Annotated in this window: 54 protein-coding genes (1 of these 54 cut by a window edge); 29 read left to right on the top strand and 25 right to left on the bottom strand. The window is 63.8% G+C overall.

The window, feature by feature from the left end; all coding sequences use genetic code 11:
- Positions 1-372: the 5' portion of a RidA family protein gene (locus FJ418_RS11520; protein ID WP_140865525.1), read on the bottom strand. The gene continues 12 nt to the left of window position 1, outside the view; 372 of the gene's 384 nt are visible here — the first part of the coding sequence; it begins with the start codon at positions 370-372; its stop codon lies beyond the left edge, outside the window.
- A gap of 253 nt (positions 373-625) precedes the next feature.
- Between FJ418_RS11520 and FJ418_RS11515 the strand changes: the two genes are divergently transcribed.
- From FJ418_RS11515 to FJ418_RS11475, 9 genes are all read left to right on the top strand, one after another.
- Positions 626-1,630, top strand: a complete 1,005-nt coding sequence (locus tag FJ418_RS11515; protein ID WP_140646651.1) for an ABC transporter substrate-binding protein — start codon at positions 626-628, stop codon at positions 1,628-1,630.
- Positions 1,631-1,645: 15 nt separating this feature from the next.
- A complete protein-coding gene (locus tag FJ418_RS11510; RefSeq protein WP_140865523.1) occupies positions 1,646-2,467 on the top strand; it encodes an ABC transporter ATP-binding protein in 822 nt (273 codons plus the stop codon).
- Positions 2,454-3,305 (top strand): ABC transporter permease, encoded by an 852-nt coding sequence (locus FJ418_RS11505; protein ID WP_140865521.1) that lies wholly within the window; start codon positions 2,454-2,456, stop codon positions 3,303-3,305. The genes FJ418_RS11510 and FJ418_RS11505 overlap by 14 nt, the downstream gene beginning before the upstream one ends.
- Positions 3,306-3,338: 33 nt before the next feature.
- Entirely contained in the window at positions 3,339-4,640 is a 1,302-nt protein-coding gene (locus FJ418_RS11500) for a cytosine deaminase (protein WP_140865519.1), read from the top strand.
- Positions 4,640-6,037 carry an FAD-binding oxidoreductase gene (locus FJ418_RS11495; RefSeq protein ID WP_140865583.1) on the top strand — a complete coding sequence of 466 codons (1,398 nt, stop codon included), beginning with the start codon at positions 4,640-4,642 and terminating at the stop codon, positions 6,035-6,037. Before FJ418_RS11500 ends, FJ418_RS11495 begins: the two co-directional genes overlap by 1 nt.
- 205 nt (positions 6,038-6,242) lie before the next feature.
- A complete protein-coding gene (locus FJ418_RS11490; RefSeq protein WP_140865517.1) occupies positions 6,243-6,824 on the top strand; it encodes an NAD(P)H-dependent oxidoreductase in 582 nt (193 codons plus the stop codon).
- Positions 6,824-7,411 (top strand): NAD(P)H-dependent oxidoreductase, encoded by a 588-nt coding sequence (locus FJ418_RS11485; RefSeq protein ID WP_140865515.1) that lies wholly within the window; start codon positions 6,824-6,826, stop codon positions 7,409-7,411. Before FJ418_RS11490 ends, FJ418_RS11485 begins: the two co-directional genes overlap by 1 nt.
- 78 nt (positions 7,412-7,489) lie before the next feature.
- Complete coding sequence (locus FJ418_RS11480) at positions 7,490-7,723, top strand: hypothetical protein (RefSeq protein WP_140856395.1); 234 nt, start codon at positions 7,490-7,492, stop codon at positions 7,721-7,723.
- On the top strand, positions 7,702-8,010 hold the full coding sequence (locus FJ418_RS11475; protein ID WP_246680736.1) for a type II toxin-antitoxin system RelE/ParE family toxin: 309 nt from the start codon (positions 7,702-7,704) through the stop codon (positions 8,008-8,010). Before FJ418_RS11480 ends, FJ418_RS11475 begins: the two co-directional genes overlap by 22 nt.
- 56 nt (positions 8,011-8,066) lie before the next feature.
- On the opposite strand, the gene FJ418_RS11470 is transcribed toward FJ418_RS11475, so the two are convergent.
- The 5 genes from FJ418_RS11470 to FJ418_RS11450 form a co-directional block, all read right to left on the bottom strand.
- On the bottom strand, positions 8,067-10,514 hold the full coding sequence (locus tag FJ418_RS11470) for an FAD-dependent oxidoreductase (RefSeq protein WP_140865513.1): 2,448 nt from the start codon (positions 10,512-10,514) through the stop codon (positions 8,067-8,069).
- On the bottom strand, positions 10,511-11,692 hold the full coding sequence (locus FJ418_RS11465; protein WP_140653570.1) for a pyridoxal phosphate-dependent aminotransferase: 1,182 nt from the start codon (positions 11,690-11,692) through the stop codon (positions 10,511-10,513). The genes FJ418_RS11470 and FJ418_RS11465 overlap by 4 nt, the downstream gene beginning before the upstream one ends.
- Positions 11,692-12,591 (bottom strand): homocysteine S-methyltransferase family protein, encoded by a 900-nt coding sequence (locus FJ418_RS11460; protein ID WP_140865511.1) that lies wholly within the window; start codon positions 12,589-12,591, stop codon positions 11,692-11,694. The genes FJ418_RS11465 and FJ418_RS11460 overlap by 1 nt, the downstream gene beginning before the upstream one ends.
- Positions 12,588-15,041, bottom strand: coding sequence for an FAD-dependent oxidoreductase (locus tag FJ418_RS11455; RefSeq protein WP_140865509.1), 2,454 nt, complete (start codon positions 15,039-15,041; stop codon positions 12,588-12,590). The genes FJ418_RS11460 and FJ418_RS11455 overlap by 4 nt, the downstream gene beginning before the upstream one ends.
- 101 nt (positions 15,042-15,142) lie before the next feature.
- Positions 15,143-15,730 (bottom strand): XRE family transcriptional regulator, encoded by a 588-nt coding sequence (locus FJ418_RS11450; protein WP_246672481.1) that lies wholly within the window; start codon positions 15,728-15,730, stop codon positions 15,143-15,145.
- A 236-nt stretch (positions 15,731-15,966) separates the two neighbouring features.
- On the opposite strand from FJ418_RS11450, the gene FJ418_RS11445 reads away from it, so the two are divergent.
- Positions 15,967-16,671, top strand: a complete 705-nt coding sequence (locus FJ418_RS11445) for a nitroreductase (RefSeq protein ID WP_140646639.1) — start codon at positions 15,967-15,969, stop codon at positions 16,669-16,671.
- 22 nt (positions 16,672-16,693) lie between these two features.
- Here the strand turns inward: FJ418_RS11445 and FJ418_RS11440 are convergent, their stop codons facing one another.
- From FJ418_RS11440 to FJ418_RS11420, 5 genes are all read right to left on the bottom strand, one after another.
- Positions 16,694-18,136: an MFS transporter gene (locus tag FJ418_RS11440; RefSeq protein WP_140856388.1), complete on the bottom strand. Its 1,443-nt coding sequence runs from the start codon at positions 18,134-18,136 to the stop codon at positions 16,694-16,696.
- A 160-nt stretch (positions 18,137-18,296) separates the two neighbouring features.
- Entirely contained in the window at positions 18,297-18,884 is a 588-nt protein-coding gene (locus FJ418_RS11435) for a sarcosine oxidase subunit gamma (protein ID WP_140865581.1), read from the bottom strand.
- A gap of 7 nt (positions 18,885-18,891) precedes the next feature.
- The gene (locus FJ418_RS11430) at positions 18,892-21,900 is read right to left on the bottom strand and encodes a sarcosine oxidase subunit alpha (protein ID WP_140865507.1); all 3,009 of its coding nucleotides are present in this window, start codon (positions 21,898-21,900) and stop codon (positions 18,892-18,894) included.
- A complete protein-coding gene (locus tag FJ418_RS11425; protein ID WP_140646633.1) occupies positions 21,897-22,175 on the bottom strand; it encodes a sarcosine oxidase subunit delta in 279 nt (92 codons plus the stop codon). The genes FJ418_RS11430 and FJ418_RS11425 overlap by 4 nt, the downstream gene beginning before the upstream one ends.
- Before the next feature lie 14 nt (positions 22,176-22,189).
- A complete protein-coding gene (locus FJ418_RS11420) occupies positions 22,190-23,449 on the bottom strand; it encodes a sarcosine oxidase subunit beta family protein (RefSeq protein ID WP_140784752.1) in 1,260 nt (419 codons plus the stop codon).
- Between the two features lie 193 nt (positions 23,450-23,642).
- Here FJ418_RS11420 and FJ418_RS11415 point away from each other — a divergent pair, with 193 nt between their 5' ends.
- The 16 genes from FJ418_RS11415 to FJ418_RS11340 all read left to right on the top strand — a co-directional run bounded on the left by FJ418_RS11415 (position 23,643) and on the right by FJ418_RS11340 (position 42,999).
- Positions 23,643-26,132: a mechanosensitive ion channel family protein gene (locus tag FJ418_RS11415; RefSeq protein ID WP_140865505.1), complete on the top strand. Its 2,490-nt coding sequence runs from the start codon at positions 23,643-23,645 to the stop codon at positions 26,130-26,132.
- Positions 26,133-26,322: 190 nt separating this feature from the next.
- On the top strand, positions 26,323-26,586 hold the full coding sequence (locus FJ418_RS11410) for a hypothetical protein (protein ID WP_140865503.1): 264 nt from the start codon (positions 26,323-26,325) through the stop codon (positions 26,584-26,586).
- Between the two features lie 249 nt (positions 26,587-26,835).
- The gene (locus FJ418_RS11405) at positions 26,836-28,269 is read left to right on the top strand and encodes a UbiA family prenyltransferase (RefSeq protein WP_140865501.1); all 1,434 of its coding nucleotides are present in this window, start codon (positions 26,836-26,838) and stop codon (positions 28,267-28,269) included.
- Entirely contained in the window at positions 28,269-29,621 is a 1,353-nt protein-coding gene (locus tag FJ418_RS11400) for an FAD-binding oxidoreductase (RefSeq protein ID WP_140865499.1), read from the top strand. Before FJ418_RS11405 ends, FJ418_RS11400 begins: the two co-directional genes overlap by 1 nt.
- A 123-nt stretch (positions 29,622-29,744) precedes the next feature.
- Entirely contained in the window at positions 29,745-30,179 is a 435-nt protein-coding gene (locus FJ418_RS11395) for an EamA family transporter (RefSeq protein WP_140705610.1), read from the top strand.
- Positions 30,176-31,183 (top strand): NAD(P)-dependent oxidoreductase, encoded by a 1,008-nt coding sequence (locus FJ418_RS11390; protein WP_140865497.1) that lies wholly within the window; start codon positions 30,176-30,178, stop codon positions 31,181-31,183. The genes FJ418_RS11395 and FJ418_RS11390 overlap by 4 nt, the downstream gene beginning before the upstream one ends.
- Positions 31,184-31,216: 33 nt before the next feature.
- The gene (locus FJ418_RS11385; protein ID WP_181166905.1) at positions 31,217-32,683 is read left to right on the top strand and encodes an aspartate aminotransferase family protein; all 1,467 of its coding nucleotides are present in this window, start codon (positions 31,217-31,219) and stop codon (positions 32,681-32,683) included.
- A 12-nt stretch (positions 32,684-32,695) separates the two neighbouring features.
- The gene (locus tag FJ418_RS11380; protein WP_140865493.1) at positions 32,696-33,928 is read left to right on the top strand and encodes a hypothetical protein; all 1,233 of its coding nucleotides are present in this window, start codon (positions 32,696-32,698) and stop codon (positions 33,926-33,928) included.
- The gene (locus FJ418_RS11375; RefSeq protein WP_140865491.1) at positions 33,925-34,677 is read left to right on the top strand and encodes an FkbM family methyltransferase; all 753 of its coding nucleotides are present in this window, start codon (positions 33,925-33,927) and stop codon (positions 34,675-34,677) included. The genes FJ418_RS11380 and FJ418_RS11375 overlap by 4 nt, the downstream gene beginning before the upstream one ends.
- Before the next feature lie 156 nt (positions 34,678-34,833).
- Complete coding sequence (locus tag FJ418_RS11370) at positions 34,834-37,395, top strand: FAD-dependent oxidoreductase (protein ID WP_140865489.1); 2,562 nt, start codon at positions 34,834-34,836, stop codon at positions 37,393-37,395.
- Between the two features lie 107 nt (positions 37,396-37,502).
- Positions 37,503-38,267: a site-2 protease family protein gene (locus FJ418_RS11365; protein ID WP_140865487.1), complete on the top strand. Its 765-nt coding sequence runs from the start codon at positions 37,503-37,505 to the stop codon at positions 38,265-38,267.
- A 59-nt stretch (positions 38,268-38,326) separates the two neighbouring features.
- On the top strand, positions 38,327-39,268 hold the full coding sequence (locus tag FJ418_RS11360) for a phosphoribosylaminoimidazolesuccinocarboxamide synthase (protein ID WP_140865485.1): 942 nt from the start codon (positions 38,327-38,329) through the stop codon (positions 39,266-39,268).
- Positions 39,269-39,347: 79 nt separating this feature from the next.
- Positions 39,348-40,190 carry a DUF1194 domain-containing protein gene (locus tag FJ418_RS11355; RefSeq protein ID WP_140865483.1) on the top strand — a complete coding sequence of 281 codons (843 nt, stop codon included), beginning with the start codon at positions 39,348-39,350 and terminating at the stop codon, positions 40,188-40,190.
- Positions 40,191-40,413: 223 nt separating this feature from the next.
- Positions 40,414-41,364 (top strand): ABC transporter substrate-binding protein, encoded by a 951-nt coding sequence (locus FJ418_RS11350; RefSeq protein WP_140705589.1) that lies wholly within the window; start codon positions 40,414-40,416, stop codon positions 41,362-41,364.
- 67 nt (positions 41,365-41,431) lie between these two features.
- A complete protein-coding gene (locus FJ418_RS11345; RefSeq protein ID WP_140865579.1) occupies positions 41,432-42,205 on the top strand; it encodes an ABC transporter permease in 774 nt (257 codons plus the stop codon).
- Positions 42,202-42,999, top strand: coding sequence for an ABC transporter ATP-binding protein (locus FJ418_RS11340; protein WP_140646606.1), 798 nt, complete (start codon positions 42,202-42,204; stop codon positions 42,997-42,999). Before FJ418_RS11345 ends, FJ418_RS11340 begins: the two co-directional genes overlap by 4 nt.
- Before the next feature lie 15 nt (positions 43,000-43,014).
- Here the strand turns inward: FJ418_RS11340 and FJ418_RS11335 are convergent, their stop codons facing one another.
- The 3 genes from FJ418_RS11335 to FJ418_RS11325 form a co-directional block, all read right to left on the bottom strand.
- A complete protein-coding gene (locus FJ418_RS11335) occupies positions 43,015-43,953 on the bottom strand; it encodes a GlxA family transcriptional regulator (protein WP_348639758.1) in 939 nt (312 codons plus the stop codon).
- Positions 43,954-44,258: 305 nt separating this feature from the next.
- Positions 44,259-44,393: a hypothetical protein gene (locus tag FJ418_RS32555; protein WP_112099240.1), complete on the bottom strand. Its 135-nt coding sequence runs from the start codon at positions 44,391-44,393 to the stop codon at positions 44,259-44,261.
- A 349-nt stretch (positions 44,394-44,742) separates the two neighbouring features.
- Positions 44,743-44,928 (bottom strand): hypothetical protein, encoded by a 186-nt coding sequence (locus tag FJ418_RS11325; protein WP_140646602.1) that lies wholly within the window; start codon positions 44,926-44,928, stop codon positions 44,743-44,745.
- A gap of 218 nt (positions 44,929-45,146) precedes the next feature.
- On the opposite strand from FJ418_RS11325, the gene FJ418_RS11320 reads away from it, so the two are divergent.
- A complete protein-coding gene (locus FJ418_RS11320) occupies positions 45,147-46,046 on the top strand; it encodes a LysR substrate-binding domain-containing protein (RefSeq protein WP_040981895.1) in 900 nt (299 codons plus the stop codon).
- A 1-nt stretch (position 46,047) separates the two neighbouring features.
- Here FJ418_RS11320 and FJ418_RS11315 read toward each other — a convergent pair whose 3' ends face one another.
- Positions 46,048-47,013 carry an alpha/beta hydrolase gene (locus tag FJ418_RS11315; protein ID WP_140784766.1) on the bottom strand — a complete coding sequence of 322 codons (966 nt, stop codon included), beginning with the start codon at positions 47,011-47,013 and terminating at the stop codon, positions 46,048-46,050.
- A gap of 311 nt (positions 47,014-47,324) precedes the next feature.
- Positions 47,325-47,510, bottom strand: a complete 186-nt coding sequence (locus tag FJ418_RS31885; protein WP_181166902.1) for a hypothetical protein — start codon at positions 47,508-47,510, stop codon at positions 47,325-47,327.
- A gap of 294 nt (positions 47,511-47,804) precedes the next feature.
- Here FJ418_RS31885 and FJ418_RS11305 point away from each other — a divergent pair, with 294 nt between their 5' ends.
- A complete protein-coding gene (locus FJ418_RS11305; protein ID WP_246683012.1) occupies positions 47,805-48,827 on the top strand; it encodes an acyltransferase in 1,023 nt (340 codons plus the stop codon).
- A gap of 9 nt (positions 48,828-48,836) precedes the next feature.
- On the opposite strand, the gene FJ418_RS11300 is transcribed toward FJ418_RS11305, so the two are convergent.
- Positions 48,837-50,906, bottom strand: a complete 2,070-nt coding sequence (locus tag FJ418_RS11300; RefSeq protein WP_140865481.1) for an ASKHA domain-containing protein — start codon at positions 50,904-50,906, stop codon at positions 48,837-48,839.
- Between the two features lie 89 nt (positions 50,907-50,995).
- Here FJ418_RS11300 and FJ418_RS11295 point away from each other — a divergent pair, with 89 nt between their 5' ends.
- Complete coding sequence (locus FJ418_RS11295) at positions 50,996-51,238, top strand: hypothetical protein (RefSeq protein ID WP_246672479.1); 243 nt, start codon at positions 50,996-50,998, stop codon at positions 51,236-51,238.
- A 79-nt stretch (positions 51,239-51,317) separates the two neighbouring features.
- On the opposite strand, the gene FJ418_RS11290 is transcribed toward FJ418_RS11295, so the two are convergent.
- The 8 genes from FJ418_RS11290 to FJ418_RS11255 form a co-directional block, all read right to left on the bottom strand.
- Complete coding sequence (locus FJ418_RS11290) at positions 51,318-52,292, bottom strand: methyltetrahydrofolate cobalamin methyltransferase (RefSeq protein WP_140646596.1); 975 nt, start codon at positions 52,290-52,292, stop codon at positions 51,318-51,320.
- Between the two features lie 79 nt (positions 52,293-52,371).
- Complete coding sequence (locus tag FJ418_RS11285; protein ID WP_140646594.1) at positions 52,372-53,463, bottom strand: methylenetetrahydrofolate reductase; 1,092 nt, start codon at positions 53,461-53,463, stop codon at positions 52,372-52,374.
- Positions 53,460-54,050 carry a methylenetetrahydrofolate reductase C-terminal domain-containing protein gene (locus FJ418_RS11280; protein ID WP_140784769.1) on the bottom strand — a complete coding sequence of 197 codons (591 nt, stop codon included), beginning with the start codon at positions 54,048-54,050 and terminating at the stop codon, positions 53,460-53,462. The genes FJ418_RS11285 and FJ418_RS11280 overlap by 4 nt, the downstream gene beginning before the upstream one ends.
- Entirely contained in the window at positions 54,043-54,345 is a 303-nt protein-coding gene (locus FJ418_RS11275; protein WP_127863411.1) for a virulence factor, read from the bottom strand. Before FJ418_RS11275 ends, FJ418_RS11280 begins: the two co-directional genes overlap by 8 nt.
- A gap of 173 nt (positions 54,346-54,518) precedes the next feature.
- Complete coding sequence (locus tag FJ418_RS11270) at positions 54,519-55,097, bottom strand: GNAT family N-acetyltransferase (RefSeq protein ID WP_348643102.1); 579 nt, start codon at positions 55,095-55,097, stop codon at positions 54,519-54,521.
- Positions 55,022-55,279, bottom strand: coding sequence for a DUF6290 family protein (locus FJ418_RS11265; RefSeq protein ID WP_246683014.1), 258 nt, complete (start codon positions 55,277-55,279; stop codon positions 55,022-55,024). Before FJ418_RS11265 ends, FJ418_RS11270 begins: the two co-directional genes overlap by 76 nt.
- 62 nt (positions 55,280-55,341) lie before the next feature.
- Entirely contained in the window at positions 55,342-56,124 is a 783-nt protein-coding gene (locus tag FJ418_RS11260; RefSeq protein ID WP_140865477.1) for a formyl transferase, read from the bottom strand.
- 95 nt (positions 56,125-56,219) lie between these two features.
- Positions 56,220-56,795, bottom strand: coding sequence for a DUF4893 domain-containing protein (locus FJ418_RS11255; RefSeq protein WP_140865475.1), 576 nt, complete (start codon positions 56,793-56,795; stop codon positions 56,220-56,222).
- Positions 56,796-56,921: the final 126 nt, after the last annotated feature.

The raw sequence follows: 56,921 nt of genomic DNA, 5'->3' as shown, positions 1-56,921 counted from the left end.
CAGAACTTCGACCTCGACCTTGAATTCCGGACGCGCAAGGCCGGAAACGATCATCAGCGTCGAGGCCGGCGCCGGGTCCGAAAACAAGCGGTTGCGGACATCCATATAGGCCTGCAGATGTGCGCGGTCGGTGACGAAGGCGTTGATGCGAACGGTGTCGTTCAAGGTCAGCCCGGCTTCGCTCAGAATCGCGGCGATGTTCTTGAAGCAGAGCTCGGTCTGGGCGCCGGCGTCCTCGGGAACATGGTCGTCAGCCCCGATGCCCAGTTGTCCGGAGCACAGCACCAGCCGTTTTCCGGCGGGTATCTCAACGCCGTGGCTGTAGCGGGCGAAGGGCGGCTTGATCGTCTTGGGGGCGAGGTATTTCAGCATGGCATTCTCCTGTGCGTCCGCAGACTAAGGCTCGATTCGTGAAACCTTCAAGATGCGGTGCATGCCGCCAGAGCGATTATGGACAGGCGTCCAAAAAATAGGCACGATGCCTCGCGTACAGCATGACCCTTCCGGTCTCGGCAATGACTGCCGCGCAAGCGGGCGGCCCGGGCGGTGGCATGTGTCTTGCTTCTTGAACCAATGGTATCGAGCCCAGCGCGTTGCGCGCCGGAGCCAAGAGAGGGTGAGTTTTATGATCGGAAATGGGAAGGTCCTGGCGGGCTCGATCGCCTTGCTGGTGGCGGGCACACTGAGCGCGGCCGCGAACGAGAAGGTGACGTTCGGCACCAACTGGCTGGCCGAGCCGGAGCATGGCGGCTACTACCAGGCCGTTGCCGACGGCACCTATGCCGCCTGCGGCCTCGACGTCACCATCATGCAGGGCGGCCCGCAGGTCAGCGGCCGGCCGATGCTGCTTGCCGGCAAGATCGATTTCTATATGGGCGGCAATCTGCTTTCGGCCTTCGACGCGGTGCAGCAGGGCATTCCGATGCGTGTCGTCGCGTCCGACTTCCAGAAGGATCCGCAGGTCATCATGTCCCAGCCGGGGCAGGGGCTCGACAAGTGGGAGGACCTGAAGAGCGCCGACCAGTACATCATGGGTGACGAGGGTGCGCAGACCTTCTTCCAGTGGATGGTCACAGATCTCGGCTTCGATGCCGCCAAGCGCGTGCCCTATACGTTCAATCCGGCGCCCTTCATCGCCAACAAGAAGTCGATCCAGCAGGGCTATGTGACGTCCGAGCCGTTCGCGGTGCAGAAGGCGGGCGGCTTCGTGCCGAACCAGTTCCTGCTCGCCGACTATGGCTGGGATACGTATTCGACCACCATCGAGGTGATGCAGGATACGATCGACAAGCGGCCGGAGGTCGTCCAGTGCTTCGTCGATGGCTCGGCCAAGGGGTGGTACAAGTACCTCTACGGTGACAACAAGGCCGCCAACGATATGATCAAGAAGGACAATCCGGACATGACGGATGAGCAGATCGCCTTCTCGATCGAGCAGATGAAGAAGTTCGGCGTCGTCGATTCGGGTGATTCGGAAAAGCTCGGCATCGGCACCATGAACGAAGCCCGCATCCAGAGCTTCTACGACAAGATGGTCAAGGCCAAAGTCGCGCAGCCGGGCATCGACATCAAGAAGGCCTATACGCTGGCCTTCATCAACAAGGGTGTCGGGCTGGAGCTGAAGAAGTAAGGCGGCCTGCCTGAGATGATCCAGGAGAAAGTGGCTGAGACGCCGGCTGCATCGGGAGAGACCCCGATGCTGCTTGCCCTGCGCAATGTCGGCAAGGTCTTTTCCAACGGCGTGACGGCGCTGAGCAAGGTCGACCTTACGATCCGCGAAGGCGATTTCCTGAGCCTGCTCGGCCCTTCGGGCTGCGGCAAGTCGACGGCGCTCAGGCTGATCGCCGGCCTGTCGACGCCGACCTCCGGCCACCTCGACTGGCGCGGCTCGATCGACCGCTCGAACACCGGCTTCGTCTTCCAGGAGCCGACGCTGCTGCCCTGGGCCAGCGTCTTCGACAATGTCTGGCTGCCGCTCAGGCTGAAGGGCGTGTCGCGCGCCAAGGCGGAGCCGGCCGTGATGGAGATGCTGTCGCGCGTTCATCTCACCGGCTTCGAGAACGCCGTGCCGCGTGAGCTTTCGGGCGGCATGAAGATGCGCGTCTCGATCGCGCGGGCCATGGTGACCAAGCCGCGCATCCTTCTGATGGACGAGCCCTTCGCCGCGCTCGACGAGATCACCCGCTTCAAACTCAACAATGATCTCTTGGAGCTTTGGCAGGACGAGCGCTTCACCGTCGTCTTTGTCACGCACAGCGTGTTCGAAAGCGTGTTCCTGTCCAGCCGCGTCGTCGTCATGGCCGCGCGTCCGGGCCGCGTCTTCGGCGAACTCGCCGTCGATGCGCCTTATCCGCGTGACGAAGCGTTCCGGACCTCGCCGGACTATGCCGCGCTTTGCCGGCAGGCCTCGGACGTGCTGGTGAACGCCATCAACTCAACCGCCGGACCGCGCCATGACGGCCATTGAAGACGCCACGCTGAAGCTCGATCCGGAAGAGGCGCGCCGCGCCCGCCAGGAGCGGCTGGAGCGCATCGGCAGATGGGTGCTGCCGCTGGCGATCATGGTGTTGGCGATCGTGCTGTGGGATCGCATGTGCGTCTGGAACGAGATCCCGCAATATATCCTGCCGCGGCCGGGAGTGGTGCTGCAGACGCTGCACAACGACGCGGGGCTGTTGTTCTCGTCGCTCTTGGTGACGCTCAGGATCACCTTCCTCAGCCTGTTGCTCGCCGTGATCGGCGGCGTCGGGCTGGCGGTCCTGTTCGCGCAATCGAAATGGGTGGAGATGTCGTTCTTCCCCTTCGCCATCGTGCTGCAGGTGACGCCGATCGTCGCCATCTTCCCGCTGATCAACATCTATGTGAACAACCAGACCGTCAAACTGCTGCTCTGCGCCTGGATCGTCGCTTTCTTCCCGATCCTGTCAAACACTACGCTCGGCCTGAACTCGGTCGACCGGAACCTGCGCGACCTGTTCAAGCTCAACGGCGCGACGCGCTGGCAGCAATTGCGCTATCTGCGCCTGCCGGCGGCGATGCCCTATTTCCTCGGCGGGCTGAAAATCGCCGGGGGCCTGTCGCTGATCGGCGCGGTGGTGGCCGAATTCGTCGCCGGCGCGCAGGGGCAGTCGTCCGGGCTTGCATCGCGCATCATCGAGGCCGGCTACCGGCTCAACGCGCCGCGCCTGTTCGCGGCGCTGATCCTGATCTCGCTGACCGGCATATTGATCTTCCTGGTGCTGTCGCTGGTGTCGCATCTTATCCTGCGCCGCTGGCACGAGAGCGCGCTGAAGCAGGAGCGCTAGGGTGTTTCGTCTCGTCACCCAAGGGAGTTGCAGTTGATTCCGGACAAAGCGTCATACCGGCTTGCCAATGTCCGGCTGCATGCATCGCTGACGCCCGGCCTCGCCGCGGCCTTCGACAGCGACGGCTTCGCGCTTGCCGACATATCTGTCGCCGACGGCAAGATCTCCAGCATTGCCTCGCATGGCAAATCGAAGCTCCCGGCCGACGCGATCGACCTCGCGGGCCGAATCGTGCTGCCCTGCTTCGTCGACTGCCACACCCATATCGACAAGGGCCATATCTGGCCGCGAAAGCCCAATCCGGACGGCACCTTCATGGGCGCGCTCAATGCCACCGGCGCCGACCGCGCCGCGCGCTGGAGCGCCGAGGACGTCGCGCGCCGCATGGATTTCTCGCTGCGCTCAGCCTATGCGCATGGCACCAAGGCCGTGCGCACGCATCTCGACAGCGTGCCGCCGCAAGAGGAGATCTCCTGGCCTGTGTTCGAAACGATGCGGGAGAGATGGCGCGGCAGGATCGACCTGCAGGCGGCCTGCCTGCTCGGCATCGAAGGCGTGCGCGACAAGAAATGGTTCGAGCGACTGGCGAAGCGCGTCGCCGCGGCCAAGGGGGTGCTTGGCGTCGTGACCTATATGGTGCCCGATCTCGAGGAACTGCTCGACCAGGTTTTCGCCCAGGCGATCAAGCATGGGCTCGATCTCGATTTCCATGCCGACGAAACCGACGATGTCGCGGCCATCTCTTTGAAGAAGATCGCCGAGGCTTCGCTGTGGAACGGTTTTGAGGGCAACATCCTGGTCGGCCATTGCTGTTCGCTGGCGCGCCAGCCTGACCTCGAGGTGCTCGACACGCTGGACAAGGTGGCCAAGGCAGGGCTCGCCGTTGTGTCGCTGCCGATGTGCAACCTCTATCTGCAGGATCGCCGCAACAACGAGACGACGCCGCGCTGGCGCGGCGTGACGCTGCTGCACGAGATGAAGGCGCGCGGCATCAAGGCGGCGGTCGCATCCGACAACACACGCGATCCATTCTATGCCTATGGCGATCTCGACATGCTGGAAGTCTACCGCATGGCGACTCGCATCCTGCATTTCGATCATCCGGTCGGCGACTGGCCTAGGGCGGTGGCGGCGACGCCGGCCGAGGTGATGCGGCTCGACGGCGCCGGCGTGCTCGCTGCCGGAGGCAGCGCCGACTTCATCGTCTTCAAGGGCCGCAGCTGGACCGAATTGCTGTCGCGGCCCGAATCGGATCGCATCGTGGTGCGCGAGGGCAGGGCGATCGAACGCCAACTGCCCGACTATGCCGAACTCGACGAACTGATGGTGGGATGATGGATATCGCAGTGCTGAAGCGCGATCTCGACGGGATCAAGGTCGACGACCATCCGGCCGTCGTCCAGCAGAAGAGCCGCGACTTCTACTGGTACAGCCCGGTTCTGAAGGCGCAGCTCGACCATGTCACCGGCGACCTGATCGTCACGCCGAAGAACGAGGACGAGGTCATTCGCGTTCTGGCTGCCTGTCATCGGCACGGCGTGCCGGTGACGCCGCGCGGCAGCGGCACCGGCAATTACGGCCAGGCGATGCCGCTGTCGGGCGGCGTGGTGCTCAACCTTGCCGAGATGAACACGGTCAAGTCGATCGCACCGGGACGCGTGGTGACCGGGCCGGGCGCGGTGCTGGCCGACATCGACAAGGCGACGCGGGCGCATTCCGGGCAGGAGCTGCGCATGTCGCCTTCCACCTACAATGCGGCTTCGATCGGCGGCTTCGTCGCCGGCGGCTCGGGCGGCGTCGGCTCGATCCGCTGGGGCGGCTTGCGCGACCTCGGCAACGTCATTCGCCTGCGGACCGTGACAATGGAGGCCGAGCCGCGCGTCATGGAACTGACCGGCGAGGACGTGCTCAAGGTCATGCACGCCTACGGCACCAATGGCATCATCACCGAGGTCGAGATGCCGCTGACGGCCTCCTACGATTGGATCGACGTCATCGTCGGCTTCGACGATTTCATGGATGCGGCCGGTTTCGGCAACGATCTCGCCGTTCAGGACGGCATTTTGGCCAAGCTGATCACACCGATCGCCGCGCCCATCCCTTACGACTATTTCAAACGGCACCAGAAATTCTTCCGGCGCGAGCAGAGCATCGTGGTGTGCATGATCGCGCCGCACGCGATGGACGCGTTTATTGCCTTGGTCAGAAGCGGCAAGGGCGAGATCGTGTTCCGGGCCGACCAGGGGGCCGATCTCAAGGGGCTGCCGCCGGCCTATGAGCTGACCTGGAACCACACGACGCTGCGGGCGATCCGGGTCGATCCGACAATCACCTATCTGCAGACGCGCTATCCGTCGCCGGACCATCTCGCCCACGTCAAGGCGATGGTCGACCGTTTCGGCGACGAGGTGCCGGCGCATTTGGAATTCATCCGCTTCGACGGCGCCATCGGCGTCGCAGGCCTGCCGCTGGTGCGCTACACCACAGAAAAGCGGCTGGATGAGATCATCCGCATCCATGAGGACAATGGCTGCTGGATTTTTAACCCGCACCGCTACACGCTGGAGGAAGGCGGCATGAAGCGGACCGATGACGTGCAGCTTGCCTTCAAGCGCGATACCGATCCGCAAGGCCTCCTCAACCCGGGCAAGATGATCGCCTGGGAGAATCCCGGCTACGACTACCGCTCCGGTAAGCCGTTCCTGTTCAAGGGACTGCAGGGAGCTGGGTGAGGAGAGGTTTGCGCTTGAACACTCCCCTCTGTCCTGCCGGACATCTCCCCCGCAAGGGGGGAGATTGGCAGCTTGGGCGCTGCAGCCAGCCTGCCGCGCTGATAATTGGCGAAAGCGATGCGGCAGTCCGATCTCCCCCCTTGCGGGGGAGATGCCTGGCAGGGCAGAGGGGGGTGCCTCGCGCTGACGTTGGGGATGTTGTCCCGTGAAAATCCTCGTGCTCTTCGCGCATCCGGTGGAGACCAGCTTCAACGCCGGCCTGCACCGGACGATCGTCGAGCGGCTCGCCGCGGCGGATCATGCTGTCGACGATTGCGACCTCTACGCCGAGGATTTCGATCCGCGCCTGACGCGCGCCGAGCGGCTCGGCTACCACGACCCGCGCGGGCCGGACGACGCGGTCGCCCCCTATGTCGAAAGGCTGCGGAATGCAGAAGCGCTTGTGCTGTCTTTCCCGGTCTGGAATTACGGTTATCCGGCGATCCTGAAGGGCTTTTTCGACCGGGTCTTCCTGCCCGGCGTGTCGTTCAAGCTGGTCGACGGCAAGGTGCGGCCGACGCTGCACAACATAAGCAAGCTCGCGGCCATCACCACTTATGGCGGCAGCCGCTTCCGTGCCGTTTTAATGGGCGATCCGCCACGCAGGATCGTGAAACGCATGCTGCGGGCCACCATCAAGCCCGGCGCTTCCGTCTCCTACCAGGCGCATTATTCGATGAATGTCTCGACTGAACAGACGCGCAAAGCCTTCATGGCGAAGGTGGCGGCCAGGATGGATCAATTCTGATGCGCGTGCTGGTGGTCTATTGCCATCCGGTGCCCGAGAGTTTTTGCGCCGCGATCCGCGAGACCGCCGTCGAGGTGCTGACGGGCAGAGGCTGGGAGGTGCGGCTGCTCGATCTCTATGCCGAGAACTTCAATCCGGTGATGAGCGGCGACGAGAGGCGCTCCTACAATGAGCGCGCGCCCGACGATCCCGCGCTGCAGCCGCATTTCGAGCATCTGAAATGGGCGCAGGCGATCCTCTTCATCTATCCGACCTGGTGGTACGGCCTGCCGGCGATGCTGAAGGGCTGGTTCGACCGGGTCTGGGCGACCGACATCGCCTTCCAGCTGCCGGCCGGAAAGGGCCGCATCAAGTCGCTGATGACGCATGTCACCAAGGTCGGCGTCATCACCACTTGCGGCGCGCCGACCTGGTGGAGCGTGGTCGTTGGCCAGCCCGGCCGCAAGACCATCCTGCGCGGCATGCGGGCGCTCTGCGCCACGCGCTGCAGGACGTTTTTTCTCGCCCACTATCTGATGGATTCCTCGACGCCCAGGAGCCGGACGGCGTTTCTGGTCAAAGTTCAAAGGACGCTGGAGCGGTTTTAGGGGACTTCGACTTTCCTGCGGGATCGCGCCGAACGAGTTTGCCTTTTTTTATGCGGAAATGAAGTGCATATTAGAAGCATGACCAAGCTCTTCGAACATGCTGTCCAACGTGTCCGCACCTTGCCTCCTGAATTGCAGGACGAGTATGCGCGTGTCCTCTTGCGGCTCGCGGGTGATGAGGGGGACGAACCTGTTCATCAACTGGGCCGAGAGGAAAAAGCCTCGCTCGCAATGTCCCGGGCGCAGGCTGCGCGCGGTGAATTTGCAACCGACGAGGAAGTCCGTGCTATTTGGGCGAAGCACGGCCTGTGAAGCTTCGTTATACGCTGGCGGCGCTAGCCGAGTTAGATGAAGTTCTCGGCAATATCGCATTGCAGTCACCCAAAGGAGCGAAGCGGATCCAAGCTAGGCTCCATGCGGTCATCGATTTATTGCTTGAACATCCGCTAAGCGGCGTCGCTACAGACGAAAGGCCGATGCGCCGGATCGTCGTGAGACCTTATCCCTATCTGATCTACTACGAGCCTTCCGCCGACGAAATCGTGATTATCGGTATTCGTCATGGTGCTCGCGATCCCTCAACCATGCCGGACAAGTAACAACGGTCGCTTGGTCACGCCTGCGGCAATCCTGTCCGAAGTGAACAGAAGAAAGGCTACATCCTCACCCGCTCCGCTTTCGGATCGTACATCGGCTTCAACGACGCCTCCGTCGCGAAGCGCTCACCGGCGATTTCCACTTCATAGGATGAGGCAAGCACATCCGTCTCGCTTTCGCCCTCGCACGGCACGTAACCCAGGCCGATTGCACCGCCGAGATGGTGGCCGTAATTGCCGGAGGTGATCGGGCCGACGATCTTGCCGTCGCGCAGGATCGCCTCGTTGTGGAAGAGCAGGGGCTCGGGGTCTTTCAGGCGGAACTGCACCAGCCGGCGTGACAGGCCGGTTTCCTTCTTCCTGAGCACCGCGTCGCGGCCGATAAAGCCGGCTTTGCTCGTCTTGACGGCAAAGCCCAGGCCGGCCTCCAGCACATTGTCCTCGTCGGTGATGTCGTGGCCGAAATGGCGGAAGGCCTTTTCGATGCGACAGGAATCGAGCGCATGCAAGCCGCAAAGCTTCAGGCCGACATCGGCGCCGGCTTCAGCGATCGCCTCGAAGACATGGGCGGCCTGCTCCGTCGAGACGTAGAGTTCCCAGCCGAGCTCGCCGACATAGGTGACGCGATGCGCCCGGGCGAGGCCCATGCCGATCTCGATCTCCTGGAAAGTGCCGAATGGATTGGCTTCGTTGGAAAAATTGTTCGGGCTGACCTTCCGGATCAGGTTTCGCGCTTCCGGTCCCATCAGGCAGATGACGGCTTCGGCGGCGGTCACGTCGGTGATGACGACGAATTCGTCGGCGACATGCTTGCGCAGCCAGGCAAGGTCGCGCTGCAAGGTGGCGCCCGGCACGACGAGGAAATAAGCTGTTTCGGAAAGTCGCGTCACGGTGAGGTCGCTCTCGATGCCGCCCTTGGCATTGAGCATCTGCGTGTAGACGATCTTGCCCGGAGCCACGTCCAAGTCGTTGGCGCAGAGCCGTTGCAGGAAGGTACAGGCATCGCGACCCTCGACGCGGATCTTGCCGAAGGAGGTCATGTCGAACAGGCCGACGCCGTTGCGCACGGCGAGATGCTCGTCGCGCTGGTTGTCGAACCAGTTCTGCCGCTTCCAGGAATAGCGGTATTCGCGCTCCTGGCCGTCACGCGCGAACCAGTTGGCGCGCTCCCAGCCCGCCACCTCGCCGAAGACGGCGCTGCGCGCCTTCAAATGTTCATGCAAAGGCGAGCGGCGCACACCGCGCGAGGTCGCCATCTGGCGATAGGGGAAATGATCGGCGTAGAGCAGGCCGAGCGTTTCCGAGACGCGCTCCTTGAGATAGCGGCGGTTCTTCTGGAAGGGCTGGGCGCGGCGGATGTCGACTTCCCAAAGGTCGAAGGGCGCCTCGCCGTCGTTGATCCATTGCGCCAGCGCCATGCCGGCGCCGCCCGAGGAGACGATGCCGATCGAATTGTAGCCAGTCGCCATCCAGTAGCCGGCAAGTTCCGGCGCCTCGCCGAGATAGTAGCGATCGTCGGGGGTAAAACTCTCCGGACCGTTGAAGAAAGTGTGGATGCCGGCGGTGCCCAGCATCGGCATGCGGTTGACGCCCATTTCGAGGATCGGCTCGAAATGATCCATGTCCTCGGGCAACTGATCGAAGCAGAAATCCTCGCGGATGCCGTCCATGCCCCAGGGCTTCGCCACCGGCTCGAAGGCGCCGAGCATCATCTTGCCGGCGTCCTCCTTGTAGTAGGCGCACTCGTCCGGCACACGCAGCACCGGCAGGCGGGACAGGCCGGGGATCGGCTCGGTGACGAGATAGAAATGTTCGCAGGCATGCAGCGGGATGGTGACGCCGTTCTGCCGGCCAAGCTCGCGCGCCCACATGCCGGCGCAGTTGACGACGATGTCGGTTTCGATCGTGCCTTGTTCTTCGCCCTGCGCCCAGGAGACGCCGGAGACGCGACCGTTCTTGGTGTGGACCTTGGTGACCTTGACGTTCTCGATGATTGTCGCGCCGCGCTGGCGCGCGCCCTTGGCCAGCGCCATGGCGATGTTGGCCGGATCGCACTGGCCGTCGAGCGGCAAATGCACCGCGCCGACCACGTCCGAGACATTGAGATGCGGGTACATCTCCTTGACTTCGCTCGGCGAAATCTCGCGCACGTCGACATCGAAGGCGCGGGCGAGCGATGCCTGCCGATAGATCTCGTGCTTGCGCTCTTCGGTCAGCGCGACGGTGATCGAGCCGACCTGGCGCATGCCGGTGCCGACCTCGGTCTCGGCTTCGAGCTTGACGTAGAGGTCGGCCGAGTATTTCGCCAGCCGCGTCATGTTCTGCGAGCCGCGCAACTGGCCGATCAGTCCGGCCGCATGCCAGGTGGTGCCGCTGGTGAGCTGCTTGCGCTCCAAGAGCACGATGTCGGTCCAGCCAAGCTTGGCCAGATGGTAGGCGACCGAGCAGCCGGAGACGCCGCCGCCGATGATGACGGCGCGGGCCCTACTGGGGATGGCCTTGGTCATGCTGCCTCGCGGCGGTAGTTGGAGGCGAAGCGGCGCACGCGAAGCGCTGCTTCCTTGAGGATGGGTTCGGGCTGGCAGAGGCTGATGCGGATGTGCCCGGCCGCGGCCTCGCCGAAGCTCGATCCGGGCATGACGCCGACCTTTTCCTTGTCGAGCAGTGCCCAGGCGAATTTCTCATCGTCGGGCTCGACGGCAGAGACATCGAGCATGATGTACATGCCGCCTTCGGAGCCGCGCACGGTGACTTCGTTGGCGCCGCGTATGGCATCGAGGAAGACGGTGCGTCGCGCGGCATAGCGTTCGGCGATGTCCTTCACGCCATAGTGGTTCTCCAACGCCTCGGCGCAGGCGATCGAAATGAAGGCCGGCAGGCCATAGGTCGTGACCAGATTGAGGTCGGTCATCAGCGCGATCATCGCTTTCGGCCCAGTCAGCCAGCCCATGCGCCAACCGGTCATGCCGTGGCTTTTCGACATGGAGTTGATGACCAGCGTGCGCTCGGCCATGCCGGGCAGCGAACGCGGCGAGATATGCTCGCCGCCGCCAAGCGTCCAATAGACCTCGTCCGACAGCAGCCAGAGATCATGCTCCTTGCAGATTTCGGCCAGTTGCTCGAGCCGTTCGCGCGAGTAGACGGCGCCCGTCGGATTGTTCGGCGTGTTGATCAGGATGGCGCGGGTGTTGGGCTTGAGCGCGGCGCGGATCATCTCCGCGCGGGGTTGAAATCCGTCTTCGGCGGGCGTCTCGACCACGGTGAAGCTGGCGCCCGCGGCGCTGAAGGTGTTGGGATAGGTGGCGTAATAGGGCGCGACGACGATGGCGTGGTCGCCAGGGTCGAGCACGCCCTGCACAGCAGCGTAAAGCGCTGCCTGGCCACCAGGCGTGGCGATGACCTCGTCGGGTTCCGTGAGGATGCCGGCGCAAGCGGTCGCGGCGGCGGCCATCGCCTTGCGAAGGCGCGGCAGGCCAGGCAGCGGCGTGTAGTGATGGTTGCTGCCGCGCACGGCGGTCACGCAAGCCTCGATCGTTTCAGACGGCGTGTCGAAATCATGGTCGCCGACCGAGAGCACGATGATGTCTTCGCCGGCCTGCTTGCGATTCCAGGCGGCGAAATGAACCTCCCAACCATCCTTGCCGGAAGGCACGATGGCAGTAATGCGCTTTGACGGCTTTGGCATCAGGAAACTCCCGAAATCTGGTGGCCGGCCCGCATGAGCTTGTCGCGCAGGGCGGCGATATGGGCGGGGCCGACCTCGCAGCAGCCGCCGACAATGCCTGCGCCGGCATCGACCCAGCCGATGGCCCGGTCGGCATAGGCTTGCGGATCGAGATCATGGCGGGCGTGCAGCACCTCGACCGTCCCGCCATGCTTCAATGCCTCGACCGAAGTGAAGCCGTTGGCATAGGCACCCACCTGTCCTCCCAGGGCAACGAGTTCGGGCAAGGCGGCAGCGATGGCTTCGGGCCGGCAGCAGTTGAGCAGCCGGGCCGCGACCGGCAGGTCGTCGAGAGCGTTGACGGCGGCAGCAATGGTTTCGCCGCTGCGCAGGCGCGGCGGGCCATGATCGGCGAGCGTCCAGGACACCCATACGGGCTTGCCGCTTTCCGAGGCCGCGGTGACCGCTGCGCGGGCCTCCTCGGCGGAAGCCATCGTCTCGCACAGGAACAGATCGACGCTGTCGGCCTGCTCGGCGACGATGCGGCGATAGATATCGAGCGTGTCTTCGAAGGAGATGGTCAGCGCCGGCGCGTAGCTTCCGAACAGAGGCGACAGGCAGCCGGCTATGGCTGCGTCGCCCGCTTCGTCGCGAGCCTGCCTCGCCAGTTCGATGCCGCGCTTCTGCAACGGCTTGAACAGATCTTCGGCGCCCTCGCGCGCCAGGCGTTCCGGCGTTGCCGAATAGGTGTTGATGGTGATGACACGTGCGCCGGCACGGATGAATTCCGCGTGCAGGTCGCGCACCAGCTCCGGTTCGTCGATCAGCACCCTGGCCGACCACAACGGCGTCGGCTCGGACCTGCTGCGCCGAACCAGTTCCTGGCCCATGCCGCCATCGGTGAGGATGACGGAGGTCATGCCCGCAACCTCTCGTTCTTCGGATCCCACAGCGGCTCGTCGTTCTGGACGACGGCCTTGAAGCGATCGCCAAAAATCTCGATTTCGATGGCCGTGCCCGGTTGCGTGAGATCGGCGCGCAGCATGCCGAGCGCGATCGACTTGCCGACGCGATGGCCCCAGCCGCCCGACGTCGTCTCGCCGACGATCTTGCCATCATGCCAGAGCGTCGACATATAGGGCGCGTCGCAGTCGCCGGGATTTTCGACGACCAGCGTGACGAAACGCTTCTTCACGCCCTGCTGCTTCTCATTGAGCAAAGCCGCCTTGCCGCGGAAGTCCGGCTTTTCCCATTTGACGAAGCGTTCCAGGCCGCCCTGCAGGATCGAATAGTCGGTCGAAAGGTCGCCCTTCCAGGCGCGGTAGCCTTTCTCCAGCCGCAGCGAATCCAGCGCATACATGCCGAAGGGTTTCAGCCCGTGCTTCTGGCCGGCGGCCCAGACGGCGTCGAAGACCGCCAGCGTATCGGTAACCTTGGTGTGGATTTCCCAGCCGAGCTCGCCGGCGAAGGAGACGCGCACCAGCTTTGCCCAACGCCCGGCAATGGTCGTTTCCTGATGCGTCAGCCAGGGCAGGGTCAAATCGGCGTCGCAGACCTCGGTCAGGACCTTGCGCGAGTTCGGTCCGGCGAGGATCTGCGTTGAATATTCCTCCGTCCGGTCGGTCAGCGTGAAGGCCGTATCTGCCGGTATGCGCGACTTCAGCCATTCGAAGTCATGCCATTGCGCCACAGCCGCGGTGATCAGCGTCATCTGGTCCTCGCCATGGCGAACCACCGACATTTCGGTGACGATGCGGCCCTTGTCGTCGGAGAAATAGACGAGGCCGATGCGGCCGGGCTTGGGCACAAGGCCGGTGACCTGGAGCGACAGCCAGTCGGCCGCGCCCGAGCCCTTGAGGTTGAAGCGCGAGAAGCCGGGCAGGTCGAGGATGCCGGCGGCGTCGCGCACGGCAAGGCATTCCTCGCGCACCGCGCGTTGCCAAGGCCCGTCACGACGGAAGGTCAGCGTCGCTTCCTCGGACGTGTCGTCGCCCGGCCCGGCATACCAGGTGGCGCGCTCCCAGCCATTATAGGCGTCGAACTGGCCGCCCAGCGCCTTGATGCGCTCATGCAGCGGCGAAAGCTTGCGGTTGCGCCCTTCGGGCCAGGCATGACGCGGGAACTGGATGGCGTATTCGTTGCCATAGATTTCCATGCCCTTGGCGACGCAATAGTCGGGGGCCGAGGCAAAGCTCGTGAACCGGCGCGGATCGCAGGACCACATGTCCCATTCGGTCTGGCCCTCGGTGACCCACTCGGCCAGCACCTTGCCGGCGCCGCCGCCTTGCGCGATGCCGAAGGTGAAGACGCAGGCCTCGAAGGCATTCGGCACGCCGGGCATCGGCCCGATCAGCGGGTTGCCGTCCGGCGCGTAGGGGATCGGCCCGTTGATCACCTTGGAGAGGCCGGCGGTGCCGAGGATCGGCACGCGGGCGACGGCATCGGCGAGGTAGTGCTCGAGGCGGTCGAGATCGTCGGGGAAAAGCTGGAAAGAAAAATCCTCCGGCATCGGATCGTTGTGGGTCGCCCAATGCGCGCGGCAATCGCGCTCATAGGGGCCGAGATTCATGCCGGTCTTTTCCTGGCGCAGGTAGTAGGAGGTGTCGACGTCGCGCAGCAACGGCAGTTTCTTGCCCTGTTCCTTCGACCATGCGGCGAGTTCGGGGATTTCCTCGAACAATATGTACTGGTGGCTCATCACCATCATCGGCACTTCGCGGCCGAACATTTTTCCAACCTCGGCGGCGCGATAGCCGGCCGCGTTGATGACGATCTCGCAACGGATTTCGCCCTGTGGGGTAGTAACCACCCATTCGCCATTCTCGCGGCGCACGCCGGTGACCGGGCAGAAGCGGATGATTTTCGCGCCCATGTCGCGCGCGCCCTTGGCAAGCGCCTGGGTCAGCTGCGCCGGGTCGATGTCGCCGTCGCTCGGATCGTAGAGCGCACCCTTCAGCTCATGCGTCTCGATAAAGTGGTAGCGGCGCTTGATCTCGTCGAGGCCGACGACGTCGATGTCCATGCCCTGGTATCTGCCCATGCCCTTGGCGCGCTGGAATTCCTGCATGCGCTCATTGCTATGGGCAAGCCGGAGCGAGCCGGTGACATGGTAGTTCATCGGATAGTCGACCGCTTCGGCCAGACCCCGGTAAAGCTCGGTCGAATAGCGCTGCATGTTCATCAGCGACCACGACGAGGAAAAGGTCGGCACGTTGCCGGCGGCATGCCAGGTCGAGCCGGAAGTCAGCTCGTTCTTTTCCAGAAGCACGCAATCGGCCCAGCCGGCCTTGCAAAGGTGGTAGAGCGATGAGCAGCCGACGACACCGCCTCCGATGATCACCACGCGTGCCGTGGTCGGCAAACCCGCCATGTTCTTCCTCCAACTCAAAGCGCGACACGTCGCGCTTTGCTTCCTGTTGATGCTTGCCGTTGTCCCAAAACCGCTGGGCACTTTTGGGCGGCATGCAGTGTTCAATAGACAGGCGGTGAAACCACCCAAATGACGACCGCTGCCTCGACCCCAGGATTGCGCCAGCGGAACGGCTTGCCCTCGAAGCGGAACGAATCGCCTTCGCCGAGACGATGCCAGACGCCGTCGATCTCGATCTCGAACGTGCCCGACGCGACATAGCCTGCTTCTTCCGTCGGGCGGCGCGCTTTGGTCTTCAGCTCCGCGCCCGGCGCGAAGACCGAGCGCAGCATCTCGAAGCTACCGCCGAGATCGGGCGACAGAAGCTCCTCCACCAGGCCGGATTCACTTGTGCCAAGCGAACGGCGGCTGCCGGCGCGCACGACCACGCCGCGCTCCTGCTCGATAGGGACATCATGGCTGAAGAACAAGCTGATCGGAACATCGAAGAGGCTGGCGAATGCCCTCAAGTCACCGAGCGAAGGAACCGAGAGGCCGCGCTCGACCTGGCTGACCCAGCCGACCGAACGGCCTAACTTGAGCGCAATTTCAGCGAGCGTGAGGCCGCGCGCCTTGCGGAGCGCACGGATGTCGCCGGCCAGCAGCCGGTCGCCATTGTCCTGCTCCGATTTGGTCGCGGTCGGGGTCAAAGGTTGCTCGTGAAAAAATCTGGATAAATTTCATGAGAGGGTAAAATCATGAAAAAATCAAGGAGATTTTCATAGGCCACAAGATTTGCTTGCGCGTTTTCGGCGGTTGATGCAAAGGCTCGCGCACGAGCGGCGAGTGGGGCGTCCGGTCGGGGACCAGTTTTAGCTTATAGTCTGCGGATGGTCGTTAAGGAAACCGGGTTGCGGGTTTCTGGCCATGCCGAAAGGGACGACCCATGCTTGAGAAGAACATCCGGATCGCGTCGGATGCGGAGATCGTCGATGAGGCGATCATGTCGCGCCGGTCGGTGCGCGCCTTCCTGCCCGATATGGTCGATGATGACACGATCCGCGCGATCCTGGCCGTCGCCGCGCGCGCGCCGTCCGGCACCAACATGCAGCCCTGGCGCGTCTATGTGACCAAGGGCGAGGTCAAGCAGCGCATCAGCGACGCCATCCTCAATTCCGGCATCCGCGCCGAAAAGGCGGAGTGGGACGAGTACCGCTACTATCCCGACCAGTTCTTCGAACCATACCTCACGCGCCGCCGTGCCAACGGCTTCGGGCTCTATGGCGTGCTGGGCATCGGCCGCCGCGAGGTCGACAGGATGCGCGCCCAGCACGACCGCAACTTCATCTTCTTCGACGCGCCGGTCGGCATGATCTTCACGATCGACCGGAGATTGAACCAGGGGTCGTGGATCGACTACGGCATGTTCCTGCAGAACATCATGGTGGCGGCGCGGGGCAGGGGGCTGCATACCTGCCCGCAGGCGGCCTTCGCGCCCTATCACCGCCAGATCAGGCCGGTGCTCGGTATTCCCGACGAGGAGATCGTCGTCTGCGGCATGGCGCTCGGCTATGAGGACACGTCGAAGCCCGAAAACGAGTTCCGCACCGACCGCGCGCCGCTCGAGGACTGGGTAAGCTTCGCGGAATAATGGCGCCGAGTTTCTCGGTCGGCTAATCGGTGCTCATATGCGCGCCGTGCCCGCTGACATGGGCGCCGTCCTGCGGCGTCAGCCTGAGATAAGCCGACAGCGCGCAAAGCGTGATCAGCCCTTCGATGACGAACAGGATGCGATAGTCGTTGACGCTGGCCTTGCCGCCGCCGGCAAGCAGCGACAGCAGCGCAGCGGCGAGGCCGACACTGATCGCCACCGCAAGCTGCCACAAGATGTAATAGAGCGCGCTGAAGCGCGCGAGCTGCTCCGGCGCGATATCCGAATAGGAAAGGTTGCCGGTCGAGGCCCATTGCACGGAACGGAAGACGCCGAAGGCGAAGATGTAGGCCAGGACGATCCAGGCCGGCAGGCCCTCCTGCATCAGGGCAAAGCCTGCGACCAGCAAAGCGACGATCGGCGTGTTGGTGACCAGCACGCGCCTGAAACCGAAGCGGTTCAACAGGCGCGGCATGAAGAAGCGCATCATCAACGACCCGATCGCGGCGACGAAGGTCAGCGATCCGGCCTGCACGGCGCTCATGCCGAAGCCGAGCTGGAACATCAGCGGCAGCAGGAAAACCACCGAGCTCAGGCCAATCGTGTCGAGGGCGCCGCCGGTGAGGAAGGAGATGCGGAAGGTGCGGATGCGCAGCAGGTTGAGATCGAGCAGCGGGTTGCGGGCGCGCAGGCAATAGAAGGCGGCAACCGCCAGGATGACGATCGCCAGGCCAAGCTCGATGCCGATGAGACTGCTTGCGGCATCCTTGGCGGCAAGCGAATCCATGCCGAAGACCAGCAGCCCCATGCCGCTGCCGACGAGCAGGAAGCCCGGAAAATCGAACGGCGTGCGGACCGGCTTGGTCGTCGTGGGAAACATGGAGGCGGCCAGCATCGCGGCGGTCAGCGCGATCGGGATGTTGATGTAGAAGATCCAGCGCCAGGAGACGTAAGTGGTGAGCGCGCCGCCGACGAGCGGGCCGACAAGCGGCCCGGATTGGCCGGCCAGCGAGATATACATGTTGATCTTCAGCGTGCGGTCGCGCGGGAAGCTCGACAGGATCACGACCTGGCCAAGCGTGCCCATCAGCGCGCCGCCGCAGCCTTGCAAGGCGCGCGAGCCGACCAGCATCCAGATGTTTTCCGAAAGGCCGCACAGGGCCGAGGCGCCAGCAAAGACGAGCAGCGCGAAGCAATAGACGTTGCGCAGGCCGAAGCGGTCGGCCAACCAGCCGCCGAGCGGCATGGTGACGATGAGGCTCGCGACGTAGACCGTGATCAGCAGGCCAAGCTGGCTTGGCGGGCGATCGAGGCTCTCGCCGATGCCGGGCAGCGCGGTAACCACGACATTCTGGTCGAGGCTGGTCATGAACACGCCGCAGGCGACGGTCGCCGGCAACAGCATCGACGGACCGCCCGCCGGAGCAAAGCGGGTCGTGGCCGTCGCCGAAGTCTCAACAGTCATGGAAGAGTATGGTCGAACTGGTTGCCTGAGCGGACGTTTGCCCTGGCAAACGCCGATGATTCCTATCTATCGTCCCTGCTGGCCCAACGCTCAAGCAGCAGTTGTAATCGTCCGTAGTGCCAGATGCCGGCTGGACCATTCCTGATCTTGCCGCGCCGGGCTATTGCACTTCGTAACCGACCTCCTCCGAGGCGTGGCACAAAGAATTCCAGAACGAGCGCGCGAAAGAGCGGAAGACGTAGATGTCGAACTGGTCGGCGCCTGTGCGCTGGATCTGCGCGAAGACGTCGTGATGGTTGGTCGAACGTCCAGCGCCGAGCGGGAAGGCCGGCAAGGCGAAGTCGATGGCGAAGAATTTCGCCATTACCCATTCGGCCTTCGGGCCGGCGATGCGGATCGCGGTGCGGCCGTGCGAAAGGTCCGTCAGTGTGCCGATGGCCGGCGTGATCGATCCGGCAAAGGCCTGAGCCAGGCCTTCGGCCTCGTCCACCACGGTGAATTTCCCCGGCGCGAAGCCGAAAACGGCGCGGGCGCCGTTGCTCGCGCCACCGCCGGCGCCGTCGGGCAGCGCGAGCCCGGTGACCTTGCGGACAATTTCGATCAGCCGCTTCTCTTCGCCCGGCCATGCGGCGAGCTGCAGGATCGAGCCCGGCCGCGTCTCAGACAGGATGACATCGACGCCATGTTCGAAATTGCCGTGCGACCCCAGATGATAGTCCGGTTCGAGCGGCGATTGGCGTTCTGGCAACTGGTGCTCAGCCATGCATGCGGCTCCCGTCCGGATCGTAGAAGTGGTTGGAGACGATCTCGATCGGCCCGAACCGGTTGCGCAGCGGATCCGAGACGAACGCGCGGGTCCCGTGACGCGCCTTGCCGCTCTTGACCAGAGCCAGCGCGACATATTTGCCCAGCGCCGGCGAATAGCAGCAGGCGGTGATGTGGCCGAGCGAGTCGTGCGGATTGGCCTCGTCCAGTTCCTCGACGATGTGTCCGCCGCCGTTGAGCGGCCGGTTGTCGAGGGCGATCAGCCCGACCAGTTCGAGCCGGTCGGGCGCGATCAGGCCTTCACGGTCCATCATGGCCGAGCCGATGAAGGGCTTCTTCTTCGACAGCATCCAGTCGAGATGCAGATCGCGCGCGGTGGTGCGGCCGTCGATCTCGGCGCCGGTGACATGGCCCTTCTCGATGCGCATCGTGCCCAGCGCCTCAAGCCCGTAGGTGACCAGGCCGAAAGGCTTGCCGGCCTCGATCAAGGCTTCCCAGACGCGGGTGCCGTAGCCGGCGCCGGAATAGACCTCGAACGCCATTTCGCCGGAGAAGGACAGCCGGCAGATCATCACCGGAACGCCGGCGATCCGGCCATGGACGATGCCCATGAAGGGCAGGCTGGCGTTGTCGACGGCGGTGCCGGTGACGCAGGAGGCAAGGATGGCGCGCGCGTTCGGCCCGCCGATCGCCGCGCCCGCCCATTCGTCAGTGACGGAGGTGACGGTGACCTTCAGCTCCGGCCAGATGACGTCGAGGAAATATTCCAGATGCTGCATCACCTTGCCGGCATTGGCGGTGGTGGTGGTCATCAGGAATTCCTGCTCGCCAAGCCGCCAGGTGGTGCCGTCGTCGAAGGCAAGTCCGTCCTCGCGCAGCATCAGGCCGTAGCGGGCCTTGCCGACCGCGAGTGTGGAAAACATGTTGGTGTAGACGCGGTCGAGGAACTCGGCCGCGTCGGGCCCTTGCACCGCGATCTTGCCCAGTGTCGAGACGTCGACGATGCCGGCGCTTTCGCGTGTCGCTTTCGCTTCGCGGACATAGGCCTGCTCGACCGTCTCGCCGGCAAGGCCGTAGATCATCGGGCGGTACCAGAGGCCGGCCGAATACATCCTCGCGCCATTGGCGAGGTGCCAGTCATGCATCGGCGTCAGCCGTTCGGGCTTGAGGTCGCCGAAGCGTTCGGCGGCCAAGGAGCCGATCGACACCGCCGTGTAAGGCGGGCGAAAGCGCGTCGTGCCGACTTCGGGGATCGGCTTGCCGAGCGCCTCGGCCATGATGGCAAGGCCAGGCACATTGGAGTTCTTGCCCTGGTCGGTCGCCATGCCGAGCGTGGTGTAGCGCTTCAGATGCTCGACCGAGACGAAGCCTTCGCGATGCGCCAGCCGCACGTCCTCGGCGGTCACGTCGTGCTGGAAGTCGACAAAGCTCTTGCCCCTGGCCTTGATCTCGAAGACCGGCGCCGGGTCAGGATCGCCGGGGGCCGCCTCGACGACGGGCAGGGGAGCGGATGACGCTGCACCGCCAGCCGCCTGAAGGCCGGCCGCGCGGCCTTCGGCGATGGCTTCAGCAGTCGAAAAACTGCCGGTGAAGGCGCCGGCGCCAATCCATTGCTGATTTGGCCAGCTCTGCGTCGGCTTCGGCGGCAGGAAGGCCTGCCGTGCCGGGTTCCATTCGGCCTTCGCTCCGGCCTGGCTGGCAAGATGGATGGTCGGCGACCAGCCGCCGGACATCAGAAGGCTGTCAGCATGGATGCTGCGTTCGTCGCCGCTCAGCGCACCGCTCGTGGCGTCGAAGCGCTGCACCTTGAGGCCGGTGAGGCCCTTGCCGCCCTCGGTCGCAATCACGGCATGGCCGTCCAGCAGCTCGGCCTCGGCTTCGCTCGCCAGCCGGCGCATGTCGTTCGAGGCGTCGCTTCGGACATCGACGATGGCAACGATCGCGGCGCCGGCCTTCTTCAAGGCGAGGGCCGAGCGGTAGGCACTGTCATTGTTGGTGAAGAGCGCGATGCGCTGTCCCGGCAGCACGCCATATTCAACTGCGTAGCGTTCCGCCGCATGTGCCAGCATGACGCCGGGACGGTCGTTGCCCGGGAACACCAGCGGCCGCTCGAAGGAGCCGGTGGCGAGAACCACGGTGCCTGCGCGGATCGCCCAGTAGCGCTGGCGCGGCTCACCCTTGGCGGCCACTTCCTTGTGATCGGTGACGCGTTCGAGCGCGGCCAGCGTGTTGCCGTCGTAATAACCCCACACCGTCGTGCGCGGCAAAAGGCGGACATTGTCGTTGCCTTCGAGCTGGCCAACGGTGCGCTGGGCCCAGTCGGCGGCAGGCATGTCGTCGATGGTTTCGCCCGACCAGTTGGCGGAGCCGCCGAAGTTGGCCTCGAGATCGGCGAGGATGACGCGGGCGCCCTGGTCGGCGGCGGCCTTTGCCGCCATCAGGCCGGCCGGACCGGAGCCGACGACCAGCACGTCGCAAAAAGCGTTCATGCGCTCGTAGCGCGCCGGATCGGGCGCGGTGCCAGCCTTGCCGAGGCCGGCGGCGCGACGGATGAAATGCTCGCAGAACATCCAGAAGCGCGTGCCCTTCAGCGGGCCGATCACTGGCCCCATGAAGGTCTTGTAGTAGAAGCCGGCCGACAAGATCTTGCCGCCGAGCTGGTTGATCGCGCTTACATCCCAGGCAAGCGAAGGCGTGCGGTTCTGGCTGACGGCGACGAGACCGTCATAGATCTCGACCATGGTGGCCGGGATGTTCGGCTCGCGCACTTCGCCGCGCAGCACCGTCACCAGCGCGTTCGGCTCCTCGACGCCGGCGGCAAGCAGACCGCGCGGGCGGTGATATTTGAAGGAGCGGCCGAACAGCGTCACGCCGTTGGCGAGCAGCGCCGAGGCCAGCGTGTCGCCGGCATGGCCGGTGTAAGGCGCGCCGTCGAAGGTGAAGCGGATGGTGCGCAGCCGGTCGATCCGGCCGCCGGTCTCCGTGCGGCGAGGGCTCACGAGCGGCCCCCCGCCTTGTGGCCGCCACGAGCGAAGGCGGTGCTCAGGATCTCATGCGTGATGGTGTTGCGCACGACCCTCAGATGCGCGCGGCAGCCGCCGGAATGCTGCCAGATCTCGTTGTGATCGCCGGCCGGGTTCAGCCGGTCGTAGACATAGGCGTTCCAGGCGTCGAGGTTCTGCGAGGCCGGCTGCGGCCGCTCGCGGTTACCGTCGCCCTGGTAGGTGAATTCGATGACGTCGCGCGGCCCGCAATAGGGACAGGTGATAAGCATTCTCTTTCAAAACCCTAATGCAGCCGCGGGTTCGCGCCCTGGCCTTTGTCGTCGATGATCAGGCCACGATAGAAGCGGTCGAGCGTGAAGGACGCGTTGAACTCGTGCGGCTCGTCCTTGGCAATGGTGTAGGCAAAGCACCAGCCCGACGCGGGCGTCGCCTTGAAGCCGCCGTAGCACCAGCCGCAATTGAGATACATGCCCGGCAGCGGACCGGTGGTGATGATCGGCGAACCGTCCATCGTCATGTCGCACAGCCCGCCCCAGGAGCGCAGCATGCGCACGCGGGCCAGGCCGGGGAACAGCGCCAGCATCTCGCTCATCACCTCGTCGACAATCGGCAGGCTGCCGCGCTGGGCGTAGCTGTTGTAGCCATCGAGGTCGCCGCCATAAACGAGGCCGCCCTTGTCGGATTGCGAAATGTAGAAATGGCCCATGCCGAAGGTGAGAACGGTGTCGACGATGGGCTTCAGCGATTCCGAGACGAAGGCCTGGAGCACGTGGCTTTCGATCGGCATGTGCGAAATGCCGGCAAGCTGCATGACCTGGCCGGTGCTGCCGGCAACCGCAAGCGCGACCTTCTTGGCGCGGATTTCGCCGCGCGTCGTCGAAACGCCGGTGATGCGGCCGCCGTCGCGCAGGAAGCCGGTAACCTCGCAATTTTCGATGATGTCGACGCCGCGCCGGTCGGCACCGCGCGCATAGCCCCACGCGACCGCGTCGTGCCGGGCGGTGCCGGCGCGCGGCTGCATCAGCCCGCCAAGAACCGGGAAGCGCGCCGAACCCGAGACGTCCAGCGCCGGCACAAGCCGCTTGATCCGGTCGACGCTCATCAGCTCGGCGTCGACGCCGAGATGCCGCATGGCGTTGCCGCGCCTGGCATAATCGTCGAGCTGGGCGGGCGTATGCGCGAGGTTGAGGCAGCCGCGCTGCGAGAACATGACGTTGTAGTTGAGGTCGTGCGAAAGGTTCTCCCACAGCTTCATCGAATGTTCGTAGAAGCGGGTGTTCTGCGGCAAGAGATAGTTGGAACGCACCGCCGTGGTGTTGCGGCCGACATTGCCGGAGCCGAGCCAGCCCTTTTCCAGCACCGCGACATTGGTGATGCCGTGTTCCTTGGCAAGATAATAGGCGGTCGAGAGGCCGTGGCCGCCGCCGCCGATGATGATCACGTCATAGGAAGCCTTGGGGTCCGGCTTGCGCCAGGCGGGCTTCCAATCCTTGTTGCCGGTCAGCGCGTTCTTGAGCAGCGAGAAGGCTGAATATTCCGCCATTCTTCCTATCGTCCTTATGATGCGAGCGGCAGACTATAGAGCAGGCGGGAAGCGCAAAGCCAAGATTGCGCCATCGCTTTTCGACAGGCCGACTCTCGCCGATGCGGTGGGGACGGCTTGCCGCCAGATATGGCGGTCTTTATCAAGGGCGGAAATTTCGAGGATTTTTCGGCTGCGAGTCGCCAACAAACTCATGTTCTTCCGCCTGCTGCGACTGATCCTGGTCGTCATCGTCGCTGTCTTCGGGCAGCCGGCGCTGGAGGCGTCGGCGCAGGCGATCGGCCATGGCTCATCGCAGCTCATCGCCGACCAGACCAAGGCCATCCAGGACCTGACGGCCAAGACCGACGGCCTGGAGAAGAAATTAGGCGACCCCGATGAGGACGATGCGGGGCTCGTCGACATCCGGTTGCAGCTCGAGGATATTTCGCGGGCGGCGCTGAACAGCGCGTTGGCATTCCGGCAGCGCCTCACCGACATCAACAACCGCGTCGAGGTGCTCGGCTTGCCACCGGCGCAGGGGCAACCTGCCGAGCCGGCGATCGTCAACAACGAGCGCAGCGCGCTCTCCTCGGAAAAGGCTCAGATCAACGCGGTCGTCGCCAGTGCGCAAAACCTGTCGATCCGCGTCAACGGGCTGGTCGACAAGATCGCCGTCATGCGCAGCGAGCTTTTCCGCAGCGTCATCACCAAGCACTATGACCTGACCGAGGCGCTGAGCCCGCAGGCCTTTTCCGACGCGCACGACCAGTTCTCGGGCCTCTACAAGTCGGTGTCGTCGTGGCTGAGCTTCGCCGTGAGGTTCAAGTTCCAGGCGATCCTCGCGGCGACGCTGATGGCGCTGGTGCTGGCGGCGGTGCTGTTGATCGGCGGCAGGCGCCTGTTCGGCCGCATATTCGAGGCCGACCCGACCGTCGAGGATCCGTCCTATCTCAGCCGCCTGTCGGTGGCCTTCTGGTCGACGCTGCTGCCGACCCTGGCGCTCGGCGTCTTCTTCGCCTCGGCGGTGTTCTTCTTCAATTATTACAATGTGCTGCGGGGCGATATCGGCACGTTCCTCAATGCCTTGCTGACGGTGATCGGCATGGTGTTCTGCGTCAACCGGCTGACCAACGCGGCGCTCGAACCGCGCCTGCCCAACTGGCGGCTGATCCCGGTCGCGACCGGTCCCGCGCGCTGGCTCGTCGGGCTGACGACGGCCATGGCGCTGGTGCTCGGGTTCAATTACTTCCTGTCGGTCGTCAACGAGAAGATGGGTTCGCCGCTTTCGCTGACGATCGCCAGGGGCTTTGTCGCCACCATCATCGTCGGCGTCATCCTCATCCTGATGGGGTTGCTGCGGCCTTTCAGGGCCGCCGACGGCGCATGGCGCCCCTGGCCGGCATGGCTTCGTTTCATCGCCATCGGGCTCGGCCTGTTCACCATCGCGGCGGCACTGCTCGGCTATATCGGCCTGGCACTTTTCGTCTCGTTCCAGGTCGTGGTGACCGGCACCGTTCTGGTGACGGCCTATATCGGCTTTCTGTCGGCACGTGCGATCGGGGAGGAGGGTGGTTTCGCCGACACTTCGGTCGGACGATGGCTTTCGGAAAACTCCAGCTACGAGGATACCGCCCTCGACCAGCTCGGCCTGGTGGTCAGCATCGCCATCAACCTGATGATCGTGCTGGTGTTCCTGCCGCTGATCCTTTTGATGTGGGGCTTCCAGCCCGGCGATATCGAGGCCTGGGCCTACAAGCTGGCGACAGGGGTCTCGATCGGTTCGGTGACCATCTCCTTCCTCGGCATCCTCAGCGGTATCGTGGTCTTCGTCATCGGCTATTTCCTGACGCGCTGGTTCCAGGGCTGGCTGGATGGCTCGGTGATGGCGCGCGGCAAGGTCGATGCCGGCGTGCGCAATTCGATCCGGCTTGGCGTCGGCTATGCCGGCGTGGCGATTGCCGGCCTGGTCGGCATCTCGGCCGCGGGCATCGATCTTTCCAATCTCGCGCTGGTTGCCGGCGCGCTTTCGCTGGGTATCGGCTTCGGCCTGCAGAACGTCGTGTCGAATTTCGTTTCCGGCCTGATCCTGCTTGCAGAGCGGCCGTTCAAGGTCGGCGACTGGATCGTCGCGGGCGACGTCAGCGGCACGGTGCGCAAGATCAGCGTGCGCGCCACGGAGATCGAGACCTTCCAGCGCCAGGCGGTGATCCTGCCCAACTCGAACCTGATCAACAATGCGGTCGGCAACTGGACGCATCGCAACAAGCTCGGGCGCATCGACATCAAGGTCGGCGTCGCCTATGGCAGCGACGTCAAGCGCGTCCATGCCATCCTGATGGATATTGCGCGCGCCCATCCGATGGTGCTGAAGAACCCCGAGCCGTTCGTTCTCTTCGCCAATTTCGGGGCGGCCGCGCTCGAATTCGAAATCCGCGTTTTCGTCGCCGACATCATGAACGGCAGCGTCGTGCAGAACGACATCCGATTCGCCATCTTCGATATCTTCGAGGAGGAGCGGATCGAGATACCCTCGACGCCGCGCGCCGTGGTCGAAACGAACAAGCACGAGGCCTGGCCGATCGACGACGACAAGATCGAGGCCGAATTCGCCGAGCGGCAGAGGCTGGAGGCGGAAGCCGCGGCCGAGCGGGAGCGACTGGCCAAGATGAAGCGCAAGGGCCGCAAGCCCGATCCGAGTTAAGGTGTACCAATATTCGGGTGGGGCCGGCCTGCAGACCACGCAAGCTGCGCTCATCCGACGCCGAAACCGATTGTGGCATGAATGCGGCATTCAGTTGCGGTTCAGGTAACATCTCATATAAGCTTCGATGCAAAGGGCGAGAATGCCTTGCAAATTTGAACAGAGGCGGTGTGTGAACACCGGAAATGCAATGTGGAAGTCTGTCGTTGCCGCCATCGCTTTCTTGGCCCTGGGCGGTTCGGCTTTCGCCGCCAGCGCGATCAACAGGGACGCTCAGACGCGGACCCTGGTCGTGACCGAAGGCGGCGCCAAGAGCGAGCTGACACTTGCCGCCGGCGAGACGGTGGAATTCTGCTCGAACGGCTGCTTCGTCACCCTGCCCAATGGCGACCTCGAAGCCCTGACCGGCTCGGAAACGGTCGAAATTTCGGGCGGTGCGGCCCGCATCAAGTAACCGTCGCCGCAAGATTGGCGCAGCAAGATTTGGCAAAGGCCGGACCGATGTCCGGCCTTTTATCGTTTTCGGTAGCCGTCGCTTAACGATGACGCCCGAAAACCGGTATGACCACGCGCTGCAACCGGGCGTTTTAACGTTCGCTGCGTCATCACCCGCTATATCCGACCCGAGGACGCCGGCACATGGCGTGGGTTGAGTTGGCGCGTGGTCCCTTTCCGGGATCTTGCGGTCGATCGGGGCAGGACAATGGACGCGAGGTCGGACAGGAACGCAATCCCGCTTGCGGTCGATCTCGACGGCACGCTGATTGCGACGGACCTTCTGTGGGAAGGCCTGTTCATCCTGCTCAAGAAGAACCCGCTCTATCTCTTTCTTGTGCCGCTCTGGCTGACCGGCGGTCCCGCACGGCTGAAGCAGGAGATCGCCAGGCGCGTCGACATCGATCCGGCCTCGCTGCCCTACCGCCAGGACCTGCTCGACCGGTTGCGCGCCGAGCGCCGGGAGGGTCGCGTGATCGTGCTGGCGACGGGAACGCCGCACAAGTTCGCGGAGGCGATCGCGGCGCATCTCGGCATCTTTGATCAGGTGCTGGCGACCGATGGCCCGCACAACATGACGTCCGGCAGGAAATGCGCGGCACTTGTCGCCGCCTATGGCGACGCGGGCTTCGACTATGCCGGCAACAGCCGGCACGACCTCAAAGTGTTCGACGCCGCGCGCAACGCGCTCGTGGTCGCGCCCGACCGCAGCGCCCGGCGCTGGCAGGCGGCGCATAGCGCCGAGGCCATGCCGGCGCCGAAGCCGACGCTGAGGACCTACGTCAAGATGCTGCGCATGCATCAGTGGCTGAAGAACTCGCTGATCGCCGTGCCGATGGTGCTGTCGCACGAATATTTCAACCCAAACATGATCTGGCAGTGCCTGCTGGCGTTCGTCTCCTTCAGCGCCGTGGCGTCCGCCATCTATATCCTCAACGATTTCTTCGACCTGGCGCTCGACCGCAAGCATCCGACAAAGCGCAACCGGCCCTTCGCCAGCGGTGCATTGTCCATTCCGTTCGGTCTCGGCGCGATCGTCGCGCTGCTCGCGATCGGCATCGCCGTCGGATTGTTCCTGCCGATCGAATTCCTTGGCGTGCTTGCCGGCTATATGGCGGTCACCACCGCCTACTCGCTGTCGTTCAAGCGCATGCTTCTGGTCGACGTGCTGACGCTTGCGGGCCTCTACACGATCCGCGTGCTGGCGGGCGCGGCGGCCACCGGCGTCGACGTCTCCTTCTGGCTGCTCGCCTTTTCGATCTTCTTCTTCCTATCGCTGGCGCTGGTGAAGCGGTTTGTCGAATTGCGCACCACGGCCATTCCTCCGGGCGAGCGCATCGCCGGTCGTGGCTATCGCACCGAGGACCAGGAAATCGTCGCCCAGGCCGGCATGGCCTCTGCCTTTTCCTCGGCGCTGGTCCTGGCGCTCTATATGGACAGCCCGGCGGTGCGCGAGCTCTATCCGCATCCCTGGCTGATATGGCCGCTGGCGCCGATCGTGCTCTATCTCACGATGCGCGTCTGGATCCTCGCCCGGCGCGACGAGATGCATGACGATCCGGTCGTCTTCATCATCCGCGACTGGCGCAGCCAGATCGTCGTCGCCATCGGCGCGGTCTTCCTCGTCGCCGGAGGCTGGTGATGAGGAACGAGCGCTTCGGCAGCTTCGGACTGGCGACGGCGCCGGCGCGCAAGGCGATCCCGGCGGACGAGGCGATCACCTTGCTGAAGCGTGGCGAGGCGAAAGCCGGATCGCTGCTCGGTTACGGCAATGGCCGCTCCTATGGCGACAGTTGCCAAAACGATGCCGGCATGGTGGTCGACATGCGGCCGCTCAACCGCATCCGTTCCTTCAACGCCGAGACCGGCGTGCTCGAAGCGGATGCCGGTACGCTGCTTTGCGACATCATCGCGTACGCCGCGCCCTACGGCTTCTTTCCGGCCGTGCTTCCAGGCACGCAGTTCGTCACGCTGGGCGGCGCGATCGCCAATGACGTCCACGGCAAGAACCACCATCGGCGCGGCAGCTTCGGCTGCCACGTCGAGGCCTTGACACTGCTTCGGTCCGACGGCCGAACCTATCGCTGTTCGCAAACCGACAATGTCCGTCTGTTCGCGGCAACGATCGGCGGCATGGGGCTGACCGGGCTTATCCTTTCGGCATCGATCAAGCTGATGCGGGTGCCCTCGCTCGACATAACGGAAAAGGCGACGCGGTTTCGCGATCTCGGCGAATTCTTCGATCTTGCCGAGGCTGCAGACCAGGCCAACGAATATGCCGTCGCCTGGATCGATCAGCTTGCCGGGGGCAAAAGGCGCGGGCGCGGGCTCCTGTTCACCGGCAACCATGCCGAGCACGGCTCGCATGCCGCCGCGCGTGCCGGCAGCCGGCTTTCCGTGCCGGTGCAGTCGCCCTTCAATGTCCTCAACCGGCCTTTCCTCACCGTCTTCAACGCGGCCTACCGCTGGAAAAAGGGCAGGTCCGCGGCTCCGCGTCAGGCGGGCTATCAGGGTTTCTTCTTTCCGCTCGACGGCATCCGCGACTGGAACCGGCTCTACGGGCCGCGCGGGCTTTTCCAGCACCAGAGCGTGGTGCCGGAGGCCAATGCGCGCCGCATCGTCCCGGCGCTGCTCGAGGCGGCCCGGCGGGCGAGCGAGGGATCGTTCCTGACCGTGCTCAAGCGCTTTGGCGATGTCCGCTCGCCGGCGCTGCTGTCGTTCGCGCGGCCGGGCTACACGCTGACGCTCGATTTCCCCAACCGGGGCGAAAGGACGTTGCGACTGCTTGCCGAACTCGACCGCGTCGCCGTCGAGGCGGGTGGGGCGGTGAACCCTTACAAGGACGCCCGGATGGGTCCAGAGACGTTCGCCGCGTCGTTTCCGCAATGGCAACGCCTGGAGGCACTTCGCGATCCGGCTTTCACATCAAGCTTCTGGGCGCGTACCGCCAAGAGATTGGAGATCGGACAAGGGAGAGCTGAAGCCGCAGAATAGATAAAAGTCGAATAAAACATGGTAAATAAATCGTTACGCCATGGTTTGTTCAAAGCACTATCGTGGCTTCACGAAATATTTGCAGGTTTGTAATAGGACCGCCCAAGGGGCGGGGTGGCAACAATGAAATACATAATCTTCATTCTCTTCACGGTCATGACCAATGCCGCGGCGCAGCTGATGCTGAAGCAGGGCATGATGTCGATAGGCCCTATCTCCTTCGAAGGCGCCAATCCGCTCGTCAAGCTCCTGCAGATCGTGTTCAGCCCCTGGGTGTTCCTGGGCCTCTGCACCTTCGTCATCTCGATGGCATCGCATCTTTATGTGCTGTCCAAGGTCGAGCTCAGCTTCGCCTATCCTTTCCTCAGCCTCGCCTATGTCGCCGTGGCGATCTTTGCCTATTTCGTCTTCCGCGAGGACCTCAACGGCTGGCGCATCGCCGGCATCGCCTGCATCTGCGTCGGCACGATCCTGATCGCGCAAAGTGGCCGAGGCCATGAGGACCAGACGGCTTCCATCGCGCCTGACAGAACCCAAGCAAGCGAGATCGTTCGATGAGACATGTGATTTTCGGCGGCGACGGCTTCGTCGGCCGTCACCTTGCCCCAAAGCTTGTCGCGGACGGCGAGACCGTCGTCGTCGCCGACATCGTCAAGAGCGACCTGCCGCATTACCGCTCGGTGCGCTTCATCACATGCGACGTCACCGATCCGGCCTCGGTCGCGGCGGTCGGGCTCAAGGCCGACGACGTGGTCTACAATCTGTCGGCCAAGATGCTGTCGCCGATCCAGGTGCGCGCCAAGCGGCATGATTTCTTCTTCCCGGTGAATTTCCACGGCACCGAGCACATCATGCAGGCGATGGACAAGGCCGGCGCCTCGAAGCTCGTCCACTACACGACCGACATGATCTACGGCCACACGGTGGTGCTGCCGATGACCGAGGACCATCCGGTCTCGCCGCTCGGCGAGTACGGTCTGTCGAAGCTGAAGACCGAGGAACTTGCCGGCGAATGGCGCAAGCGCGGCATGTCGATCTCGCTGTTCAGGCCGCGCCTGATCATCGGCCCTGGACGCCTCGGCATCCTGGAAAAGCTGTTCAAGCTGATCGACTGGAACCTGCCTGTGCCGATGATCGGCTCGGGCCGGAATCCCTATCAGTTCATCTCGGTGTTCGACTGCGCGGAAGCCGCCCGCGCCGCCTGGAAAGCCGGCGTGCCGAACGAGGCCTACAATCTCGGCTCGCTCAGTCCGCCGCCGGTAAAGAGGCTGCTCGGCGACCTGATCCGCCATGCCGGCTCGAGGTCGATCCTGTTGCCGACGCCGGGCTGGGCGGTCAAGCGCACGCTCGACCTGCTCGACCTATTGAACATGCCGATCATGGATCCGGAACAGTATCTGATCGCCGACGAGGAATGCGTGCTCGACGTGTCCAAGGCCGAGCGCCAGCTCGGCTGGGTGCCGCAATATCGCGACGAGGACATGCTGATCGCCGCCTATGGCGAATATCGCGCCAAGAAGGACGGCCACGCCGTCGCCACCAGACACGTTCCCGCCGAATAAGGCGACGAAGGGGAGATTTTTCAGATGACCGTCATGGCCAAGCCGGAACATAGCGGAACGCGCACGCTGGTCGATGCGCCGGCGCTATCACCAGCGACCATCGCCAAGCCCGACCTGATCAGCGTCGAGCAGGCCAAGGCGCTGGATGTCGCCCGCATCACCGACCTGTTCAAGGCGCATCTCAATCCCGGACAGCTGCATTTCATGAAGCTGCTCGGCTTCCACAAGATCAAGATCGAGCGCGCCGAGGGCATGTTCTACATCGACCAGAACGGCCGCAAGATCCTCGACTTCTTCGGCGGCTTCGGCTCGCTCGCCTTCGGCCACAACCATCCGCGCATCCTGGAAGCGCGCAAGAAGTTCCAGGAGGAGAAGCGCCAGGAGATAGCCATCGCCTTCATGTCGCAATATGCGGGGGCGCTGGCGCACAATATTGCCAAGTGCTCGCCGGGCGAGCTCGACATGGTGTTCCTTGGCTCCTCCGGCTCGGAAGCGATGGAGGCGGCGGTGAAGCTCGCCGAGCGCGCCGCCGGCCCGAAGCGGCCGAAGGTGGTCTATGCCGAGAATTCCTTCCACGGCAAGACCAAGGGTGTGCTGGCGATCACCGACGGCCAACTCTACCGCGCCGACTTCAAGGTGGCGGACAATGTCGTGCGCGTTCCCTTTGCCGACATCGACGCCGTCGAGCGCCTGTTCAAGAGCGATCCCGAGATCGGCGTCATCGTGCTCGAAACCATCCAGGGCGGCGGCGGCATCATCCAGGCGCCGGCGCAATATTGGCAGAAGCTGCGTGCGCTTTGCGACCAGCATGGCGTGCTGTGGGTCGCCGACGAAGTGCAGTGCGGCTATGGCCGCTCGGGCCGCTTCTATGCCTTCGAGCATTATGGGGTGGTGCCCGACGTGACGGCGCTGGCGAAATCGCTGGGCGCCGGCAAGGCCGCGGTCGGCGCCATGATCGCCAAGCGCGACGTCTACATGAAGGCCTATGGCACGCCGAAGACGGCGATGATCCATGCCATGGCGACGTTCGGCGGCATGGGCGAGGCCTGCGTCACCGCGATCGAAGGCATCAACGTGCTCTATGACGAGGGCCTGATCGACAACGCCGCCTCGACGGGCGAGTACCTTCTGCAGCGGTTGCGGGCGCTCAAGGAGAAATACCCCAAGATCATCAAGGACGTGCGCGGCAAGGGCTTCATGATCGGGCTCGAGTTCCACGATTTCTCGCAGACCCTGCCGATGGTGCTGCGCCCGGTCGTGAGCGTGCTCGACGACAAGCTGAAGGGCTCGCTGTCGGGCTTCGTCGGCTCGCTTTTGTTGCGCGACTACGACGTGCTCGTCGCCTTCACCGAATACAACCGCAACGTCATCCGGCTCGAGCCGCCGCTGATCTGCCAGCCCGAGCATGTCGACCGCTTCGTCGATGCTTTCGACAGCCTGTTGTCGCGCGGCATCGTGGCGATCGTGAAGGATTTCGTGAAAAGCCAGGTCGGCAAATAGAGGCCGCTGAGCATGCTGACCAGGCCGTCCGCTCCGACCAATCCGCTGGAATGGCTAACCGGCGCCGGCCTGGCGTGGGGCGAGGGGGCTTACGCGAAATGGGCGGCATCGATCGGGGCGACCGCCTTCTCGCTCTATATCCTGCTCACCGCCGCGACCGCCTGGTTCATGCCCGACGCCAACTGGGACATGCTGCCTTATCTGGCGATCGCCGAGGAGGGCGCCTATCCCAATCCGCAGGCGCTGCACGACTATGCCTACAGCACGGTCAAGGCCGGCGTGTCGGCAGGCGACTACAAGACGCTGACCGACGATGGCGGCGGCTTCCGCAGCCACATGACGGAGAACGCCGCAGACTTCCATTCGCTGCTCGGCATGTACCGCATCAAATTCCTCTATGCCGAGATACTGTCCGGTCTCAGCCATGTCGTGTCGCCGGTCGAGGCGATGCGGCTGGTTCAGGTGTTCTCTGTGCTTCTGTTCGGCGCCGTCACGCTCGCCTGGCTGCGCGCGCAAGGCGCGCTGGCGCTGGCGCCCGTGGTCGGCGCGATCCTGATCATGGCCGATTTCGGCGACTCCGCACGCGCTTCGACGCCGGACCTGTTTTGCTCGGCACTGTTCCTCGGCGGGCTCTTCGCCTATGTGCGCAAGCGCGAGGCGGCGACGGCGGTCCTGCTTTTCCTGGCGTTCATGGCCAGGCCCGACAACATCGTCTTCCTCGCCATTTTCGCGGTGCTGCTCGTCGCTTTCCGCGAGAGGGCGTGGGGCGCGTTGGCCGGCTTTGCCGCCTCCTTCGCCGCCTATTTCGCCATCTCGCACTGGGCGCAGCATCCGGGCTGGTGGCCGCATCTTTGGTTTTCCAGCATCGAGCAGCACTACAACATGGACGGGTTCGAGCCGCCGCTCTCGGTGGCCGCTTATCTGAAGGCCTCCGCGGCGTCGGTGGTGCGCGCCGTCAGCGTCAACAACTGGGTCGGCGTTTCGGTGCTGGCGCTGGCTGGCTGGTTCGGGCTCGAGCGTGCCGGCTTCCGGCTCGACCGCCGCGCCGGCATCCTGCTGGCGGCGCTGGTGCTTGGCGTGCTGGCGAAGTTCGCCGTCTTCCCGATCCACGACACCCGCATTTATTTCCCCAACCTTCTGCCGCCCTTCCTCCTGCTTGTCGCGCCGCTCATGGCGCTGTGGGCATCGGCAAGCCAAAGCGGCCGCCGCGCGGCGCCGCAGGTCATTTCCGGAGACAAGTCATGAGCTCGCTTTCCAACCTGGCGCGCATCTTCCTGTCGCTCGGCCTGCCCGCCGGACTTCTCGACCGCAGCCCCTCGCTCCACGGCACGAAATTTCTCGCCAAGGCGGCGTTGCAGGCCCGCTTCGGCGGCCGGCCGTTCCAGATGGTCAATGTCGGCGCCTGCGACGGCGCGCTGTTCGACGACGTGACGCCGTGGCTGCACCGCATTCGCGGCGCCCGCGCCATGCTGGTGGAACCGATCCCGTATAACCAGAAGCGGCTGCGCGCCAATTACCCGGATGCCGAACGCTTCGTCATCGAGCCGGTTGCGGTGACGAGGACAAAGGGCACGATCACCGTGCACACTTTCGATGCCGCCGCGCTCGAGGCCGGCACGCTGCCGATCGAGTTCATCGGCTGCTCGTCGGTCACCGACACCAATCTGATGTCGGGCAAGAACGCCTGGGGCGAGGCGGACGCCAACTTCAACAAGTTCGCGCCGCATCTGAAGGATATCGAGGTGCCGTCGGAGACGTTGCAGACGCTGCTCGACCGCAACGGCATCACCCACATCAACGCCTTCCTGGTCGACTGCGAAGGCGCCGACTGGATGGTGTTCGATCAGCTCGACCTCAAACGCTACCGCCCCGGCATGGTCAAGGTCGAGGTCGGCGCGCTGCCGGCCGCCGAGATCGGCCAGGTCGTTGTCAAGCTAAAGACCGCCGGCTACCAGGTCGGCTTCCAGGCCGAGGACATCTGGGCCTTCGCCTGAACGAAAATTGCCGATGACGGCCCGCCGGCGCGCAGGGTCGCGCCGCACCTGCGACGTGTCGCAAACAGGCGGTAGCTCAATCCGCGTCCTCTGCATATTGTGCGCCATTCGAAGGGCGCGCAAACGCGCCCGTCTATACCTTTGGAGTCGCGGGCAATGGCAGAGTTTCCGAAAAAGGCGAAGGTCGTCATCGTCGGCCTAGGCGGTATCGTCGGCGCATCGGTCGCACATCACCTGATCGAGCGCGGCTGGGACGACATCGTCGGCATCGACAAGTCGGGCATCCCGACCGATATCGGCTCGACAGCGCACGCGTCGGACTTCTGCTACACGACCAGCCACGATTTCCTCTCCTGCTGGACGACGCTTTATTCCATCGATTTCTACGAGAAGATGGGCCACTACGCGCGCGTCGGCGGCCTCGAAGTAGCGCGCGTCGGTGACGATGCCCGCATGGACGAGATCAAGCGCAAGATCGCCTCGGCCAAATCCTTCGGCACCCGCGCGCGGCTGATCGAGCCGGCCGAGATCAAGCAGAAATTCCCGCTGATCGAGGAGCATCTGGTGCAGGGCGGCCTGTGGGACCCGGATGCCGGTCTCGTCATCCCGCGCTCTCAGACGGTCGCCGGCAAGCTGGTCGATCAGGGCGTCGCTTCCGGCAAGCTGCAGGCTTTCGCGAACACTTCGGCCAAGTCGCTGGTCGTCGAGAACGGCCGCATCAAGGGCGTGGTGACGGAGCGCGGCACGATCGAGGCCGATTATGTTGTGGTCTGCACCGGTATCTGGGGCCGGCTCACCGCGGCGCTGGTCGGCGAGGACCTGCCGGTGATGCCGATCGACCATCCGCTCACCTTCTTCGGCCCCTACAACGAGTTCGCCGGAACCGGCAAGGAGATCGGCTGGCCGCTGCTGCGCGACCAGGGCAACTCGGCCTATATGCGCGACACCGGCGATCCGAAGACCGCCGAGGGCGGCCAGATCGAGTGGGGCTATTACGAGGAAACCAATCCGCGTCTGTGCCATCCGCGCGACCTTCTCGAAAAGGACCAGGCGCGGCTGTCGCCGTCGCAGCGCGACCTCGACATGGAGCAGATCATGGCGCCGCTGGAGCGCGCCATGGAGCTGACGCCGATTCTTGGCGAGCTCGGCTACAATGAGGGCCATTCCTTCAACGGGTTGCTGCAGGTGACCACCGATGGCGGCCCGTCGATGGGCGAAAGCCAGAAGGTGAGGGGTCTGTGGTACGCCGTCGCCATCTGGGTCAAGGACGGCCCGGGCATGGGCAAGCTGATCGCCGACTGGATGACCGACGGCAGGACCGAGGTCGACCATCATGCGATCGACTATTCGCGCTTCTATCCGCACCAGACGCAGGAACAGTTCATCTGGGATCGCTGCACCGAGACGGCGATGAAGGTCTACAATCCGGCGGTGCATCCGCGCGAACCCTTCTCCAAGGGCCGCAACATCCGCCGCTCGCCGTTCTGGGAGCGCGAGAAGGAGCTCGGCGGCTATTTCATGGAACTGGGCGGCTGGGAGCGCGCGCATGGCTACGCCGCCAACGAGCATCTCCTGGAAAAGTATGGCAACCGGGTTCCCGTGCGCGAAAACGAATGGGACAATCGCCATTTCTGGCGTGTCTCCAACGCCGAGCATCTGGCGATGAGCGAGGATTGCGGCATCGTCAACCTGTCGCATTTTTCGATGTACGACGTCGAAGGTCCCGACCATGTCGCGCTGCTGGAATGGCTGTGCGCGGCCAAGATCGGCGGCGACAACAATATCGGCAAGGGCATCTACACGCACTTCCTCGACGAGGAAGGCATGGTGCGCGCGGACTTCACGGTCATCCGCATGGCGGACCGCTGCCGGGTGATCGACGGCGCCGATGCCGGTCCGCGCGACTTCCGCTACATGCAGCGCACCGCGCATGACAAAGGCTTCGACGCCACCGTCACCGACGTGACGGAAAAATACGTCACCATCGGCATCTGGGGGCCGAACGCACGGGCGACCCTGCAGAAGGTGGTCGAGAATCCGGACGGCCTCTCGCTCGAGAATTTCCCGTTCGCGGCGATCAAGCCGATCAGGATCGGCGGCAAGGACGTCACCGCCTTCCGCATTTCCTATGTCGGCGAGCAGGGCTGGGAACTGCATATGCGCTACGAGGATGGTCTCGCCGTCTGGGACGCGCTGCGCTCGACCGGCGTCATGCCTTTCGGCGTCGAGACCTACGCCAACACGCGCCGTATGGAAAAGAGCCTGCGGCTGCAGAACGCCGATCTGCTCACCGAGTACAATCTGCTCGAGGCCGACCTTGCCCGCCCGAAGGTCAAGGAGAACGACTTCTGCGGCAAGGCCAAGCACCTGGAGTATCGCGCCCGCGAGCACCAGCCGGCGATGCTGTGCACGCTGGTGATGACCGAGAACAAGGACGCCAAGGGCGTTGCGCGCTATCCGGTCGGCATCATGCCGGTGCAGCATCCAGCGACCGGCGAGACACTGGTCGACGAACTCGGCCGTCGCTCCTTCACCACCTCGGTCGCCTACGGCCCGACGATCGGCAAGAACATCGCACTCGCTTACCTGCCCTGGGCTTTCGCCCAGGAGGGCCGCAAGCTGCAGGTCGAGTATTTTGGTGAGACCTATCCGGTCGAGGTCGCCGGCGTCGGCTACAAACCGCTCTACGACCCGGAGAACCTCAAGCCGCGCAGTTGAGATCGTGGACGTTGAAGCACGGATGCGAAAGCCCGGCTTCGACCGGGCTTTTCTCTTTTGTATGCCGGGATTCTCGCATAGCGTTGCGCCGGGCGGAGTAGGCAAGCTTGCAACGGTTCGGCTGGGACAGGAAGAACAACGCATTCGTCTTCACGATTAAGGGGAACATTCCCGTTCGTGTCAGCTGGACCTTTGCCATTCCCGCCGCCTTGCCGTTCCTGCATGAATGGTCGAGGCATCCCAGCAGCGCGCTGACTCATACGGTCATCTTTGCCGCGCTGCTGTTCCTGTCGGTGTTTCTGCATGAACTCGCCCATGTCTGGGCAGCGCGGCGACAAGGCATCGGCACCCAACGGATAGATCTGTACCTCTTCGGCGGGATCGCCTGGTTCAAGCCCGGCGCGGCTTCGCCTTACGGCTGGGCGTGGATCTCCTTCGCCGGGCCGCTGGTGAACATCGTCCTGGCGGCGGGCCTTGCCGCTGCCTATTACCTTTTTGCCCGGCCCTTGTTGCCGGCCGAGCCAAACGGTCTTTTCAGTTGGCCGCCGCCGAGACCGGACCGGCTTCTTGAGTGGACGCTTTGGCTTGGCGCCCTGGTGAATGCGGTTCTGGCCATTCTCAACCTCCTTCCGGCCTATCCACTCGACGGTGGAGCGATCGCCAGGCATCTGCTTGCGCCACGCTTCGGCGCGGAGACCGCCACGCGGATCGTCGGCTTCTGCGGCGTCGTGCTTTCGATCCTGCGTTTTGCGGTCATTGTGCCCGCGGCCACAGCCGGTTTCCTGATCTGGATTCCGCCGTCTTTCAGGCCGAACTGGAGAGCGTTTCGCGCTGCCGGCAATAAGAAGCCCGCTCCGCAGCATCCGGCTTGATGTGCAAGGGGCCAGCGGCTTATGTGGCCGCATCAGAAGCCCGCGAAAGCAACACGCCCATGCGCATCCTGTCCGACGCCTTCATTCCCGAGCTGCCCAACCGCTACAATGGCAAGGTGCGCGAAAACTACGATCTGCCGGACGGGCGCCGCATCATCATCGCCACCGATCGTCTGAGCGCATTCGACACGATCCTGGCCTCGATCCCGTTCAAGGGAGAAGTGCTCACCCAGACGGCGCGCTACTGGTTCGAGGAAACCGCCGACATCTGTCCCAACCATGTGCTGGAATATCCCGATCCCAACGTCGTCGTCGGCACGCGGCTCGACATGCTGCCGGTCGAGATCGTGGTGCGCGGCTATCTGGCGGGAACCACCAGCACCTCGATCCTGACCAAGTACAGAAAGGGCGAGCGGAGCTTCTACGGCCACAGTTTTCCGGACGGGCTGCGCGACAACGAAAAATTGCCGGAAGCGATCATCACGCCGACCAGCAAGGCCGCCCATGGCGGCCATGACGAGCCGTTATCGGAAGCCGAGATCATCGCAGAGCGGCTGCTCACGCAGGCGCAGTGGGACACCGTATCGCGCTATGCGCTGCGGCTGTTCGCTCGCGGCCAGCAGCGCGCGGCCGAACGCGGCCTGATCCTGGCCGACACCAAATATGAGTTCGGCACGGCGCCGGACGGCGCGATCGTGCTTGCGGACGAAATCCACACGCCCGACAGCAGCCGCTACTGGATCGCGGCGAGCTACGACGAGGCGTTCGCAGGCGGCGAGCGGCCGCAGAGTTTCGACAAGGATTTCATCCGGTCATGGGTGTCGGCGCGTTGCGATCCCTACAAGGATACGATCCCCGGCATTCCGGACGAGATCGTCAACAAGACTTCGGCGGTCTATATCCAGGCCTACGAGGCGATCACCGGCGCGAAATTCGCGCCCGACCTTTCCGGCGATACGGTGCTGGAGCGCATCCGTTCGAACCTCGCGCGGTATTTTTAGGAAGGTTTCGCCGCCGGCAGAATCCGATGCGCCGGATTCCCGGCTTTTGTGCGCGGCGATTTTCGCCTAACCTTGCTTCATGTCTGCTTATGCCCGCGCAAGGCATATCTTTTCAGGCAGTGCCGCGCTGGCGCTGGCGCTCTGGCTGACGCCGCCAGCTTCTCCCGCAGAACCGGTCGATGTCGAACTGGTGCTGGCGGTCGATGTTTCGCTTTCGATGTCGCCGGTCGAGCTGGAGATCCAGCGCCACGGCTACGCGGCGGCGCTGACCCATGAGAATGTGCTGAAGGCCATCGCCGACGGCGCCTATGGCAAGATCGCCGTCACCTATGTGGAATGGGCGGGTACCACCTGGCAGCGCGTGATCGTGCCGTGGACGGTGATCGCCAACCGCGCCGATGCCGAGAAGGTGGTGGCGCAACTCAATGCGCGGCCGCCGGACAGCGCCCGGCGGACCTCGATCTCCGGCGCGCTGAGCTTCGGCAGCGACCTGTTCGCCGAGAGTGGTTTTGAAGGCACGAAGCGCGTCATCGACGTCTCGGGCGACGGACCCAACAACCAGGGCGCGCCGGTCGACCTCACGCGCGACGCGGTGGTCAAGCAAGGCATCACCATCAACGGTTTGCCGCTGATGACGCGCGGCGGGTTCAGCGGCGCCTTCGATGTGGAAAATCTCGACCGCTATTACAGCGACTGCGTCATCGGCGGACCGGGCGCCTTCATGATCCCGGTCAATGACTGGACGCAGTTCCCCGAAGCGATCCGCCGCAAGCTGGTGCTCGAGCTTGCTGGTCCCGCCTCGCCGCGATGGGCGGCGGAAGAGGCCGCGCATCCGCCGGTCGTGCTCGCCGACGACGCGCCGGCAGCGGACTGCATGGCGGGCGAGAAGATGTGGCGCAATCGCGGCTGGGGCATGCCGTGACGGATCGAGAAGCGGCTCCAGGCGCGCCGCCCGGCATTAGATCAGAATGACGAATCGTCATCCCGATCTAACTCTTTGGAGCATGATCTCTTCCGAAAACCGGATCCACTTTTCGGGACCATGCTCCAGCTTGGACCAAGGTCGAGTGCGGCTTCTGCTTCATTGACAAGCCTTTTGGCGTCTGTGAGACAATTTGCGCTCACCACAAAAAAGGGGAACCACAATGAACAGAACCTCCATCTTCGCGGCGGCGCTGACGGCGGTCGCCGTGCTCAGCGCGCCGGCCATGGCCGCTACGTCGCTCACCATCGGCATCAGCGGCTGGACCGGCTTCGCGCCGCTGACTTTGGCAAAGCAGGCCGGGCTTTTCGAAAAGCACGGGTTGGATGTCACGCTCAAGAAAGTGCCGCAGGCGAGCCGCCCGCTGGCCATTGCCAGCGGCGACCTGCAATGCGCGGCGACCACGGTCGAGACCTGGATGGTGTGGAACGCCAGCGGCGTCACCACCAAGCAGATCTTCCAGCTCGACAAATCCTATGGCGCCGACGGCATCGTCGTGCGCAACGACATCAAGACTGTCGCCGATCTCAAAGGCAAGAACGTCGCTTCCTCCGCGCCCGGCACGTCGCCCTATTTCCTGCTCGCCTGGGTGCTCAACAAGAACGGCATGTCGACCAAGGACGTGACGGTGGTTAATCTGGAGCCGGATGCGGCGGCGCAGGCCTTTCTCGCCGGCCAGAACGATGCCGCGGTCACTTACGAGCCCTTCATCTCCGCCGTGCGCGACAAGGCCGACCAGGGCCATATCCTGGCGACCACGCTCGACTACCCGATGGTGATGGATACGGTCGGCTGCACGCCGGACTTCCTCAAGGCCAATCCCGACGCAGCCAAGGCGCTCGCCGACAGCTATTTCGACGCGCTCGACATGATCAAGAAGGACCCGCAGAAATCCTATGAGATCATGGGCGCCGACGTGAAGCAGTCGGCCAAGGAGTTCGAGGATTCGGCCAAGTACCTGAAATGGGCCGACAAGGCGGAGAACAAGCAGTTCTTCACCAAGGATTTCCAGGATTTTTCCAAGACCGCGGCAGAGCTCCTGCTGCAGATGGGGTTGATCAAGGAAGCGCCGGATGTGACGACGCTTGCCGACACCAGTGCGGTGGCCAACTGACCGCGCATTTTTCGATCGACGGCGGCGACAAGCCGCCGTTCTTCCTCTTCAAGGACAGGGCCTGATGCTGCGTCCCTTGCACCCCGTTGCGCCGGGCACGCGAACCGTGCTCGGCATCGCCTTCTTCGTGCTGTTCGTGGCGTTCTGGGCGTGGATCACGCTCGGCGGCCATGTGAACCGGATCTTCCTCGCCGATCCGCTGTCGATGCTGAAGGATGGCTGGCGGCTGCTCACCGAGGATCGTTTCTGGCTCGACATCCTGATCACCATCTGGCGCGTCTTCGGCGGCTTTGTGCTGGCCTCCATCGTCGCGGTGCCGATCGGCATCGCCATGGGCGCCTGGAAGCCGGTCGAAGCCTTCCTCGAACCGTTCGTCTCCTTCGCCCGCTACCTGCCGGCGTCCGCCTTCATCCCGCTGCTCATCCTGTGGGCCGGCATCGGCGAGATGGAGAAGCTTCTGGTTATCTTCGTCGGCTCGGTGTTCCAGATCATTCTGATCGTGGCGGTCAAGGTCGGCAGCACGAGGCAGGACCTTGTCGAGGCCGCCTATACGCTGGGGGCGACGGACAATGGCATCGTCAGGCGCGTCATCATGCCGGCCAATGCACCGGAAATCGCCGAGACGCTGCGGCTGGTGCTCGGCTGGGCCTGGACCTATGTCATCGTCGCCGAGTTGATCGGCTCGTCTTCGGGCATCGGCTACATGATCATCAACAGCCAGTCGCGGCTGGCGACGGGGCAGATCATCTTCGGCATCATCGTCATCGGGCTGATCGGGCTTTTGTCCGACTTCGCCTTCAAGGCGCTCAACCGCTGGCTCTATCCATGGAGCCTGGCGTGAGCAAGCTTCTCATCGAAGGCGTTTCGCGGACCTTTGCCGGGGTCGGGGGCGGAGAGCCGGTGCGGGCGCTGCAGCCGGTCGACCTCGCGGTCGCGGCCAATGACTTCATCACCATCCTGGGGCCGTCCGGTTGTGGGAAATCTACCCTGCTCAGGATCGTCGCCGGGCTGGAGGCGCCGAGCACCGGCCGCGTGCTGCTCGACGGCAAGGCGGTCACAAGGCCGGGACCGGACCGCGGCATGGTGTTCCAGTCCTATACGCTGTTTCCCTGGCTGACGGTCGCCGAGAACATCGGCTTCGGCCTGCGCGAGCAAGGCAGGCCCGAGCGCGAACGCAACGAGATCGTCGCTTCCTATGTCGATCTCGTCGGGCTGAAGGGTTTCGAGAACCATTGGCCGAAACAGCTGTCGGGTGGCATGCAGCAGCGCACGGCGATCGCGCGGGCGCTGGCCAACGATCCCGAAATCCTGCTGCTTGACGAGCCGTTCGGCGCGCTGGACAACCAGACGCGCGGGCTGATGCAGGAATTGCTGCTCGGCATCTGGGAGCGGCGCAAGAAGACGGTGCTGTTCGTCACCCATGACATCGAGGAGGCGATTTTCATGGCGTCGCGGGTGATCGTGATGAGTGCCCGGCCCGGCCGCATCAAATCGGACGTGCCGGTCGACCTGCCGCATCCGCGCCATTACACGCTGAAGACCAGCCCCGAATTCTCGGCGCTCAAGGCGCAACTCACCGAAGACATCCGTGTCGAGGCGATGCGGACGGCGCAGGGGCAGTCGATCGGGGCTTGATCCGGAACCTTCGGATCAAGCAGCCAAGAGTTGCTTGCGGTCGACGCGCTCCTGCTGGGGCGAACGGGCGTAGAGCTCGCGGTAGCATTTGGAGAAATGCGAGGCGGAGACAAAGCCGCAGGCGACCGCCACTTCGACCACCGGCATCGACGACTGGATCAGCAGGTGCCGGGCGCGGTCGAGCCGGATCTCCAGATAGTAGCGGGCAGGGGAGCGGCCCATCTCGGTGCGGAACAGGCGCTCGATCTGCCGCCGGGAAAGATCGACATGGTCAGCGATCTCGATCAGCGACAGCGGCTCGGAAAGGTTGGCCTCCATCAGCTCGATGATGGTCAGCACCTTGGAGTTCTGCACGCCGAGGCGGGCGCGCAGCGGCAGGCGCTGGCGGTCGGTCGGGCTGCGCACGCGGTCGGTCAGCACCTGCTCGCAGACGCGGTTGACGAGGCTCTCGTCGAAATCGTCGCCGATCAGCTTCAGCATCATGTCGAGCGCGGCGGTGCCGCCGGCGCAGGTATAGACGTTCTGGTCCACCTCGAAGAGGTCGGCAAAGACATTGGCCTTCGGGAACGCCTCGGAAAAGCCCGGCAGGTTCTCCCAATGGATGGCGCAGCGCTTGTTGGACAACAGGCCGGCGGCGGCCAGGATATGCGCGCCGGTGCAGAGGCCGCCGACGGCGACGCCGCGATTGTACTCCTCGCGCAGCCAGGCGAAGGCCGACTTGTTCTGGTAGCGCTCGACATTGATGCCGCTGCAGACGATCGCCATGTTCGGCCGATCCGGCCCGGCCATCTTCTTGCGCTCTTCCTCGAGCGAGGTGTTGACCGCGCATTCGACGCCGTTCGAGGCGCGCACCGGCTTGCCGTCTATGCTGGCCAGCCGCCAACGATAGGCTTCGTAGCCGAGCATCCGGTTGGCCGAGCGCAGCGGATCGAGCGCCGTCGCGAAGGCGATCATGGTGAAATCGGGAATGAGGAAGAATACAAACGATCTCTTGATCGGATGCTTTACGGCATTCACGGGGAAACCTCACGCAGCCATGACGCGAACAGGATGTCGCGAACAGCATAGCGACAACAGGAAAAACCATTCCTGTCAATCGGGTAGGCGGCTAAGTGAAGATTAAATTTGCGACACGGGTCGCAAATGGGCAATTCATGCAACCGAAGGGCGTGAGCACACCGACGACAGCGGCAAATGACCAAACGAAAACGCCGCCTCGGCGGAGCCGGGCGGCGTTGAATTCGGTATGCCGGATTGTCTCAGGCAATGAAGCCGAGACGGGCAGCAGCCACGGCGCCGGTCTGGCCGGGCATGGTCTTGGCGAGGCGCTGACGCTCCAAAGCGGTGGTCAGGTTCATTTCGCGGCGGGCAAACAGGCGGGCAAAAAGCTTCATTGTCATCTCCATTGGGTTGCTCAGACGGGTCGCCTTCGCTTGATGGAGTGGGGCAGCTCGTTTGCTGACGTGGATATAGGCTCACTTCAGCAAAAACTAAATCGCAAAAACGAACCGCTTGATATGAAAAGCGACATCATTTGCGACATTTTTGGGCAGCCTGCCCAAGATTTCCTATTATTTACAAGGTCTTAATCGACTTGTTAATCCGCTATGCGGGTGGTTCATATGCGTCATGCTGTGATCGCATGGCTGGAAAAGTCGTTTGAGTGCAAACAAAGGCGCTAAAAACAAGCAAAAGGCCTGCCGAGCTGACGCGGCAGGCCTTCAGAACTCCATACACACTTGATTACTTCGCTCCGGCCCAACTTCCGACGCCGAAGCGCAAGCCGGTCTTGGCATCGGCGGCTTCCGGCCAGCCGATATCCTTCTGCAGTTCGATCGGCAGCGCATGGATGGCGCGTTCGGTCTGGTAGCGGGCGCGGGCCGCGCTGAATTCGGTCGCAAGCCGACCGATGGATGACAGGATAGACATTTCTTTCTCCTTATGCGGGCAGGGAGGCGCCCGTCACTGCGTTAAGCCAGGTCTGTTTCAGCTTCATTTCACGTCGACTGCAGGATTGTGTCAGGGTCGTTTGATGGCTGCTTTTGGCAGCATCCTGCATCGATCGAGTTGACTATGCGCCTGGAGTGATGTTCAATCAAACGAAATGGAATGATGGATTGCATCAGAAAAATTGAAGGCAAGCTGCCATGAACGCCCCGCTCAATCATCCTTTGCCGCTGCTTGACCTCGATGTGCTGCGCACTTTCGTGGCGATCGCCGAGACCGGCAGCTTCACCACCGCCGCCAATGCGGTGTTCCGCACGCCATCGGCCGTCTCCATGCAGATCAAGAAGCTGGAGGACATCCTCGGCCGTTCCGTCTTCGCGCGCGACGCGCGTTCGGTGACGCTGACCACCGATGGCGAGATGCTGCTCGGCTATGCGCGCCGGCTTTTGTCGATCAACCGCGAGGTGGTGTCGAAATTCATCATCCCCGACATCGTGGGCGTGGTGCGGCTCGGTTCCCCGGACGATTATGGCGAGCGCGTGCTGCCGCATGTGCTGAAGCGTTTTGCCCAGTCGCATCCCTCGATCGCCGTCGACGTCACCATCGACCAGAGCATCAATCTGCGCCGCCGCATGGACGACCGCGCGCTCGACATCACGCTGCTCACCAATTCCTACAAGACCAGCGCGATCGGCGCCGAGGTGCTTTTGACCGAGCCGATCGTGTGGGCGGGCGCCAAGGGCGGCTGCGCGCATCTGCGCGAGCCGCTGCCGGTGTCGCTGTGGGAAGAAGGCTGCGCATGGCGGGCAGGGGCGTTGGAAGCGCTTGGCCGCGAGGGCCGCAACTACCGCATCGCCTATATGAGCGCCCACACGGCCGGCCAGCGCGCCGCCATCATGGCCGACCTTGCAGTGGCGCCGCTGCCGAAGTCCTTCCTCGGCGACGAGATGGTCTCGCTGGGCGCCAAGGACGGCATGCCCGAGATCGGCACCTACAATCTCGCCATGGTGGTGGCGCCCGATGCGAGCGCGCCGGTGAAGGCCGTGGCCGACCATATCCGCGCGACGTTCGAACTGTTCCGGGAAACCGGCAAGTTCTGAGCTATTCGGCCGCCGGCGCCGGGCGCCCCGCGAAAGCGGCTTTCGTCCTGCGTCGCGCACGAGCCTGGCGCGCTGCTGGAACATTATCGAGGAATGCAACGATGCTGTCGCGCGCGCGGCGCGCCTCGGGCATCTCGATCAGGGGCCAGACGTGGAACATGCCTTCCTCGTAGACCAGGTCGACCTCGACGCCGGCAGCGCGTGCGCGTTCGGCGAAGATGAGATTATCTGGTGTCAGCATGTCGCGTGAACCGGTCAGCAGCAGCGTCTTAGGCAGCACGGACAGGTCGCCGTAAAGCGGGCTGATGTGCCAGTCGGTGCGATCGAAACCGGCGCTGTAGAGCCGCACCGCTTCCAGCCCACCCGCAATACCCAGCCACGGATCCTGCCGCTCGGCCTCGAAGACTTCCGGATTTGCAAGCGAAACGTCGAGGCCGGGCGAGATCAGCACATGGCGCGACGGTGCCGGCAGGCCCTCCTCGGCGGCTATCATGGTCAGCACGACGGCCATGTTGCCGCCGGCGGAATCGCCCATGAAGACGATGTCTTGCGCCTCAGTCTCTTCGAGCATGCGCCGGTAGACGTCGCCGACCATGCCGAACATGTCATGGAAATCGTGCTCCGGCGCGATGGGGTAGACCGGCACGGTGATGCCGAAGCCGAGACGCTCGGCCATTTCGGCGATCAGCCCCCAATGGTAGGAGGTGATCTGAAAGACATAGGCGCCGCCATGCATGTAGAGGATGCGCCGGCTTTCGCCCGCCTTCGGCGCGATCTCATAGACGGGAAAGCCGTCGATCTCGGTCTCGGCGATGTCCAGCCGTGCCCTGAGCAAGGCCGGCGGATGATAATCCTCTGTCTTGCGGGCGTAGGCGATCCAGCGCTGCAGGTTCTCGGGACTGGAAAACGCCTTCTTGCGGCTGTGCCTGAGAACGAACGAAACGAGATGGCTTTTCAAACTGGGCATGCAGATACACGCACTTCGGCACAGCCGACTAAGAGAATTCCCCCCGCTCTGCGAAGATTGTACCTCAGTTAAAAATGTCAAGGATTCACGCTGGCACATCGGCGTGATCCGATGGTGCCAGTTCTTTGTTTGCGCGATTTCGGGCGGAAGGCTACGGCGAATTGCCGAGCCTAACCGCTGCGCACGTTTCCTGGAATTGCTCTAGCGCCGCTTCGACAGCAACGCCGCGCGCAATTTGTTGTCGACGTTCGCCGAGGCCGCGTCGCGGCCACGGCGCTTGCCGAGCAGCCTGCATTTGTCGGCGAAGGTCATCAGCGCGGTGTGCCCAGAAGCAGCGCATGAAGGGCTGCCTGCGGGTCGCTCGGCGGCGAAGCCGGCCAGCCGATATCCTTCTGGACATGCGCAGGCAGGCTGTTCAGCGCACGGATCGCCTTGTTCCTGGCGTGAGCCAGCCTGATGGTCACGCCGAAACGGCTGAGGTTGTCGTACATCGACATTTTCATCTCCCTTGAAGAGCAGCGGCGGCCGAGATTGTCCGCAGCCGCCGTTCGATGTCGGTTAAATCGCTCACGCATGTATCGGGTCGATTTCGCGAAAACAGCGTTTCGGTTTCCGGATAGCGCGAATCCGGAAACATTTGCATACAAACGAATTGGACCGGCGGGCATTCCGGCTTCCATCCGGATAGAAGCCATCCGCGGGGTTGACAGCAGCGCTCGGCTGCTTTGTTATTGTGCGATGCGATATCGACTGTATGCACTGCAGCATAGCGCGATCTGGACCAGAGCATCGTGACGAGCATCCACAGTATTCAATATCTGCGGGGCCTCGCCGCCTGCGCGGTGGTCTGCTTCCATGTCAGCGAACAGTTCGGCGGTCCGTTCCACGTCGGAGCAGCCGGCGTCGACGTTTTCTTCGTCATCAGCGGTTTCATCATGTGGGTGACGACGGCCGGCAGACCGGCCGATCCTTGGCGTTTCATGGGTCGCCGGATCACCCGCATCATGCCTCTCTACTGGATCGTCACGCTGCTGACCGCGGCAGGCATCCTGATCAAGCCGCAATTCTTCTACGGCCATTTCTTCAGTATGGCGAATTTCGTCGGCTCGCTGTTCTTCCTGCCTGTCCTGCAGGAGGGGGCGCTGCATCCCATCGTCATACAGGGTTGGACGCTTTGCTATGAGATGATGTTCTATCTCGTTTTCACCCTGGTCCTGTTCCTCGGGGAGCGCTGGCGGTTCGGAGTTCTCGTGGGCGCCCTTGTGGTCATCGTCGCGCTGCATTTCGTCTTACCCGTGGGATACGCGCATGCCTTCACCGATCCTGTCGTGCTCGAGTTCGCGGCCGGCGTCGTCGTGGGGCGCTTGTGGCTCCAGGGCGCCAGGCTGCCGCTCGGAGTGGCGCTGGCGATGGCTGTCTTAGGATTTCTGCTCCTTGCGGCCAGCCCGCTGTTCGATGCCGACATGGCTCGCGCCTTGCGCTGGGGGCTTCCGGCCACGCTGATCGTGGCTGGCGCGGTGTTTGCCGAGCGGGCGCGGCCGTTCAAGCCCGCGGCCTTGCCCAGCTTTCTCGGCGATGCGTCCTATTCGATCTATCTATGGCATGTCGTGGCCGGCGTCCTGGCGACGGGTGTCGTCTTGAGGGCGGGCCTCCCGGCGGTCTTGCAGCCGGCAACGATCCTGGCCATCACGCTGGCGCTCTCGGCAGTGCTTTATCTGATCGTCGAAAAGCCATTGATCGGGCTGCTGCACCCGCGACGTCCCAAGGGCGCCGTGAAGGCAAGCACTGCCGCGGCCGCAGGGGCCGCCGAATGAGCTGAAACGTTAGTCGCGGCCGCGCCGTGCCGCGCGCTCCTCGCGTGAACGCCGGCGTGGGGTAGCGTCGCCGGCGGTGCCGTCCTCGCTCATCGCCTTGCGCGGCGGCAGCTTCACCGCGGCCGCCAGCTTCGGGAAGGGGTCGACCTTGTTCGGCAGCGCCATGGCGTAGACGAAGTGCTCCTGGAATTTCGGCTCCAGCGCCGTCTCGATCTTCTCGATCCGGCTCACCGTCTCCTCGATCTCGCGACGGTAGCCGCGATTGAGCAGCGCCATGCGCGCGCCGGCGCCGGCGGCGTTGCCGACGGCCGAGACCTTGTCGAGGTCGCAGTCGGGGATGAGGCCGAGCACCATGGCGTATTTCGGATCGATGAACGAACCGAACGCGCCGGCGAAATGGATGCGGTCGACGTGCTCGGTGTGCTGCTTTTCCATCAACAGCTTGGTGCCGGCATAGAGTGCTGCCTTGGCAAGCTGGATGGCGCGCACGTCGTTCTGGGTGATGGTGATCCTGGGTTCGCCTTCCTTCAGCACATAGGAGAAGGTGCGGCCGTTGGGAACGATGCGCGGCGAGCGCGCGGCCAGCGATCCGTCGACGACGCCATCTTCGGAGATGATGCCGGCAAGGTACATTTCCGCCACGATCTCGATGATGCCGGAGCCGCAGATGCCGGTGACGCCGGTCGCCTGCACGCTGTCGAGGAAGCCCGGCTCGTCCGACCACAGCTCCGAGCCGATGACGCGATATTTCGGCTCAAGCGTGTCAGGGTCGATGCGAACGCGCTCGATGGCGCCAGGCGCGGCGCGCTGGCCGCCGGAGATTTCGGCGCCCTCGAAGGCCGGGCCGGTGGGCGAGGAGGCCGCGACCACACGCGTCGAGTTGCCGAGCACGATCTCGGCATTGGTGCCGACGTCGACGATCAGCATCATCTCGTCCTGGCGGTGCGGGCCTTCCGACAGGGTGACGGCGGCGGCGTCGGCGCCGACATGGCCGGCAATGCAAGGCAGCATATAGAGGCGCGCGCCCTGGTTGAGCTTCAGGCCGATGTCGGAGGCCTTGATGCGCACCGCGCCGGAGACGGCAAGCGCGAAAGGCGCGCCGCCCAACTCGGTCGGATCGATGCCGAGGAACAAGTGATGCATGATCGGATTGCCGACGAAGACGGAATCCAGGATGTCGGCGCGCTGGACGTTGCCTTCGGCGCAGACCTTGTCGACGAGGCCGGAAACCGCTTCGCGCACGGCGACCGTCATGCCTTCGCGACCGTCCGGATTCATCATCACATAGGAGACGCGGCTCATCAGATCCTCGCCGAAGCGGATCTGCGGATTGGACGTGCCGGAAGATGCGGCGACTCGGCCCGACAGCAGCGACACCAGATGCATGGCTATGGTGGTCGAGCCGATGTCGCAGGCAAGGCCATAGGCTTCGTTCTTGAGGCCGGGCCACAACGCGATGACACGCGCGATGTCGCTGTCGGCGTCCTTGTGGATGGCGGCCGTCGCGGTCCAGTTGCCCTTGCGCAGGATGCCCTGCACCTGCGGCAGCAGATAGAAATCGAATTCGAGGTTCTTGAGGCCCCAGTCTTTCATCAGGGCGATCTTGAGCCGGTCGAGGTCGCCGAGCGGCTTGTGCATGTCGGGCTCCTCGATCTCGACATAGCACATGCGGATCGCCGTATCGCGGGCGATTACCCTGGTGTCGGCGTCCTTTCGGATGGTCTGGGCGTTGATGACCGTGTCCTGCGGCACGTCGATGACGAGGTCGCCGAGGATCTGCGCCGAGCAGGAGAGGCGGCGCCGCCCAGGCAGGCCGCGCACGCGCTCGTAGCGCTCTTCCTTGGCGCCCTTGGACGAGATGTGGTCGTTGGACGAGACGATCTTGTGCTTGGCGAAATTGCCTTCCTGCACCTCGATCTGGCAGCGCCCGCAAGTGGCGCGGCCGCCGCACACGCTTTCGACATAGACGCCGAGCTGGCGCGCCGCATCGAGCACGGGCGTTCCAACGGGGAACCGGCCGCGCTTGCCCGACGGCATGAACAGCACGAGCGGATCGGTGATGTTGGGCGGAGGGTTCATGCTGGCACGCGTCTCGATGGCAATTGTCGATGCCGTTTAACGGATCGTTTTACTGTTGGGTGGAAAGTCTGCTGGTCCAGGGGCCAACCATGTCGGATCTTCTGCTTTCCGCCGTCTTCACCGCGTTCACCATGGTGCGCGTGATCAAGGGCTCGTGGCTGCGCAATCCGCAATACCTCGCCACTGGGATCCTCGGTGCGATCGTCGGCGCGCTGCTGCTGCACGCGTTCTGGCCCGCCTATGACGATGATTTCATCGTCGGCGGCGTAACAGGCCTCTTCGGATCGTGGGCGGGAATGGCGCTGTTCGACGCCATATTGGGCATGGCCTGAACGCAAAGCAGAGCTGTCCGGCCGCATCCACGATGCGATCGGATCAGCGTTGTTTGCGGTGCGGCTCACGATTGCGCGCTTATCCCCTGGCCATGCGGGCTTCACGGCCGCCGCGACGACGGCCGCCATTGCCGCTGCCTTCGCCCGGCGCATTGACGGCCGTTGGAGCCGCAACGGCTTGACCGCCTTCAACCGGCTTATAATCCTTGTAGGTGCGGATCCAGTTGGTGCAGTTCTCGTCGGTGCCGTTGAGCACATTGGCGCCGCGCACGGCTTCCATTTCCTGCGGACGGACCGGGTTCATGATGGCGCTGGTCATGCCGGCGCCGATCACCATCGGGATGAAGGCGGCGTTGATGCCGTGGCGGTGCGGCAGGCCGAAGGAGATGTTGGAGAGGCCGCAAGTGGTATTGACCTTGAGCTCTTCGCGCAGCCGGCGCAGCAGCGCGAACACCTGGCGTCCGGCATCGCCCAGCGCACCGATCGGCATCACCAGCGGGTCGACGACGACGTCATGGGCGGGAATGCCGAAATCGGCGCAGCGCTGGACGATCTTCTTGGCGACGGCGAAGCGGACGTCCGGGTCCATCGAGATGCCGGTCTCGTCGTTGGAGATGGCGACGACCGGGACGTTGTATTTCTTGATCAGCGGCAGGATGGCCTCGAGCTTTTCTTCCTCGCCGGTGACGGAGTTGACCAGCGGGCGGCCCTTGGCGACCTTCAGCGCGGCCTCGATCGCGGCGGTCACCGAGCTATCGATTGACAGCGGCAGGTCGACCAGGCCCTGCACGATCTCCAGTGTCTGCACCAGAAGCGCCGGCTCGGTCGCATTGGGGTCGACGGCGGTGACGCCGGCATTGACGTCGAGCATGGTGGCGCCACAGGCGGCCTGCTCCAGCGCGTCCTTGATGACGGTCTCGAAGTTTCCGGCCACCATCTCGGCGGCGAGCTTCTTGCGGCCGGTCGGGTTGATGCGTTCGCCGATCACGCAGAAGGGCTGATCGAAGCCGATGACGATTTCTCGGGTCGCCGAGGCGACGATGGTGCGGGTCATGAAATCTCTCCGTCGGGATATAAAGAGTTCTTTATATCGTTATCTGATCTCGTTCAAGCGGATGGTGACTGCCACGCTGTCAATGCGCGGTCTTCACCATATCCACCTGGGTTTCGGTAATCTCGTCGTGCAGCAGGTGGTCGAGTCGGTCGGCGACCAGTTGGTCGTCGCGCCGGCGCTCCCGCTTCCAGGGCTGGCGGCCTTTCAGCACGCCGGATTCATCGACGATCTCGGCGACATATTCCTCCTGGCGGTAGGCCATCACATGGATGCCGGCGACGCCGGGGATTTCCTTCACCTCGTTGATGATGTCGATGCAGAGCTGCTTGCCTTCCTTCTTCTGGTCCTGCGCGCCTTCCAGCCGCTTGATCACCGCGTCGGGGATATGGATGCCCGGCACGTTGGAGCGGATCCACTTCGCCGTCTTGGCGGAAGCGAGCGGTCCGACACCGCAAAGCAGGAAGAGCTTTTCAGTGTGGCCGAGGTCGCGGGCCTTCTGCATGAAGGTTCTGAACATCGGCACGTCGAAGCAGTACTGCGTCTGTGCGAACTGCGCGCCGGCGGCGATCTTCTTGCCGAGATGGATCGGGCGGAAGTCGTAGGGCGGCGCGAAGGGGTTGACGGCGGCACCCAGGAAGACCTGCGGCGGCGTCGTCAGCTTGCGGCCGGACAGGAACTTGCCATTGTCGCGCATGATGCGGATGGTTTCGAGCAGCGACATGGAATCGAGGTCGAACACCGGCTTGGCGCCGGGCTGGTCGCCGGCCTGCACGCCGTCGCCGGTGAGGCACAGCATGTTGGCGACGCCCATGGCGGCGCCGCCCAGCACGTCGCCCTGGATGGCGATGCGGTTCTTGTCGCGGCAGGCGATCTGCATGATCGGCGCATAGCCCATGCGGGTGAGCAGCGCGCAGATGCCGACGGACGACATGTGACAATTGGCGCCCGAGGCATCGACGGCATTGATGGCATCGACCCAACCATCAAAAATCTTGGCGCGGTTGTAGACGTCTTCCGGATCGGCGCTGTCGGGTGGATTGAGCTCGGTCGTTACAGCAAACTCACCGCGGCGCAGCACGCGCTCCAGCCGGCCGCGCGATGTGTGGCCGGGCAGGGGCTCAAGCGGCAGGTGGATGCCGGCCGGGTTCTCGTCGACCTGGCGGGCGGTCATGCCGAAGCTCCGGGGTTCTGGGTCGTTTCACGCGCGGCGGCGGCCTGCGCGGTCACCCGCAGCCACGCCGAGGTTTCGCGCAGCGACTGATCGACCGGCTTCTGCACCGTGAGTATATTGTCGCCATGCACCATGTTGCGCGAGCCTTCCCAGGCCTTGACCCAGACGCAAGGCATGTCCGGCTCGACCTCGCAATTGCCGTTGGCGCGCACGCCGCCGCAAGGGCCGTTGCGCAGCTGCTTCGGGCAGTTCATCGGGCACGACATGCCGGTGGAGGAGAGCACGCACTGGCCGCACATGCGGCAGTCGAACATGAAGCCCTTGACGCGCTTCTCGACGAATTTCACCGGGGCTTCGACGCGGCCGTAGCCGATGCCCTTCCACAAAGGATGCAAGAGCAGGAAAATGTCGGCGAACCGGCTGTAGAACCATTCGAGCAATCGCGAATGCCGGATGGACCACAGGCGCACGGCGAAAGTGCGCTGGACGCGCCGCTGCGGCGACACGTCGGCAGGCTTGTAGTCGGATTTCGGCGCTGCCTTTTTGACCAAGGTGGCCTGGGTAACCGCCGGCTGCTTGTCAGACATTTTCTTTCCCGCCAGCCTTGACCAGAGCGACTAGCCGCTCGCGGTCATATTTCGCGTCGAGTTCCTGATAGGCCTTCTCGACCTCGGCCTCGATGTCGTCGCCGACTGGGATCGGGTCGGCCTTGCGCCATTCCGCCAGATAGTCGTCGGTGCCGCCGGCGCCGGTGCGCATGGCGCACATGTCGATCGCCTCGGTGAAACGCAGCGGCAGCTCGCGCTTGGCGTTCTGCCGGCCCTTCTTGACGATGACCTGGGCGGGGATGTCGCGCCAATAGACGACGATCAGATCGGCCATGAATTCTCACTCCTCGAGGTTGTCGAGCATTGCCGCATGCGCCGTTGGGCCGCTTGTTATGGGACGACGCGCGCGCCTTCAAAAGCGACGCTGGCGATGGCCCAAACGGAAGGGAGAAGTTCTTTGGTCGAGCATCCCCCTGTGTGCTGCACCGCTTGCTCTCGAAACTTGCCTTATTCGTAGCCGAAGCCGCTTTCCCTTAAGTCGGCGATACGCACGATCATGCTTCGTTTCGGATCGAATGGCAGGTCTACGAAATCGAAGCCGCGGTAGAAGTTTCTCACGGACTCATCAAGTGGGTGGGTAAGGACGCCAAAACAGCCGATCTCAGTGGAAAACCGAACCGCGGTCCTAAATGCGAAGAGGAGCAGTGAGCGTCCGCATCCGCGACCTTGAAAGCGGATATCCACGGCCAGCTGGCCGAGCAACACAATCGGAATGGGATCGGGGCGATTACGCTGTGCCGACTTCGGCAGATAGGCCCGCTCGATCTGGCCGGCGCTCAGCGCAACATAGGCAGCAATCGCGCCGCTCGCCAAATCGCAGATGACGCTGGTGCGCGATGCCCCATCCTGCTGGTTGCGCCAGGCATGGCGACGAAGCCAATTGTTGAGCGACTCGCGGCCGCAGTCGAAAGCATCTCTGTTGTCGTCAACCGCAAGCGGTCGAGGCGAGGTCAGTCCTGCCATACGGGCCGTGACGCTGCGAGCCTTTGCAAACCAGGCAGCTTTTTCGGCGCCGATGTCGCCCAAGCCTCGAACCGCTCCCAGTCGGCTGCGGGGATCGTCACGATACGCCCATCCAACACCTCCATTTCGGCAGCTTCAACAGCCTTACGGCGGATGAAGTCGCTAAGATTGGTGTTAGCCTGACTTGCGGCGGCTTCGAGTATTTCGCGTTCGTCCAGAGTGACGCGGACGCTAAGAGGAGCCATGTTCGACATCGTAATCTCGCTTTCTGTATGACAATAGCATACAAATCGCCAAGCTGACAATGTTACCAGACGCGCTTGGTCAGGCCGGTCCAGAGGTAGAACCAGATCGTCGGGTGGTACCACTGCTTCGACGGCAGGTCAGGGTCGATCGTTTCCAGTCTGCCGGCCAGCGCATTGCCGACCGCCTCGACACAGATATCGCGCGAAAATGCTGCCTGCCGCAGCGCGTAGCTGGCGATCGTGTCGCCGGTCGTGGGCTTGCCGCGCGCCTGCTTCAGCACGCCGCCAGTGTCGACGCCGGCATCGACCAGATGCACTGTGGTGCCGAAATTCCCTTGATCGCCGGAGGCCAGCGCCCAGTAGCCGCCATTCATGCCGCGATATTTTGGCGCGATGCCAGCGTGATAGTTGAGCACCGGGCAAGGCATCTTGGCCAGCGTATCCTTCGACAGCAGCCTGCAGCCGGCAAGCAGCACAACGCCAGGATCGATGCTCACGATCCCCTTCAGGCATTCTGGCCCGTTGGCTGAAGGGACATGGATGATCGCCTGGCCTTGCCTCGGCTCGGTTGCGAGCTTCTCCTCGGCGATCAGTCGCGCGGCATGACGGGCCAGGAAGCGCTTGCCGAGCCTGGTCAATACCATGGTGCCGAGCTGGCCGATGGCCGAGATCCAGCCCTGGCGCCGGGCGCGGCCCATGAGCAGGCGCTTTTTGGATTCAGGGGATTCGAGGATGACGCTGACAGGGCCGACGCGATCGGCAAGCGCATTGACGATGGCCCAGATATGCGGGCCACCTTCGGTGACGACCACGATCGGTCGCGTAATCGATTCCGACGCTGCCATGGCAAGCATCCGCTCTGAAGATCGGGCGCATGCTATGCGGACCGGGTTAATCCCTGGTGTCCCGGAGGCGTTTCAGCCGGCGTCGAAGGGCCGGTTCAGCGCTTCAATTCCATGATGTCGAGCTTCGATTCGTAATAGGGCGCGGGGAATTCGATCCGCCATTCGGTGGCGCTGTTGCGGAAGGCATAGCCGACCTGGTCGCTTTCGGGGCCGCTGCCATAGGGCTTGGCCTTGTCGTTATTGACCGAGAACGAGCCGAGATAGATGGCGCGCTTGTCGCCATCGTCGAAGAAACGGCCGGCGGTGCGCTGCGAGCCGCTGATCTTCGCAAGCCGCCAGCCGGAGCCGTCGTCGGTCACCTTGCACTTGAACCAGCCATAGATGACGAGCGGGCTGATGCCGCCCGCCTTGATGGTGCGGCACTTCCAGTTGCCGGTGAGATCCTTGTCGGAGAAGGCGACAAGTGGTTTGGCGAGCAGTTCATCCAACTGCTTGACCTCCGACGGATCGCCGGCCTTGGCCTGCTCGATGGCCGCCTTGCGCGTCTCGCCATATTTGTCCAATCGCGCCTTGTCGGCAGCCGTGATCAGCTTCTGCACTTCGCCATCGGCAAGGGCCGGCAAAGTGAGGGCGACGAGACCGAGGGCGGCAAGGAGCAGGCGAGGCATCATGAACATGTTTCCTCAAATCAATGGCTGGAACAAAGTTCTTTCTATCACTGGCGCACAACTTACCGGTTCGCCATCGCCTGTCATCCGTGCTTAACAGCGTGTGCTCGAAAAATGGCGGTTCGATCG

The sequence above is a fragment of the Mesorhizobium sp. B2-8-3 genome (assembly GCF_006440815.1).
Classification (GTDB): Bacteria; Pseudomonadota; Alphaproteobacteria; order Rhizobiales; family Rhizobiaceae; genus Mesorhizobium.
Note: the sequence above shows the minus strand (reverse complement) of the source record. Positions and strands in the feature narration are given on the sequence as shown.

Bases quoted from the DNA above. Each gene is read 5' to 3' on its own strand.
- FJ418_RS11515 (WP_140646651.1), top strand. From the start codon at position 626: ATGATCGGAAATGGGAAGGTCCTGGCGGGCTCGATCGCCTTGCTGGTG.
- FJ418_RS11510 (WP_140865523.1), top strand. From the start codon at position 1,646: ATGATCCAGGAGAAAGTGGCTGAGACGCCGGCTGCATCGGGAGAGACC.
- FJ418_RS11505 (WP_140865521.1), top strand. From the start codon at position 2,454: ATGACGGCCATTGAAGACGCCACGCTGAAGCTCGATCCGGAAGAGGCG.
- FJ418_RS11495 (WP_140865583.1), top strand. From the start codon at position 4,640: ATGGATATCGCAGTGCTGAAGCGCGATCTCGACGGGATCAAGGTCGAC.
- FJ418_RS11485 (WP_140865515.1), top strand. From the start codon at position 6,824: ATGCGCGTGCTGGTGGTCTATTGCCATCCGGTGCCCGAGAGTTTTTGC.
- FJ418_RS11480 (WP_140856395.1), top strand. From the start codon at position 7,490: ATGACCAAGCTCTTCGAACATGCTGTCCAACGTGTCCGCACCTTGCCT.
- FJ418_RS11470 (WP_140865513.1), bottom strand. From the start codon at position 10,514: ATGACCAAGGCCATCCCCAGTAGGGCCCGCGCCGTCATCATCGGCGGC.
- FJ418_RS11465 (WP_140653570.1), bottom strand. From the start codon at position 11,692: ATGCCAAAGCCGTCAAAGCGCATTACTGCCATCGTGCCTTCCGGCAAG.
- FJ418_RS11460 (WP_140865511.1), bottom strand. From the start codon at position 12,591: ATGACCTCCGTCATCCTCACCGATGGCGGCATGGGCCAGGAACTGGTT.
- FJ418_RS11455 (WP_140865509.1), bottom strand. From the start codon at position 15,041: ATGGCGGGTTTGCCGACCACGGCACGCGTGGTGATCATCGGAGGCGGT.
- FJ418_RS11445 (WP_140646639.1), top strand. From the start codon at position 15,967: ATGCTTGAGAAGAACATCCGGATCGCGTCGGATGCGGAGATCGTCGAT.
- FJ418_RS11440 (WP_140856388.1), bottom strand. From the start codon at position 18,136: ATGACTGTTGAGACTTCGGCGACGGCCACGACCCGCTTTGCTCCGGCG.
- FJ418_RS11425 (WP_140646633.1), bottom strand. From the start codon at position 22,175: ATGCTTATCACCTGTCCCTATTGCGGGCCGCGCGACGTCATCGAATTC.
- FJ418_RS11420 (WP_140784752.1), bottom strand. From the start codon at position 23,449: ATGGCGGAATATTCAGCCTTCTCGCTGCTCAAGAACGCGCTGACCGGC.
- FJ418_RS11415 (WP_140865505.1), top strand. From the start codon at position 23,643: ATGTTCTTCCGCCTGCTGCGACTGATCCTGGTCGTCATCGTCGCTGTC.
- FJ418_RS11410 (WP_140865503.1), top strand. From the start codon at position 26,323: ATGTGGAAGTCTGTCGTTGCCGCCATCGCTTTCTTGGCCCTGGGCGGT.
- FJ418_RS11405 (WP_140865501.1), top strand. From the start codon at position 26,836: ATGGACGCGAGGTCGGACAGGAACGCAATCCCGCTTGCGGTCGATCTC.
- FJ418_RS11400 (WP_140865499.1), top strand. From the start codon at position 28,269: ATGAGGAACGAGCGCTTCGGCAGCTTCGGACTGGCGACGGCGCCGGCG.
- FJ418_RS11395 (WP_140705610.1), top strand. From the start codon at position 29,745: ATGAAATACATAATCTTCATTCTCTTCACGGTCATGACCAATGCCGCG.
- FJ418_RS11390 (WP_140865497.1), top strand. From the start codon at position 30,176: ATGAGACATGTGATTTTCGGCGGCGACGGCTTCGTCGGCCGTCACCTT.
- FJ418_RS11385 (WP_181166905.1), top strand. From the start codon at position 31,217: ATGGCCAAGCCGGAACATAGCGGAACGCGCACGCTGGTCGATGCGCCG.
- FJ418_RS11380 (WP_140865493.1), top strand. From the start codon at position 32,696: ATGCTGACCAGGCCGTCCGCTCCGACCAATCCGCTGGAATGGCTAACC.
- FJ418_RS11375 (WP_140865491.1), top strand. From the start codon at position 33,925: ATGAGCTCGCTTTCCAACCTGGCGCGCATCTTCCTGTCGCTCGGCCTG.
- FJ418_RS11370 (WP_140865489.1), top strand. From the start codon at position 34,834: ATGGCAGAGTTTCCGAAAAAGGCGAAGGTCGTCATCGTCGGCCTAGGC.
- FJ418_RS11360 (WP_140865485.1), top strand. From the start codon at position 38,327: ATGCGCATCCTGTCCGACGCCTTCATTCCCGAGCTGCCCAACCGCTAC.
- FJ418_RS11355 (WP_140865483.1), top strand. From the start codon at position 39,348: ATGTCTGCTTATGCCCGCGCAAGGCATATCTTTTCAGGCAGTGCCGCG.
- FJ418_RS11350 (WP_140705589.1), top strand. From the start codon at position 40,414: ATGAACAGAACCTCCATCTTCGCGGCGGCGCTGACGGCGGTCGCCGTG.
- FJ418_RS11335 (WP_348639758.1), bottom strand. From the start codon at position 43,953: ATGATCGCCTTCGCGACGGCGCTCGATCCGCTGCGCTCGGCCAACCGG.
- FJ418_RS32555 (WP_112099240.1), bottom strand. From the start codon at position 44,393: ATGAAGCTTTTTGCCCGCCTGTTTGCCCGCCGCGAAATGAACCTGACC.
- FJ418_RS11325 (WP_140646602.1), bottom strand. From the start codon at position 44,928: ATGTCTATCCTGTCATCCATCGGTCGGCTTGCGACCGAATTCAGCGCG.
- FJ418_RS11320 (WP_040981895.1), top strand. From the start codon at position 45,147: ATGAACGCCCCGCTCAATCATCCTTTGCCGCTGCTTGACCTCGATGTG.
- FJ418_RS11315 (WP_140784766.1), bottom strand. From the start codon at position 47,013: ATGCCCAGTTTGAAAAGCCATCTCGTTTCGTTCGTTCTCAGGCACAGC.
- FJ418_RS31885 (WP_181166902.1), bottom strand. From the start codon at position 47,510: ATGTCGATGTACGACAACCTCAGCCGTTTCGGCGTGACCATCAGGCTG.
- FJ418_RS11300 (WP_140865481.1), bottom strand. From the start codon at position 50,906: ATGAACCCTCCGCCCAACATCACCGATCCGCTCGTGCTGTTCATGCCG.
- FJ418_RS11295 (WP_246672479.1), top strand. From the start codon at position 50,996: ATGTCGGATCTTCTGCTTTCCGCCGTCTTCACCGCGTTCACCATGGTG.
- FJ418_RS11290 (WP_140646596.1), bottom strand. From the start codon at position 52,292: ATGACCCGCACCATCGTCGCCTCGGCGACCCGAGAAATCGTCATCGGC.
- FJ418_RS11285 (WP_140646594.1), bottom strand. From the start codon at position 53,463: ATGACCGCCCGCCAGGTCGACGAGAACCCGGCCGGCATCCACCTGCCG.
- FJ418_RS11280 (WP_140784769.1), bottom strand. From the start codon at position 54,050: ATGTCTGACAAGCAGCCGGCGGTTACCCAGGCCACCTTGGTCAAAAAG.
- FJ418_RS11275 (WP_127863411.1), bottom strand. From the start codon at position 54,345: ATGGCCGATCTGATCGTCGTCTATTGGCGCGACATCCCCGCCCAGGTC.
- FJ418_RS11265 (WP_246683014.1), bottom strand. From the start codon at position 55,279: ATGGCTCCTCTTAGCGTCCGCGTCACTCTGGACGAACGCGAAATACTC.
- FJ418_RS11260 (WP_140865477.1), bottom strand. From the start codon at position 56,124: ATGGCAGCGTCGGAATCGATTACGCGACCGATCGTGGTCGTCACCGAA.
- FJ418_RS11255 (WP_140865475.1), bottom strand. From the start codon at position 56,795: ATGATGCCTCGCCTGCTCCTTGCCGCCCTCGGTCTCGTCGCCCTCACT.